This is a genomic window from Novosphingobium sp. GW835-FHT14H07, from assembly GCF_058793515.1.
Window position 1 is genome coordinate 1 of record NZ_JBXAFX010000031.1, and the last position, 44,649, is coordinate 44,649.

The 44,649-nt window shown below is 62.9% G+C and carries 42 protein-coding genes and 1 tRNA gene; 26 read left to right on the top strand and 17 right to left on the bottom strand.

The window, feature by feature from the left end; all coding sequences use genetic code 11:
- Positions 1-567: 567 nt before the first annotated feature.
- Positions 568-1,095 carry a ferritin-like domain-containing protein gene (locus AC1Q5P_RS18805; protein ID WP_492519753.1) on the top strand — a complete coding sequence of 176 codons (528 nt, stop codon included), beginning with the start codon at positions 568-570 and terminating at the stop codon, positions 1,093-1,095.
- A gap of 20 nt (positions 1,096-1,115) precedes the next feature.
- Here AC1Q5P_RS18805 and AC1Q5P_RS18810 read toward each other — a convergent pair whose 3' ends face one another.
- Positions 1,116-1,730, bottom strand: coding sequence for a TetR/AcrR family transcriptional regulator (locus AC1Q5P_RS18810; RefSeq protein ID WP_492519754.1), 615 nt, complete (start codon positions 1,728-1,730; stop codon positions 1,116-1,118).
- 155 nt (positions 1,731-1,885) lie between these two features.
- Between AC1Q5P_RS18810 and AC1Q5P_RS18815 the strand changes: the two genes are divergently transcribed.
- The 5 genes from AC1Q5P_RS18815 to AC1Q5P_RS18835 all read left to right on the top strand — a co-directional run bounded on the left by AC1Q5P_RS18815 (position 1,886) and on the right by AC1Q5P_RS18835 (position 8,011).
- Entirely contained in the window at positions 1,886-2,803 is a 918-nt protein-coding gene (locus AC1Q5P_RS18815; protein ID WP_492519755.1) for a sugar phosphate isomerase/epimerase family protein, read from the top strand.
- Entirely contained in the window at positions 2,796-3,200 is a 405-nt protein-coding gene (locus tag AC1Q5P_RS18820; RefSeq protein WP_039338632.1) for a C-glycoside deglycosidase beta subunit domain-containing protein, read from the top strand. The genes AC1Q5P_RS18815 and AC1Q5P_RS18820 overlap by 8 nt, the downstream gene beginning before the upstream one ends.
- A gap of 89 nt (positions 3,201-3,289) precedes the next feature.
- Positions 3,290-5,668 carry a TonB-dependent receptor gene (locus AC1Q5P_RS18825; RefSeq protein ID WP_082013560.1) on the top strand — a complete coding sequence of 793 codons (2,379 nt, stop codon included), beginning with the start codon at positions 3,290-3,292 and terminating at the stop codon, positions 5,666-5,668.
- Between the two features lie 92 nt (positions 5,669-5,760).
- Positions 5,761-6,678 (top strand): alpha/beta hydrolase, encoded by a 918-nt coding sequence (locus AC1Q5P_RS18830; RefSeq protein WP_492519756.1) that lies wholly within the window; start codon positions 5,761-5,763, stop codon positions 6,676-6,678.
- 1 nt (position 6,679) lies between these two features.
- On the top strand, positions 6,680-8,011 hold the full coding sequence (locus AC1Q5P_RS18835; RefSeq protein ID WP_492519757.1) for a glycoside hydrolase family 1 protein: 1,332 nt from the start codon (positions 6,680-6,682) through the stop codon (positions 8,009-8,011).
- A gap of 3 nt (positions 8,012-8,014) precedes the next feature.
- On the opposite strand, the gene AC1Q5P_RS18840 is transcribed toward AC1Q5P_RS18835, so the two are convergent.
- The 4 genes from AC1Q5P_RS18840 to hppD form a co-directional block, all read right to left on the bottom strand.
- The gene (locus tag AC1Q5P_RS18840; RefSeq protein WP_492519758.1) at positions 8,015-10,327 is read right to left on the bottom strand and encodes a xanthine dehydrogenase family protein molybdopterin-binding subunit; all 2,313 of its coding nucleotides are present in this window, start codon (positions 10,325-10,327) and stop codon (positions 8,015-8,017) included.
- Positions 10,324-10,845: a (2Fe-2S)-binding protein gene (locus AC1Q5P_RS18845; RefSeq protein WP_039338637.1), complete on the bottom strand. Its 522-nt coding sequence runs from the start codon at positions 10,843-10,845 to the stop codon at positions 10,324-10,326. The genes AC1Q5P_RS18840 and AC1Q5P_RS18845 overlap by 4 nt, the downstream gene beginning before the upstream one ends.
- A gap of 86 nt (positions 10,846-10,931) precedes the next feature.
- Positions 10,932-11,474 carry a VOC family protein gene (locus AC1Q5P_RS18850; RefSeq protein ID WP_039338638.1) on the bottom strand — a complete coding sequence of 181 codons (543 nt, stop codon included), beginning with the start codon at positions 11,472-11,474 and terminating at the stop codon, positions 10,932-10,934.
- Positions 11,471-12,589, bottom strand: a complete 1,119-nt coding sequence (gene hppD, locus AC1Q5P_RS18855; RefSeq protein WP_369821001.1) for a 4-hydroxyphenylpyruvate dioxygenase — start codon at positions 12,587-12,589, stop codon at positions 11,471-11,473. Before hppD ends, AC1Q5P_RS18850 begins: the two co-directional genes overlap by 4 nt.
- Positions 12,590-12,802: 213 nt before the next feature.
- On the opposite strand from hppD, the gene AC1Q5P_RS18860 reads away from it, so the two are divergent.
- Positions 12,803-13,036 carry a hypothetical protein gene (locus AC1Q5P_RS18860; protein ID WP_039338640.1) on the top strand — a complete coding sequence of 78 codons (234 nt, stop codon included), beginning with the start codon at positions 12,803-12,805 and terminating at the stop codon, positions 13,034-13,036.
- Between the two features lie 21 nt (positions 13,037-13,057).
- Here the strand turns inward: AC1Q5P_RS18860 and AC1Q5P_RS18865 are convergent.
- From AC1Q5P_RS18865 to AC1Q5P_RS18875, 3 genes are all read right to left on the bottom strand, one after another.
- Positions 13,058-13,133 (bottom strand) — tRNA-Thr (locus AC1Q5P_RS18865).
- Positions 13,134-13,163: 30 nt separating this feature from the next.
- Positions 13,164-14,048, bottom strand: coding sequence for a hypothetical protein (locus AC1Q5P_RS18870; protein ID WP_492519759.1), 885 nt, complete (start codon positions 14,046-14,048; stop codon positions 13,164-13,166).
- Entirely contained in the window at positions 14,045-15,367 is a 1,323-nt protein-coding gene (locus AC1Q5P_RS18875; RefSeq protein WP_492519760.1) for a replication-associated recombination protein A, read from the bottom strand. Before AC1Q5P_RS18875 ends, AC1Q5P_RS18870 begins: the two co-directional genes overlap by 4 nt.
- 98 nt (positions 15,368-15,465) lie before the next feature.
- Between AC1Q5P_RS18875 and AC1Q5P_RS18880 the strand changes: the two genes are divergently transcribed.
- On the top strand, positions 15,466-16,116 hold the full coding sequence (locus AC1Q5P_RS18880) for a PadR family transcriptional regulator (protein WP_492519761.1): 651 nt from the start codon (positions 15,466-15,468) through the stop codon (positions 16,114-16,116).
- Between the two features lie 86 nt (positions 16,117-16,202).
- Positions 16,203-16,655, top strand: a complete 453-nt coding sequence (locus tag AC1Q5P_RS18885; RefSeq protein ID WP_193827961.1) for a hypothetical protein — start codon at positions 16,203-16,205, stop codon at positions 16,653-16,655.
- 9 nt (positions 16,656-16,664) lie between these two features.
- On the opposite strand, the gene AC1Q5P_RS18890 is transcribed toward AC1Q5P_RS18885, so the two are convergent.
- Entirely contained in the window at positions 16,665-17,855 is a 1,191-nt protein-coding gene (locus tag AC1Q5P_RS18890; RefSeq protein ID WP_039335294.1) for a glycosyltransferase family 4 protein, read from the bottom strand.
- Between the two features lie 172 nt (positions 17,856-18,027).
- Between AC1Q5P_RS18890 and AC1Q5P_RS18895 the strand changes: the two genes are divergently transcribed.
- The 3 genes from AC1Q5P_RS18895 to AC1Q5P_RS18905 all read left to right on the top strand — a co-directional run bounded on the left by AC1Q5P_RS18895 (position 18,028) and on the right by AC1Q5P_RS18905 (position 20,008).
- Entirely contained in the window at positions 18,028-18,654 is a 627-nt protein-coding gene (locus tag AC1Q5P_RS18895) for a hemerythrin domain-containing protein (RefSeq protein WP_492519762.1), read from the top strand.
- Between the two features lie 112 nt (positions 18,655-18,766).
- Positions 18,767-19,660 carry an outer membrane protein gene (locus tag AC1Q5P_RS18900; RefSeq protein ID WP_492476588.1) on the top strand — a complete coding sequence of 298 codons (894 nt, stop codon included), beginning with the start codon at positions 18,767-18,769 and terminating at the stop codon, positions 19,658-19,660.
- A gap of 69 nt (positions 19,661-19,729) precedes the next feature.
- Positions 19,730-20,008 (top strand): hypothetical protein, encoded by a 279-nt coding sequence (locus tag AC1Q5P_RS18905; RefSeq protein WP_492519763.1) that lies wholly within the window; start codon positions 19,730-19,732, stop codon positions 20,006-20,008.
- Positions 20,009-20,295: 287 nt separating this feature from the next.
- On the opposite strand, the gene typA is transcribed toward AC1Q5P_RS18905, so the two are convergent.
- A complete protein-coding gene (gene typA / locus AC1Q5P_RS18910; protein WP_492519764.1) occupies positions 20,296-22,122 on the bottom strand; it encodes a translational GTPase TypA in 1,827 nt (608 codons plus the stop codon).
- 410 nt (positions 22,123-22,532) lie between these two features.
- On the opposite strand from typA, the gene AC1Q5P_RS18915 reads away from it, so the two are divergent.
- Entirely contained in the window at positions 22,533-25,223 is a 2,691-nt protein-coding gene (locus AC1Q5P_RS18915; protein ID WP_492519765.1) for a TonB-dependent receptor, read from the top strand.
- A 75-nt stretch (positions 25,224-25,298) separates the two neighbouring features.
- On the opposite strand, the gene AC1Q5P_RS18920 is transcribed toward AC1Q5P_RS18915, so the two are convergent.
- From AC1Q5P_RS18920 to pdeM, 4 genes are all read right to left on the bottom strand, one after another.
- A complete protein-coding gene (locus AC1Q5P_RS18920) occupies positions 25,299-25,985 on the bottom strand; it encodes a hypothetical protein (RefSeq protein ID WP_492519775.1) in 687 nt (228 codons plus the stop codon).
- A 154-nt stretch (positions 25,986-26,139) separates the two neighbouring features.
- Entirely contained in the window at positions 26,140-26,439 is a 300-nt protein-coding gene (locus tag AC1Q5P_RS18925; RefSeq protein ID WP_039335290.1) for a hypothetical protein, read from the bottom strand.
- A 319-nt stretch (positions 26,440-26,758) separates the two neighbouring features.
- Positions 26,759-27,280: a translation initiation factor IF-3 gene (infC, locus tag AC1Q5P_RS18930; protein WP_039335224.1), complete on the bottom strand. Its 522-nt coding sequence runs from the start codon at positions 27,278-27,280 to the stop codon at positions 26,759-26,761.
- Between the two features lie 146 nt (positions 27,281-27,426).
- Positions 27,427-28,116 carry a ligase-associated DNA damage response endonuclease PdeM gene (pdeM, locus tag AC1Q5P_RS18935; protein WP_492519766.1) on the bottom strand — a complete coding sequence of 230 codons (690 nt, stop codon included), beginning with the start codon at positions 28,114-28,116 and terminating at the stop codon, positions 27,427-27,429.
- Between the two features lie 64 nt (positions 28,117-28,180).
- Between pdeM and hemF the strand changes: the two genes are divergently transcribed.
- The 5 genes from hemF to AC1Q5P_RS18960 all read left to right on the top strand — a co-directional run bounded on the left by hemF (position 28,181) and on the right by AC1Q5P_RS18960 (position 33,984).
- The gene (gene hemF, locus AC1Q5P_RS18940) at positions 28,181-29,044 is read left to right on the top strand and encodes an oxygen-dependent coproporphyrinogen oxidase (RefSeq protein WP_492519767.1); all 864 of its coding nucleotides are present in this window, start codon (positions 28,181-28,183) and stop codon (positions 29,042-29,044) included.
- 88 nt (positions 29,045-29,132) lie between these two features.
- Positions 29,133-29,669 (top strand): GNAT family N-acetyltransferase, encoded by a 537-nt coding sequence (locus tag AC1Q5P_RS18945; RefSeq protein WP_492519776.1) that lies wholly within the window; start codon positions 29,133-29,135, stop codon positions 29,667-29,669.
- A 74-nt stretch (positions 29,670-29,743) separates the two neighbouring features.
- On the top strand, positions 29,744-31,831 hold the full coding sequence (locus AC1Q5P_RS18950; RefSeq protein WP_062343663.1) for a RelA/SpoT family protein: 2,088 nt from the start codon (positions 29,744-29,746) through the stop codon (positions 31,829-31,831).
- Positions 31,832-31,966: 135 nt separating this feature from the next.
- On the top strand, positions 31,967-33,733 hold the full coding sequence (locus AC1Q5P_RS18955; protein ID WP_039335219.1) for an AIPR family protein: 1,767 nt from the start codon (positions 31,967-31,969) through the stop codon (positions 33,731-33,733).
- 29 nt (positions 33,734-33,762) lie between these two features.
- Positions 33,763-33,984 (top strand): HTH-like domain-containing protein, encoded by a 222-nt coding sequence (locus AC1Q5P_RS18960; RefSeq protein WP_492519768.1) that lies wholly within the window; start codon positions 33,763-33,765, stop codon positions 33,982-33,984.
- 185 nt (positions 33,985-34,169) lie between these two features.
- Here AC1Q5P_RS18960 and AC1Q5P_RS18965 read toward each other — a convergent pair whose 3' ends face one another.
- From AC1Q5P_RS18965 to AC1Q5P_RS18975, 3 genes are all read right to left on the bottom strand, one after another.
- Positions 34,170-34,910, bottom strand: coding sequence for a transglutaminase-like domain-containing protein (locus AC1Q5P_RS18965; RefSeq protein ID WP_492519769.1), 741 nt, complete (start codon positions 34,908-34,910; stop codon positions 34,170-34,172).
- Positions 34,911-35,006: 96 nt separating this feature from the next.
- Entirely contained in the window at positions 35,007-35,414 is a 408-nt protein-coding gene (locus tag AC1Q5P_RS18970) for a DoxX family protein (RefSeq protein ID WP_492519770.1), read from the bottom strand.
- 106 nt (positions 35,415-35,520) lie between these two features.
- Complete coding sequence (locus AC1Q5P_RS18975) at positions 35,521-36,066, bottom strand: acyltransferase (protein WP_492519771.1); 546 nt, start codon at positions 36,064-36,066, stop codon at positions 35,521-35,523.
- Between the two features lie 156 nt (positions 36,067-36,222).
- Between AC1Q5P_RS18975 and AC1Q5P_RS18980 the strand changes: the two genes are divergently transcribed.
- From AC1Q5P_RS18980 to AC1Q5P_RS19015, 8 genes are all read left to right on the top strand, one after another.
- On the top strand, positions 36,223-36,537 hold the full coding sequence (locus AC1Q5P_RS18980) for an acyltransferase (RefSeq protein ID WP_492519772.1): 315 nt from the start codon (positions 36,223-36,225) through the stop codon (positions 36,535-36,537).
- Positions 36,538-36,829: 292 nt separating this feature from the next.
- Entirely contained in the window at positions 36,830-37,198 is a 369-nt protein-coding gene (gene rpsM, locus AC1Q5P_RS18985) for a 30S ribosomal protein S13 (protein WP_039335281.1), read from the top strand.
- 49 nt (positions 37,199-37,247) lie between these two features.
- Entirely contained in the window at positions 37,248-37,637 is a 390-nt protein-coding gene (rpsK, locus tag AC1Q5P_RS18990) for a 30S ribosomal protein S11 (RefSeq protein ID WP_008065643.1), read from the top strand.
- Positions 37,638-37,758: 121 nt separating this feature from the next.
- The gene (locus AC1Q5P_RS18995; protein ID WP_039335210.1) at positions 37,759-38,823 is read left to right on the top strand and encodes a DNA-directed RNA polymerase subunit alpha; all 1,065 of its coding nucleotides are present in this window, start codon (positions 37,759-37,761) and stop codon (positions 38,821-38,823) included.
- A gap of 118 nt (positions 38,824-38,941) precedes the next feature.
- The gene (gene rplQ, locus AC1Q5P_RS19000; RefSeq protein ID WP_039335208.1) at positions 38,942-39,367 is read left to right on the top strand and encodes a 50S ribosomal protein L17; all 426 of its coding nucleotides are present in this window, start codon (positions 38,942-38,944) and stop codon (positions 39,365-39,367) included.
- A gap of 133 nt (positions 39,368-39,500) precedes the next feature.
- On the top strand, positions 39,501-41,630 hold the full coding sequence (locus tag AC1Q5P_RS19005) for a prolyl oligopeptidase family serine peptidase (RefSeq protein WP_039335205.1): 2,130 nt from the start codon (positions 39,501-39,503) through the stop codon (positions 41,628-41,630).
- 65 nt (positions 41,631-41,695) lie between these two features.
- Entirely contained in the window at positions 41,696-43,927 is a 2,232-nt protein-coding gene (locus AC1Q5P_RS19010) for a prolyl oligopeptidase family serine peptidase (protein WP_492519773.1), read from the top strand.
- Positions 43,928-44,057: 130 nt separating this feature from the next.
- Positions 44,058-44,612 carry a hypothetical protein gene (locus AC1Q5P_RS19015; protein WP_492519774.1) on the top strand — a complete coding sequence of 185 codons (555 nt, stop codon included), beginning with the start codon at positions 44,058-44,060 and terminating at the stop codon, positions 44,610-44,612.
- Positions 44,613-44,649: the final 37 nt, after the last annotated feature.

The following is a 44,649-nucleotide window of genomic DNA, read 5'->3' on the forward strand; positions in this document are numbered from 1 at the left end:
AGCGCCGCAATCCCAGCCGGAATGCCGACACCAAACTTCGCAAGCAGTTCCTTCGCCTGGTACTCATGGACGTTCATTCAACATCTCCTTGGCGCCGAGCGCCATATCGACCACCAGTACGCAGGAAGCATGAAGCTTGCCGCCCTGTTCACTGGTGCAAAGTTCGCCACAGCGCGCTCTCAACCCTGTATCAGCAGCCCGCAGGCCGGTCAGGAGATACCGCAGGCACGGGTTTCCCGGACAGATCAGGGCCGTGAGCGGCCTTCCGCGCAGCCTCCGTGCATTCCACGGCTTGGCCTGTCAAATGCAATTCCGCAAACTTGCGAATCTCCGATTTGCAACCATCCACGCCATCGGACAGCTCATCCACAGTGCTTGGCCGGGGCAAGGCGAGGCGACGCAGCATCGCTCATCGTCTCCCGCCTGGGGCGACGCCACCGATCGGCTTGGTAAATCGACAGAACGCCCGCTGCGTGGGGGATGCCGTTGCCACGGCAGCGAATTGGCCCGGACCCGCCGACGGCTTCCGACCGTTGAAGGGGGGACACCCTCAACCGGAGATTAATCATGGATTCGAACAACACGACATTCGGCACGACGGCAAGCACGAACGGGGCAAGCATGAACGGGGCGAGTGTGACTGGCGGCGATCCGGATGGCGATGTCACCGTACTCAACACGCTGATTGCGACATTGCTGGACAGCGTCGAGGGCTACCAGACATCAGCCGAAGATGTCGACAACGAACAATATCGCCGCATCTTCCTTGACCGTGCCCGCGAACGGCAGTCGGTGGTAACTAAACTGCAGGCTGCAGTTGGCCAGCTTGGTGGGAATCCCGAGGACGACAGTTCGACCATGGGGGCGATCCATCGCGCGTTTGTCGATCTGAAGTCGGCAGTCATGGGCCGCGACGACAAGGCTATCATCAACGAGGTCGAACGTGGCGAAGACTATCTGAAGGAAAAGTTCGAGACCGCGATGAACAATGCGGACCTCTCGGCTATTGCGAGGCAGGCCGTCAACGAGGCCTGGGGCTCAGTGCGCGAAGGCCATGACCAGATGCGCAACCTGAAGCACGGACTTGCCCGCTGAGCCAGCCGTTTTCCTGACCATCAGGCCATCAGCCTGAGTGCCTGCCGGACGATCTCAGGTGCGAGTTCGTCCGGCATTGGTTCCAACGGATGTGCGCGCAGCATCGCTCGGTTTGTCTGAAGCGCGAACCCGAAGATCGCGCTCCAGATCGTGGCGATGCGCAGGCTGCGCTCACGCTCGGACAAGTGCCCCGTGGCGCGCGAGACTTCACGTCGCAGCATCTGGAAGCCCACTTCCTGTTCAGGGGCAAGCTCGGGCGCAAGCTGTGGGCGGACCAGTTCGCTTTCGTACATCAGCGTGAACATGTTCGGATTTGCAGCAGCGAACCGGATGAAGTGAAGAAGGTTGGCGAAAAGCACTTCCTCTGGCGCATCTGCGATCGCTTTTTCGGTTTCGGCGAAAAGTTGGCGATACCCTTCGAGGGCCACCGCAACGAGCAGCGCCCGTCGATCGGGGAAATGGTGATACGGCGCCCCGGGGGACACGCCGATCTCCTCAGCCAGCTTTCGAATCGACAACCCTTCATGACCTTCGCGCGCGACGAAAGCGCAGGCCGCTGCGAGCAGCTCGCTGCGTAGATCATCGCGGTGCGAAGGCTTGCCCCGCCGTTCCCTTGTCGCTGCGTTCCCCGTCATTCCTGCAGCTTTGCTTGGTTTGACGCCAATGCGCAAGCCGCATGCGCACCCTCTTGCCCCCCCTTGCCTTCGTATTGATCATCGCTTAATAGGGGGTCAAATAAGCGGTGATCAATAGCGTCAATCCGGACGCCGCCGCGATAGGAGAGGTTAGCGTGAGCAGCTTCAAGTACGGCGTATCGCTGTACAGCTACACTGATGACTTCGGCACGGTGATGACGCTGGACGATGCGTTCGATCATGTTGCCGACACGGGTTCCACCGGCATCGAGATCCTTGGCGAGACGAGCGTGCCGCTCTATCCTGAGCCGCCCGTTGCGTGGATCGACGACTGGTTTGCCAAGCTTGAGCGCTTTCGGCTCGAGCCGACGAATTTCGCTTGCTGGGTCGACACGCGCATCCAGCTGGACCGGAACATGAGCGTCGAAGAGGGCGCGGCGCAAATCGCGCAAGACCTGCGTCTGGCGCACAAGCTGGGTTTCAAGTTCATCCGGCCCAAGTTTGGCGTGATCGACCATGACCTGACGCCCGACCCGATCTGGGAAGGTGCGGTCGAGCGCAATCTCGATCTGGCGCACCAGCTCGACCTGGTGATCCTGCCCGAGATCCATTCACCCACGCCGATCCGCCACCCCGTCACCGACGCCTATGTGAAGTTCATCGAGCGCACCGGCACGAAGAACTTCGGCCTGATGATCGACACCGGCATCTTTCAGGATCGCCCGATCGATCACTGGGGCGGTGGCATCACCGACGAGATCAAGAAGGGCGCGCTGAGCTTCCTCAATGGCATCAACACGCCGGTCGAGCATCTGGCCGACGTGATCCAGTACGTGCCGTTCATCCAGGCGAAGTTCCACAACATCGACGAGACGCTGCACGACCATCAGATCCCGTGGGAGCGCATCGTGCCGATGCTCAAGAAGCTGGGATACGCTGGTTATCTGTCGAGCGAGTACGAGGGCAAGCGCGACCCGTGGGTGGCGATCGAGCAGGTGCGCCGCCAGCACGCGCTGATCCGCAAGCTCGAAGAGGAACATGACGCCGCGAACATGGAGACGGCCAATGCTTGAGCGCAGCCATATCCAGAGCACCGGCTTCCGCAACGTGGGGCCTGAAGGCGCCCGCACCGGATTTGAAGTCCGCATCCGTCAGGCCAACTACCGCTCCTCGCGGCTGAGCCTGATCGAGGGCGTGGACATTACCGTCGACGGCGTCGTCTATCCCGCCGAGGGCAACCTGTTCCGTCTCGGCGACAAGGAATATACCCGGGATGAACTGAACGAAGCGACGCAGACCCGTCTTTACGTTGGCGACTACTTCACCGTGGTCGTTCCCAAGGAGGGCGGCCTGACGCGCGGGGTTCATCTCGTGGGCAGCGCGATCCGATACCGCCACCCCTATTTCCCGCCCGAATTTCAACCCGCCATCGTCCGCAACGAACGCCACGCGACGATCATCCTCCCCTGAAGGGCCGAACCTCCGGGGTGGAGCGCCGGCGGTGCGGACCGGTGGGCACCAGCACATTTCCGCATAATCGTTCAGAGGGAGGATAATCCGTGAACATCAGCAGGAAGACCCGGCTCGTGCAGTCGGCATCAATTGCAGCCATCGCGCTGTTCTCGTCTGTACCCGCATTCGCCCAGGCTGCCGACCAGTCGGCAGCGGACGAAGCCTCGGCACCCGGCGAAATCATCGTTACTGCCCAGCGTCGCAGCGAGAACGTGCTCAAGGTCCCGGTCAGCGTGACCGTGGTCGGCTCGGAGCAGCTGATCCAGCGCGGCGCCAATGATCTTACCGCCGTGACCAAGCTCGCACCGAGCCTTCAGGTCGCGCAGGACAATACCTTCTCGGTACGGGGTGTCGGTACGGCAACGTTCTCGAACACTGTCGAGGCCAGCGTCTCGCAGGTCATCGACGATGTCGTTCTCGGCAACCGTGAATATGCCGCCAATGCCTTCTACGACGTTGCTCGCGTCGAAGTCCTCAACGGGCCGCAGGGCCTCCTGTTCGGCAAGAATGCTTCGGCCGGTCTGGTCAACATCACCACCAACAAGCCCAAGCTCGGCGAACTGTCATTCACCGCCGATGGCGAACTGGTGCAGCGCGCGCGCCCGGGCGACGATGGCACGGGGTACCAGATCCGCTCGACGGTCAACGCTCCGCTGGGTGACAAGGCGGCGCTGCGCCTCAACGCCATCTACAGCGACCAGGACCCGATCACCGTCCCCAAGGTCAATCCGGCAGTCCGCAACGATCTGGGCCTCGAGAACCTTGGCCTGCGTGCAAAGCTGCTGTTCGAGCCGACCGACAACCTCTCGGTCTACGTGATTGGCGACTACAACCGGCAGCGCGGCATCACTGGCCGCTATGACATCACCTTCCGCCAGTTCGGCCCCGGCAGCCAGTACCCTGCGCGTGGCCTTGTCGCAGGTACGGACAACCTGAACTTCGCGGCTGAAGCGCCGAATTTCCGTGACAGCGATACCGGCGGCCTTCAGGCCAACATCAACCTGCGCCTCGGCAACGGCATGGAGCTGAGCAGCATCACCGCGTGGAAGCAGGCCAAGGTCGATTTCCAGTTCGATTCCGACCAGACGCCGTTCAACTTTTTCAGCTTCAACGGTGCCAATCAGAAGTACGACCAGTACTCGCAGGAACTGCGTCTGGCCCTCCCGAGCGGCAATGCCCTGTCGGGTCAGTTCGGGCTCTACTACTACCGCTCGGTCGGCAACAGTTCCGGCTACCGTGGTGGCAACAACGGCGTGCCAGACTTTGTCGCGGTCGGCTTCCCGTTCTGCATCGGTGCCACTGTGACGCAAGGGCCGCCGCCCGCTTGTGGCGTGAACAACCGCTCGTTCCTCGGCCAGGACTTCCAGTATCGCCTGCAGAACGACAGCTATGCTGCGTTCGGCCAGCTCGGCTACCAGCTGACCGACACCCTCAAGCTGACCGCTGGTGCGCGACTGACCTACGAAAAGGCGCAGATCAACTTGCGCGAGAACTTCGGAAACTACTTCGTCACGCTTGGCGTGAAGAAGAACGTCACCGACCAGAGCACCGACGCCACCGATCTCAGCTACAAGCTGGGCTTCGACTGGCAGGCGACGCCGGACCTGATGGTCTACGGTTTCTACGGCGAAGGCTTCAAGGGACCGGGCTTCTCGAACACGGCACCCGCGCCGAATGCCGATCTCGCCGTACGTCCGGAAATCTCGCGCGGTGGTGAACTCGGCATCAAGGGCAAGGCTCTCGATGGCGCGCTGACCTTCAGCGTTTCAGGCTTCTACACGAAGTTCTATGACCTGCAGGTTCAGGCCTTCGTGCAGGCGCTCCGCACCTTCGTGCTGGGCAACGCGGCCACGGCAACGACCAAGGGCATCGACTTCTCGTTCCAGGCACGGCCCTTCGAAGGCCTGACCCTGTCGGGTTCGGCGTCGTATGCCGATGCGACGTTCGACGACTACCCGGGCGCGCAGTGCTACCCGACGCAGACGACCGGCGGCTGCAAGGCCGACATCAACTCGTCGCTGCCCGGCTTCGTCGGCACGTTCAACGCCAAGGGCTACCAGCTGCCGCTGTCGTCCAAGTTCACCGCGACGCTTGGCGCTGAATATGCTGCGCCGATCTCGGAAGGCCTCGAAGCACAGTTCGGCGTCGGCTACTACCACCGCTCGCCGCAATCTGCCGGTATCGGCGCACCGTTCACGATCCCGACCTGGGATACGATCGACCTGCGTGCCGGCGTGAAGGCAGACAACTGGACCATCAGCCTGTTCTGCAAGAACTGCACGAACGAGATCCGTCCGATCTCTGTCGGTTCGGACGGTGGCGATGCCAACCCGGTTGGTGTTGCTCCGCCAGTGCTGACGCTGAACCAGCGCTTCAGCTTTGAATCAGTCCGCACCGTCGGCGTGCGGGCAGGCATCAACTTCTGATGCAAGAGGGGCCGCCGCCTTCGGGTGGCGGCCTTTGCTTCTGTCGCATCCGTCGAAGAGCGGACCGGCACCTGTCGAGAAGGATGAACTGGATGATCATGGCCGCACTTCGGCATTCGATGCTTGGCCTGAGCCTTGCGCTCCTAGCGAGCGCATCCGTGGATGCGCAGAGCGGCATTTCAACCGAGACGGTCGCCGCACCCGCCCAGCCGAACACCTTCACCCTGCCCACAGCCGGGAAGGTGGACCGCGAGGTCTGGCATCCCAGCGACCTTGGGCGCTATGCCGTGCGCAACGTCACCCGGCCGACGCTCACCGTATTCCAGCCCGTCGGCAAGCCGTCGCCCGCGTCGGTGATCATTGCTCCTGGCGGGGCTTTCCTCGGCCTCGAGATGGACAAGGAAGGGTGGGAAGTAGCCCGCTGGTTCGCCAATCACGGCGTGACCGCGTTCGTGCTCAAGTACCGCACCTTAGCCACGCCGCCTGACCAGAAAGTCTTCGTCGCCGAACTCGACAAGATGATCAGCGGGCAGAAGGCCGCCTTTGCTCCTCCGGCCGACACGCCCGCCGAAGCGCTCGAAGATGGACTTGCAGCACTGCGGCACGTCCGCGCCAATGCCGCCACCTTCGGCATCGACCCGAAGCGCGTCGGCTTCATGGGCTTTTCGGCAGGGGGCTTCCTGACGCGCAGCGTGGCGGAGAAGGGTGGCGCAGATCGGCCCGACTTTGCCGCGCCGATCTATCCCAACATGGCTGCCATGACTGTCCCTGCCGATGCGCCGCCGATGTTCGTGGCCATTGCAGCCGATGATTTTCTGCTGGCGCGCGAAAAGGGTCTGCCGCTGCTCGACAGTTATCGCGCTGCCGGCAAGTCGATCGAATTCCACCTTCTTTCATCGGGCGGTCACGGTTTCGGGGCCGGACCCGCTGGCTCTCCTGCGGAAGGATGGCTTGAGTTGATGTATCGCTGGATGCGTACGCAGGGCCTGCTGGCAACGGAGAAGAAGTGAGATGATCGATCGTCGCAGCTTGATGGCTTCGGCCGTGGCCCTCGGCGCTTCCGCCGCGGTCAGCGGTAGTGCGCTCGCGCGGGGTGCGAAGATGAAGCCAATTGATCCGAGGTTTCCCGAAGGGTTCCTGTGGGGCGCTGCAACTGCCGCGCACCAGATCGAGGGCAACAATCTCAACGCCGACCTGTGGGTGATCGAGAACGTCCCCGGCACGATCTTCGCCGAGCGATCAGGCGATGCCGCAAACAGCTTCGAACTCTGGCCGGTCGATCTCGATCTGGTGAAGGGCATGGGCCTCAATTCCTATCGCTTCAGCCTGGAATGGGCGCGGATCGAGCCCGACGAGGGACATTTCTCCAACGCCATGCTCGATCATTACAAGGCGATGATCGAAGGGTGCCGCGCGCGGGGCCTCAAGCCGGTCGTCACCTTCAACCACTTTACCACCCCGCGCTGGTTCGCTGCCAAGGGCGGATGGCACAATCCTGAATCGCCCACGCTGTTCGCCCGCTTCTGCGATCGCTCCGCGCGGCATCTGGCTGCGGGCATCGAACTCGCCACCACGCTCAACGAGCCGAACCTCGCAGGTGTGATCGGCGAAATCCTGCCGCCACAGCTGCTTGCCGGTGACAAGGCGACGCAGGAAGCCGCCGCAAAGCAGCTTGGCGTGCCGCTCTATACGCCGGGCGTCTCGCTCTACATCAAGGACCCGAAGACCTACCGCGCCAACATGATGGAAGGGCATCGTCGCGGCGTTGCTGCGATCAAGGCGGTGCGGCCTGACCTTCCGGTGGGCGTGAGCCTGGCAATCCTCGACGATCAGGCGGTCGGCAAGAATTCCATGCGCGATCAGATCCGCGAGCGCTACTACAATGAGTGGCTGCGCCTGGCGCGTGAGACCTGCGATTTCATTGGCGTGCAGAACTATGAGCGCAAGGTGTGGAATGCCAAAGGTCCGCTACCCGCACCTGCCGATGCGCGCCGCAATGCCGGCGGGATCGAGGTCTGGCCGGGCTCTCTGGCTGGTGCGGTGCGGTATGCCTACGAGGTTACCAAGCTACCGGTCTACGTCACCGAGCACGGCGTCAATTCCGACGACGATGCCTTGCGCCAGTGGCTGATCCCGGCCGCGCTTGCCGAATTGAAGCGGACAATGGACGATGGCGTACCGGTGCGCGGCTATTTCCACTGGTCGCTGATCGACAACTTCGAATGGGGCTTCGGCTACCACCACCGCTTCGGGCTGCATTCGTTCGACCGCGAGACGTTCAAGCGCACGGCCAAGCCCAGCGCCGAAATGCTGGGCTCGATCGCGCGAAGGAACTCGCTCTAGGACTCAGGCCAGCGCCGCTTTGACGTATGCCGGTCGGAGCGGCAGGCGGCGCACGGGTTTGCCGGTGGCGTCAAGGACGGCTGCGGCAATGGCCGGGGCGGCCAGGGCGTTGGCGCTTTCCGAACCTTGGCCATAGTTGCCCGCAGCAAGGTTGGTTTCGAACACCACCTTGATCTCGGGCGCTTCGGCCATGGTCAGGATCGGGTAGCTGGCCCAGTCGGCCGCGGTGATCGCGCCTCGGTCGAAGCTGACTTCCTCATGCAGCGCCTGGCTCACGCCCATCAGGCAGCCAGCCTGAATCTGGCGGCGCAACTGCAGCGGATTGATGACGATGCCGACATCGGCGACCATGGTCATCCGTTCGACCTTGACTTCACCGCTCTCCGGCATGACCGCGACGTGCGCCGCGCAGGCCCAGTAGCCGTTGTCGCGCAGCATGATCGACATGCCGCGGCCCTTGACCACGCCTTTTCCGCTGGCGCGGGCGCCGGGGGCGGGTGAGGGGCGGCTGTCCCAAGCGGACTCGGTGCGCAGCTTCTCGATGATCGCCTTGAAACGCGGGTCGGTAACGTGATCGAGGCGGAATTGCAGCGCGTCCTTGCCCGCCAGCATGGCCGCTTCGCTCATTGCCACTTCACGCGGGAAGTTCTGCTGGAACTGGATCGGCGTGCGCATCGAATGGTCCCGCAGGCCCACTGCGATCGGCGATTCCTTCTCGCCGATCTGCCAGGTGCTCATCGCCTTTTCGTGCACGGCGGGGACGTTGCCGTAGACCCAGGTATCCTGCATCTCATTGATGCCGTTCTGGAACGGATCCTTGGTAACGGCCGCAGGGGCATCGATCACCGGCAGGCCGGCAAGCAGCGCACCGACCAGGCGATCATCCTGCATCGGCGGCACGCGGTGTTCGGCTGCATAGCCTGCAATGCGCCCGTCCTTGTCGAGCTTGATGGCGATATCCGCCAGCGCGCACGAGGATTGCGTGGTCCACTGCATCTCGTCGGCGCGCATCCACTGCACACGCACCGGCCGGACAAGTTCGCGCGAGAGAAGCACGGCTTCGTCCTCGCTCCCTGCGCTGCCACCATTGGAGCGGCCATAGTGGCCCGACCCTGGATAGGTGCGCACTACCACCTTGTCCTCGCCCACGCCGAGCATCCTGGCGATCATGTGGCGTAGATGCTGGGGGTTCTGGCTGAGAGTGTGCAGGGTGACCGAGCCATCGGGGCGGTAGTCGGCCAATGTGACCATCGGGCCGATCGGGGCGTGCTTGTGGTAAGGCAGGAAGTACGATGCCTTGTGCTCCCGCGCAGCGGGCACCTTTTCGGGCTCACCCTTGTTGGCCGCGCCATCGCGTGACGGGAAGACGGTCCAGTCGGCCTTCGACCGCAAATGGTCTGCCAGGCCTTCGTGGCCGGGCAGGCCCTGCCAATCGCTCCACTGCGTCTCGGCGGCAACAGCCTGAGCAGCCTGTACCGCCTCCCACTCGTCAGGTGAAACCACGGCAAGGAGGTTGCCGATCGTCACCAGTCGCGCGCCCGGAAACTGCGCGCCGTCCAGCTTCCCGGCCTTGACCAGCTTCGAACCCAGAGTTGCGGGGTGGATGGTGCGGGCGTGGAGCATGCCCGGCAACTTGACGTCGCCGACCCAGACCGCTTCGCCTGAAACCTTGGGGCGGGTCATGGGGTTGGCCGATGGCTTGCCAATGATCGTGTATTCGGACACCGGTTTCAGCGGCGGCTCGCCCTTGACCGTCAGGCCCATCGGGCTGGTCAGTTCGCCTTCTACCGGGATCGTCAGCTTGAGGTCCTGTCCTTTCACGAGATCGGCATAGCTTATCGCCTTGCCGCCGCCGGAGATGACGCCGTCCTTCACGCTCAACGCCTTGCGGTCGACCCCAAGCTTGCCCGCGGCGAGTTCAAGCGCCGCCTCGCGCATGTAGGCGGCAACCTTGCGCAGGTTCTGGACATAGCCAAGCAACCAGAACGTGCCGCCGCCATCGGGCGTGCGGTCGGTGTCGCCGGTGATCACCGTGGTCATCGCCGAGAGCGGGACGCACAGTTCCTCGGCCACGATCTGGCGATAGGCGGTGTTGACGCTGCTCTGGCCGAAATCGCATTTGCCGGTGCGGATCGTGACCGTTCCATCCGCCTTGAGCTCGATCCAGCTGGCAGCCGTGGTTGCGTCGAGCGAGGCCGGGGCGGCGGTTGGCGAAGCCTTGACCGGCAGGCTGACCGCGACGGCGAGCGCTCCCCCGCTGCCGATGAAGGCGCGGCGGGAAAGTCGGGCGCCGTGGATGTCGAGGGCTGCGCTCATGCTGCGCCTCCCTCGGCCATCAGCTTGGCCGCACGGTGCGCGCCTTCGAGGATCGCGGCATAGCTGCCGCAGCGGCACAAGTGCGGGGAGGGGCCGGAATTGGTCAGCGCCTCGCGGATATCCGCGTCGGTCGGCTTGGGGTTCGCCTCGAGAAGTTCGGTAACCTTGATCATCATGCCGAACTGGCAGATCCCGCACTGCGGCACCTGTTCGTCCACCCACGCCTGCTGGACCGGGTGCAGCCGCTGAGGGTCGGGCGCGAGGCCCTTTTTCTCGGCCCAGCGCGCGGGCAGGCCGTCAACCGTGGTGACCGGCTTGCCTTCCACCGCCGAAACCGGCGTCACGCAGGCGCGCACCTCTTCGTCGCCAAGCAGGATCGAGCAAGCCCCGCATTGCGCAAGGCCGCAGCCGAACTTCACGCCCATCACGTCCAGTTCGTTGCGAAGGACATAGAGCAGAGGCGTATCGGGCGAAGCCTTAACCTCGCGCTGCTTTCCGTTGACGACGATCTTGGTCACACGCAACTCCCCCTCGATGAAGAAACTGTTCTAACGGCAAATTCCGCCGTTGAACAGCGAAGGAGGGCGCGTCCCTGTTCCTTTGGTCAGGCCGTTGCCGGGTCCTTGTGCAGCCATTCGGCATGGCGTGGGGCGCGCTTGGTCTGGCTCCATTCCTCAAGCATCACCGGTGCAAGATCGGCCAGTTCGGCATATTGCTCTGCCGTGCCGATGTTGCAGGCCAGCTCGAGCCGGTGGCCGTTGGGATCGAAGAAATAGATCGAGCGGAAGATGCCATGGTAGGTCGGCCCCAGCACGTCCACGCCTTCCGCCTCGAGATGAGCCTTGGCTGCCTGCAGGGCTGCCTCGTCCTCCACCTCGAAGGCGATGTGCTGGACCCAAGCGGGCGTATTGGGATCCTTGCCCATTTCGGGCTGGTTCGGCAGTTCGAAGAAAGCCAGCACGTTGCCGCCCCCGCAGTCGAGGAAGACGTGCATGTAGGGGTCGTCTTCGCCGGTGGAGGGCACCTTGTCCTCGGCGAATGCGGTGGTGTAGCGCATGCCCATCACGCGCTCGTACCAGTCGACCGTTTCCTTCGCGTCGCGGCAGCGATAGGCGACATGGTGGATGCGCTTGATCTGCGGGATCATTCTGCCGTCTCCTCGACCTGGAGGACGCCACGGCGCATCTGATCGCGCTCCATGGACTGGAACAGCGCGGTGAAGTTGCCTTCGCCGAAGCCCTCGTCCTTCTTGCGCTGGATGAACTCGAAAAACACCGGGCCGATCTGGGTTTCCGAGAAGATCTGCAGCAGCAGGCGCGGATCGCCCTTTTCGGTCGAGCCATCGAGCAGGATGCCGCGGCGCTTCAGTTCGTCCACCGGCTCGCCATGGCCGGGCAGGCGTTCGTCCAGCATCTCGTAGTAGGTGTCGGGCGGGGGCGACATGAACGGTGTGCCGGTGGCCTTGAGCCTGTCCCAGCCGCCGATCAGGTCATCACAGGCAAAGGCAATGTGCTGGATGCCCTCGCCATTGTAGGCGCGCAGGAATTCCTCGATCTGCCCGCCACCGGCCTTCGCTTCCTCGTTCAGGGGAATGCGGATCTTCCCGTCCGGCGCAGTCATCGCGCGACTGGTGAGGCCGGTGTATTCGCCCTTGATGTCGAAATAGCGGATCTCGCGGAAGCCGAACACGCGCTCGTAAAACGCTGCCCAGTGGGCCATGCGCCCGCCGTAGACGTTGTGGGTGAGATGATCGATCGTGTGGAAACCCGCTCCCACGGGGTGACGGTCCACCTCCGGCAGGTATTCGAAGTCGATGTCATAGATCGAAAGATCGCCGAACGCGCCGCCCTCGTAGCGGTCGATCAGGTAGATGATCGAACCGCCGATGCCCCGGATGGCCGGCAGGCGCAGTTCCATCGGACCGGTGCGCACTTCGACCGGCTCTGCCCCACGTTCGATCGCGGTGGCATAGGCCCTGGCCGCGTTGCGCACGCGCCAGCCCATGCCGCAGGCGGACGGCCCGTGTTCGGCGGCGAAATAGGCGGCAGGACTGCGCGGCTCGTAGTTGGCGATGAGATTGATGCCGCCCTGGCGCCACAGTTGCACGGCTTTCGAGCGGTGGTTGGCGATATGGGTGAAGCCCATTCGCCGGAACACCGGTTCGAGGCTCCCGGCCTCGGGGGCGGAAAATTCGATGAACTCGAAGCCATCGAGGCCCAACGGGTTTTCGAACAGGTCGGTCGAACTTGGGGACTGGCTCAAGGATATCTCCGATTCACCCGCGCGAAAGCGGTGCTTATACAAAACTGGTTTCATTTAATACCAGATTGAAGCCTTCCTGTCGTGGAGAATCTGCATCATGTCAGCACGCGTCGCACGACCTCTGCCTTGCGACGAGCCGAACCGTGCCAAGGCCGCGCCGCGCGGCATCGATCGAATTCTTCGTATTTTCAGGCAACCATGGTAGAAGGAGCCATGCATGGTGGGGTTCGGTCAGGTCCCAGCGATCAGCGCCTGCGCGAGATTGCCGCGCATCTGCGCACGGCTTTCCGCGTCAGCGACGATCATGACGTGACCCTTTCCGACCTTGCAACAGCCGTCGATTCCCCTGAACTGGCTGAGATCTATCAGGAGATAAGGGCGCTTCAGACGGAACAGGTTCAGCGTCTCGAGCGATTGCTTGCGCGAATTGCCGACAACGACACCTGACGTTCACAGCGCTGCGAAAAATGGTGCCGGCTACAGGATTCGAACCCGTGGCCCCCTGATTACAAATCAGGTGCTCTACCAACTGAGCTAAGCCGGCGTTGCGCGGTGCGCGTAGCGCTCCCTAGCCTTAGACGGCCCCAAACGTCCAGCCCTCGGTGCGCGCAATTTCGTCTGAAAGTTCGCGGGGGTGCCACAGGCGGGGATCGTGGGCGGCGGTGCGCAGCCATGCAGCCGTTACCAGTGCGTCGCAGGTATGGTCGTCGAGCTGACCCGCAAGCCCGGAAGGAGGCGAGCCCAGAGCCCCGAGAGCTTCGTCGAGTTCCAAGGCCGAGCGCATCTTCGATCGCGAGGCCGTCCGTCCCGCCGCCATCGCCGCGATCGTGGTGTAGATTTCGCAGATGACCGGGCCCTCGTCCGGCAGGCCATCCACCGGCCACACGCTCGCGCGGTCGGCCAGACGGTGCAGGAGTCGCATCCCCGACATGCTGGACTTGCCGACTTGCGCCGCGCCGACGAGATTGAAATTCGAATAAGGCTTGCAACCCATCCGGCGCTGGACGGCCTCGGTAGCCCGGAACCTCCCCTGGCCGCCACCGAACAGAGCGCCTTCGCGGCCACCGTGACGGCGGAAGAAGGCGCACAAGTCAGGGTGATCGACCAGGGCCGAGACGCCGAGATGCGGTTCGTCCCCACAAATCCCGTCAATCAGCGCCCAAAGCTCGCGGGCACTGGCTGGCGTATCCCGCCACCCGGGAAAGAATGCGCCGTGATCCGCAAATGGCAGCGAGATGCCGAGGTCCATGCCGACAAGCGCATCGTCCGGCAATTCGTTGCGCAGATAGTCCAGCACCTCGTTGCGCGACCAGCGATGGCCGGGGCGGATGCTCCTGGGAGCAGCATTGCCGCGTGTCGCCATGGCAAGCGCGATGCCCTTGTGCCGCTCTCCTGCTGCGCCAGACCAGTCTATCGCAATGAAATGACCGAAGCGGTTCCCATGACTGCCAGCTGTCATTCGCCCTGGCGCTCGCGGCGCTTGCGCTCCCACCATTCCAGGCGTTTTGCCACCTCACGCTCGAACCCCCGTTCGACCGGGGCGTAGTAGGTCTGGGGTGGCATGCCTTCTGGCCAGTAGTTCGCGCCGGAAAAACCGTCCTCGGCGTCGTGGTCGTACTGGTAGCCCTTGCCGTAGCCGATGTCCTTCATCAGCTTGGTCGGCGCGTTGAGGATGTTCGATGGCGGCATCAGCGATCCTGTATCGCGGGCCGATTTCCAGGCCGCCTTGTGCGCCATGTAGGCCGCGTTCGATTTGGGTGCGGTGGCAATGTAGAGAAGGGCCTGTACGATCGCCAGTTCGCCTTCCGGACTGCCGAGGAACTCGTACGCGTCCTTGGCAGCAAGACATTGCACCAGCGCTTGCGGATCGGCCATGCCGATGTCTTCCACCGCCATGCGCACCAGCCGTCGCAGGACGTAAAGCGGCTCTTCGCCCGCCACCAGCATGCGCGCCATGTAATAGAGCGCGGCCTGCGGGTCGGAGCCGCGCACCGCCTTGTGCAGGGCCGAGATGAGGTTGTAATGCCCTTCGCGGTCCTTGTCGTAGACCGCCACGCGCCGCATGAGGAACTTGCCCAGGCCCTCGGGATCGAGCGGTGCCGGCAGCGATACGTCAAACAGCATTTCCGCCTGATTCAGCAGGAAGCGTCCGTCGCCATCGGCGGACGCGACCAGTGCTTCCCGGGCGGGCGGGGTAAGCGGCAGGCGCAGGCCGGTGATGTCTTCGGCCCGGTCCAGCAGCGTACCCAGCGCAGCGGCATCAAGCCGATGCAGGATCAGCACCTGCGCCCGCGACAGCAGCGCCGCGTTCAGCGCGAAACTGGGGTTTTCGGTCGTCGCGCCGACCAGCGTTACCGTGCCGTTTTCCACGAACGGGAGGAAACCGTCCTGTTGCGCGCGGTTGAAGCGGTGAATTTCGTCCACAAACAACAGCGTCCGTCGGCCGGCCAGTGCCATTGCTTCTGCTTCGGCAAAGGCCTTCTTGAGATCGGCGACCCCTGAAAACACGGCACTGATCGCGACATAGCGCATGCCCACCGCTTCGGCGAGCAGGCGCGCGATGCTGGTCTTGCCGGTGCCGGGCGGGCCCCACAGAATCATCGAGGTCAACTTGCCCGCCGCGACCATGCGCCCGATCGCGCCGTCCGGACCGGTCAGGTGGTCTTGCCCGATGATTTCCGCAAGCTCGCGCGGGCGCAGGCGATCGGCCAGCGGCGCTGCGGCGCTGGCTTCGGGCGGCGGGCGGTCCTGTGGAGGCGGGGCGAAGAGGTCGGCCATTTCCGCCGAGATAAGGTGCGCGCAGAAAAATTGCACGGGGCACTTGTCAGAATACATTTAAGATATATCTTAGACGCATCATGAAAGGATATGAATACATGAGATTCGAAAAAGGCCGCCATGGACGCGGTCGGCATGCCGTCGCGATGATGGCAATGATGGGTGGTCGGTTCGGCGGCCCGTTCGGAAAGGGCGGACCCTTCGGCGAAGTTGGTCCCCCCGGTGGCGGCCCGTTCAGTGGCGGCCCGTTCGGCGGTGGCCGGGGCGGCCGGGGTGGCGGTCGTCGGGGCGGGCGCATGTTCGGTAGCGGTGAGCTTCGCCTGCTTCTGCTGCATCTCGTGGCAGAACAGCCGCGCCATGGCTATGACCTGATCCGCGCGATCGGCGAGCTTGCCAGTGGCGAATATGCGCCAAGCCCGGGCGTGGTCTACCCTACGCTCAGCCTGCTGGTTGACGAAGGGCTGATCGCGGAAGAGGCAGGTGAAGGCCCGCGCAAGGCTTTCGCTGTTACCGACAGTGGCCGGGCCGAACTGGTTGGCAAGGATGCGGAAATCGACGCGGTCCTCGCCCGGCTCAAGGCGCTGGGCGAACAGCGTGATCGTGCGGACAGTCCGCCGGTCCGCCGGGCAATGGGCAACCTTCACGCAGCCGTGCGCAATCGCGTCATGGCAGAAGGTTTCGATACCGAGACTGCCCATGCCATTGCCGACATCCTCGACGAGGCCGCACGCAGGATCGAACGCCTCTGATGCTCCATGAATCCGCGCTTTCGCGCCGCTTTGAGGATGCATTGGGCCATGATATCCTCTCCCCGGGTAACAGGGGGAGAGGACCCATGGATAACCTGCAAGACAATCCCGTGAAGACACCGGGCCATCTCTGGGCTGTCGGCGTGATCAGTCTGTTATGGAACAGCTTTGGTTGCGTCGACTACGCGATGAGCAAGCTCGATCCGCTTGGTTACATGAAGTCCGTCGGCATGACTGAAGCCGAGATCGCCTACATGCTCGCCATGCCCGCCTGGCTCAGCGCGTTCTGGGCGCTTGGTGTCTGGGGTTCGCTGGCAGGCTCGCTGCTGCTGCTGGTGCGTTCGCGCCATGCCGTTACGGCATTTGCGGTTTCGCTGGGCGGCCTTGCCGCAAGCCAGCTTGCGCATCTTCTCGACAGCACGATGCCCACATCCATGAACTCGGGCGCAATGATGGCGATGAACCTCCTGATCTGGGGCTCGCTCGTGTTCTTCCTGTGGTATGCGATCCGGATGAAGGCTGCAGGCGTGCTGCACTGAGCCTGGCGTCTATTGACCCGCCCGCGACTTGGACTTCTGGCGCACCAGCCTGAGGTAGGTATCGGCGACTGCCTGATTGATCCGGTCCCAGGAGAAGTCGAGACTGCGTTCCTCGCCCGCCATGCCGTGGCGGGCGCGAAGCCCTGCGTCTTCCACATAGCAACGCAGCGCCTCGGCAAACTGGCGGACGGCACCCGGCGTGATCAGGCGGCCCGATACGTTGTCGTCGACGAGGCTCTGGCTTCCGGTCGCTGCTGCGGCAACGACCGGTACGCGGCAAGCCATCGCTTCAAGAGTGACGTTGCCGAAGGTCTCGGTGACCGACGGATTGAAAAGCACGTCCATGCTCGCGACCGCGCGGCCGAGATCGTGCCCGCCCTGGAACCCGGCGAAGACCGCATCGGGCAACCGGGCGGCAAACCAGTCGTGTGCCGGGCCTTCACCAACCACGAGCACGCGATGTTTGACGCCCTTGCGCACCAGCTGGTCGACCGAGTCGGAAAAGACATCGAGGCCTTTCTCCATGACTAGGCGGCCAAGGAAGCCGATCACCACTTCGTCATCACCAATGCCGAGCGAGCGGCGCCATTCGAGACTGCGCGCTCCGGGGTGGAAGATCTCGCGATCGACCCCGCGCGACCAGATGTCGATGTCGTAATTCATCCGCTGGTCGCGCAGCACCTGCGCCATCGATTCCGACGGCGCGACCAGCGCATCGCAGCGGCGGTAGAAGCGACGCATCAGGGCTTCGACCACGGGTTCGGCCCAGGCCATGTTGTAGTAGCGGAAGTAGGTCTCGAACCGGGTGTGGACCGAGGCGAGGATGGGAAGCCTGCGGTGTCGCGCCCACGAAACCGCGCGGTGCGCGACGACGTCGGGTGAGGAGACGTGCACGACGTGGGGGGCAAACGTGGCCAGATCGCGGCGGATGCGTGGGGACAGGGCAAGCGGGAAGCGATACTCGGGACGGCCCGGGATCGCGAACGAGGGTACACCGATCAGCGTGCCGGTTGCCTCGAAGGCGGGTTCATCCACCTTGGGGGCATAGATGCGGACATCCGCGCCCTGGCGCAGAAGATAGCCGACGAGGCGGTTCAACGCCTGGTTCGCGCCATCGCGGACGTAATTGTAGTTGCCGCTGAACAGCGCGACGCGCAGCTTTGAAAGATCGGTCGGGAAGGGGGAGTTTGCCTCGCTCATCGGCTGCGCCATAGCCGGGCCGAAGCCGAATGGCGAGTGACGGTGACCGATTTGCGCGACTTTTGCGCGGTTCGCGTCAGGCGTTGCACGACTGGCCGAGCGCTGCAACTAGCCTTGGAACTGACACCAAGCCTGTCCGCTCACCCTGCAAGGCTCAGCAGGAGTGGAGCAAATGTCCTTTCTCGACAAGATCGTAGCCGTCATCACCCCACCTGAAAGCGATGAAGATCGTCGCGAGGCGCGAGACAAGGCGCAGGCCTTGGCGCGGCCCGGCGACTGGATGACGCATGCGCTGGAACATCATCGCCGCATCGAGGCGTGCTTCGAACTGGCGCTGGGCGCCAATTCCGTCGCCGAGCGGCGTGCCGCACTGCGCGACCTTTCGATGGTGCTGACCGCGCATGCCAATGCCGAAGAGGCAGTTCTCTATCCAGCGATGGCCAATGAGAGCAGCAAGGCAAGTGCTGGGCTGGCGTTCGAGGAGCACGCGATGACGCGCATCCAGATGGGCGCATTGGAGACGCTTGATCCGATGGGCCAGGACTGGCGCGACAAGCTTGGCCATATCCGCGGTGCTGTGCTCCACCATGTCTACGAGGAAGAGGGCAGCCGCTTTCCGGAGCTGCGCCAAGCCATAGATCCGCAGGAAGACAAGCGGCTGACGCGGCGGTTCCTTGAGGAATTCGATCGCTACATGGGTGCCCAGGCTTTCGAGCAGCCGCGGCAGATGGCGGCGGAAATTCCGAAGGATACCGGAAACCGGAATCCGCCCAGCAATTGGGGCGCGGCGGACTACTGAACCTGCCCCAAGTGCCGTACCCGTCCGATCCGGTGCGGTTTTGCGGAAACCAATCCCGCTCGCAGGGATTGGGGCTGCACGACCGGTCTCAGGCAATCCAGAGGGAATATCAATGACTTCGAAGAGCATTTTCACGTGGCCGCTGGCCGCGACGCTGGCGCTCGTCGCCGCTCCGGCCATGGCGCAGGACAGCATGGACAATTCCGACACCACGATGTCCACGGCCACCACCGCCGATGGCTTTGATCGCGACAGCCACTTCGACGGAGTCTACATCCAGGGCTTTGGTGGGATCAGTCTGCTCGGCAATAATCGTGGCCAGTTCGAATTCGATACCGATCGCGATGGCAACTACGGCAATACCGTCCAGACGACGACGGGCGCCAATGCGTTCTCGCCAGGGTTTGCCAACTGCGGTGCCCAGGGCGCGACGCGCGGGGCTGGATGCGTCGCCGACAAGCAGGGCGCGGAATACGGCGTTCGCGTCGGCTTCGATGCGCGGTCGGGCAACATGGTGTTCGGCGGCCTGATCGAAGGTTCGCGCAATGAATCGATCTATCGCTCGACCGCTTTCAGCACCACGCCGGCGTCCTACCGTATCGACCGCCAGCTCGACTACGCCATTTCGGCGCGCGCGCGCCTTGGCTATACCCCGGGCGGCGGCGCTCTGTTCTACGTCACCGGTGGCGGCAGCTACGCCAAGATCAATCATGATTTCTCGACCACCAATACCGCCAATTCGTTCACCGAGCGCGACGACGGCAAGATGATCTGGGGCTGGCAGGCTGGTGGCGGCACCGAGATCATGCTGTCGAACAACCTGTCGCTGGGTTTGGAGTACCTCTACAGCCGGTATCAGGACGACAAGTACGAAGTCGAAGTGGGCCAGGGGACCGCGCCTGCGACCAACCCGTTCCTGCTGAACGGCGGCGGGACCAACCTGCGGGTTGCCGACCGGGTGTTCGACACGCACGCCCTGCGTGCCACTGTCGGCCTGCGTTTCTAAGAACGAGACGAAATACCTGCTGCGCGCCAGAAACGCGCGGGACAGCGAACCCGGAGAAGCTGCGGCGACATGCATCGCCGCAGCTTTTTCGTGTCCCGCGCGGCCCGCATGGGCATCGCGCCGGACCTCGTCGACCGCCCGGCGGGCGCCAGAGGGTTGACGCTGTTTACACAGTTCAGGAGCGCAATCGCGGGCAAGCGATCGGGGCAGATCGATTGGCTGTGGGAATGCGCGGCCTGCGCCTTCCAAGAGGGCGGCGTTCAGGCGAATCAGCATTCCCGGAACCTGGCCACCCCGGCCCATCCTGCCTACAGGAGCGAGGAAAATCGGCGGTTTTCCGGTGTTTGAGCGGTGGTGGTGTTGGCGGGCAGCGTGATGGGGGCAGGGTGCGACATGGCGGGGATGCTATGTCAGCTGATGCCTTGTAGGACAGCGGTTTTTGTGCCTGTTTTGTTCAGGAAAGCTGGCGATTGTTCGCCATTTATGCTGACGTGGGCGTCAGCATCCCGTGGTGGTGAAATGCCCACCCCGAACCCTTCCGCCTGCCGGTGCGGAGAAGGTTGGAGCGGCTCTACGCACGTCGCTTGACGGACAAGCAAAAAGGGCGGCCCGAGGGAGCCGCCCTTTGTTATTCCTTATGCCGCTTCCTTCTTCCGCGACGCCTTCTTGCGCTCGTTCGGGTCGAGGATGGCCTTGCGGATGCGGATCGACTTTGGCGTGACTTCGACCATTTCATCGTCGTCGATGTAGGCGATGGCCTGCTCCAGCGTCATGATCTTGGGCGGGGTCAGGCGGATGGCGTCGTCCTTGCCGCTCGAACGGAAGTTCGTCAGCTGCTTGGACTTCATCGGGTTGACCTCGAGGTCTTCCGGCTTGGCGTTCTCGCCGATGATCATGCCTTCGTAGAGCGGGGTGCCGACGCCGACGAAGAGGATGCCGCGCTCTTCAAGCGGACCAAGCGCATAGGCAACGGCTTCGCCGGTGCCGTTGGAGATCAGCACGCCGTTCTTGCGGCCTTCGATCTTGCCCTTGTGCGGACCGTACTTCTCAAACAGGCGGTTCATGATGCCGGTGCCGCGGGTGTCCGAGAGGAATTCGCCGTGGTAGCCGATCAGCCCGCGCGAAGGGGCCGAGAACGTGATGCGGGTCTTGCCGCCGCCCGAGGGGCGCATGTCGGTCAGCTCGGCCTTGCGCATGGCCATCTTGTCAACCACGGTGCCCGAGTGCTCGTCGTCCACGTCGATCATGACGGTTTCGTACGGTTCGAGCTGGTTGCCGTCCTCGTCCTTCTGGAACAGCACGCGCGGGCGGCTGATGCCGAGTTCGAAGCCTTCGCGGCGCATCGTCTCGATCAGGACGCCCAGCTGGAGTTCGCCACGGCCGGCGACTTCGAAGCTGTCCTTGTCGGCCGATTCCGTGATGCGGATGGCGACGTTGGATTCCGCCTCGCGCTCCAGACGGTCGCGGATCATGCGGCTGGTGACCTTGCTGCCTTCGCGGCCTGCCATCGGGCTGTCGTTCACGGCAAAGCGCATAGACAGGGTCGGCGGGTCGATCGGCTGGGCCTTGATCGGCACGGTGACTTCCGGCGCGGCGATGGTGTTCGACACGGTGGCGACGGTGAGGCCGGCGAGGGAGATGATGTCGCCCGCGCGGGCTTCATCGACCGGCACGCGATCGAGGCCACGGAAGGTCATGATCTTGGAAGCGCGGCCGGTTTCGATGACCTTGCCGTCCATGTCGAGCGCACGGATCGGATCGTTGACGCGGATCACGCCCGACTGGACGCGGCCGGTGAGCACGCGGCCAAGGAAGTTGTCACGATCCAGCAGCGTGGCGAGGAAGGTGAACGGTGCGTCTTCATCGAGGTTCGGCGGCGGCACGTGATCGACGATGAGCTGGAACATCGGCTCCAGCGTGCCTTCGCGGCGATCGGGATCGGTGCTGGCATAGCCATTGCGGCCCGAGGCGTAGAGCACGGGGAATTCGAGCTGTTCGTCGTTGGCATCGAGCGTGACGAAGAGGTCGAACACTTCGTCGAGCACTTCCTGGATGCGCTCGTCCGGACGGTCGACCTTGTTTACCACGACGATCGGGCGCAGGCCGAGGGCGAGCGCCTTGCCGGTGACGAACTTCGTCTGCGGCATCGCGCCTTCCGAGCTGTCGACCAGCAGGATCACGCCGTCGACCATCGAGAGGATACGCTCCACCTCGCCGCCGAAGTCAGCGTGGCCGGGCGTGTCGACGATGTTGATGCGCACGCCGTTCCATTCGATCGAGGTCGGCTTGGCGAGAATGGTGATCCCGCGTTCCTTTTCGAGATCGTTGGAATCCATCGCGCGCTCTTCCACGCGCTGATTGTCGCGGAAAGTGCCGGACTGGCGGAAGAGCTGGTCGACGAGCGTGGTCTTGCCGTGGTCAACGTGGGCGATGATCGCGATATTGCGCTGCTGGGCGGACATGAAAACGGGCTTTCAGTTGGAATCGGCTGGAGTCGGCACAAGCAAGGCTCGCTCCGGTTTCGGCGCGCGCTTACTCGCAATTGTGCGTTGCGGCAAGCACGCTTCTATAAAGGCATGCGTTGCAGCGAACACGCTTCTGTAAAGGCCTGCATTGCTACAAGCACGCTGAATGCGGGAAGGCGCGTTGCGGCAAGCTGGGCGTGGAACAGCAGCCAAGCGGTTGCAGGTGTGACTATCATGCAACAGCGCATGAAAATGCATGGGGACCGCGAAGGATTTCATCGAACTGGAATTGTTCGCATGTTTTCCGCGCCCTAGAAGGTCGGGTGGGAAACAGGATGACCTTCCGGCCGGATGACGGCCACCGTCCGGCGAAGGCCCGGCGGGTGAATAGAGGAACAGTTTTGCAGATGAAATCCTTGTATGCCGGTCGTGCCGGCCAGGCCGCGCTTCTTGCTGGAGCTTGCGGACTTGCTCTTGCGTTTTCCGCCACCGCCCACGCGCAGGACGCTGCCGTCGCGGCCGAGGAGGAAGCTCAGCCGGCACCGCCCGCGCCCGATCAGGCGGCAGAGGGCAACGAGATCATCGTCACCGCCACGAAGCGCGAACAGACCCTGCAGGACGTGCCGATTGCCGTCTCTGTAACGAGCGCGAAGACGCTGGAGCAGGCGCAGATCCGCGATCTGAAGGACCTGACGAGCGTGGTGCCCTCGCTGCGGGTGACGCAGCTGCAATCGAGCGCGAACACCAACTTCATCATCCGCGGCTTCGGCAACGGCGCCAACAACGCCGGTATCGAACCATCGGTCGGCGTGTTCATCGACGGCGTCTACCGCTCGCGCTCTGCCGCGCAGATCGGCGACTTCCCCGACGTGCAGCGCATCGAAGTGCTGCGCGGGCCGCAATCGACCTTGTTCGGCAAGAATGCCAGCGTCGGCGTGATCTCGATCGTGACCGCCGCGCCCAAGTTCGACTTCGGTGGCAATGTCGAGGCGAGCTACGGCAATTACGATGCGGTCGTGCTCAAGGGCGTGGTCACCGGGCCGGTGACGGACGGGCTGGCGGTGAGCCTTGCCGGCGGCGTCAACAAGCGCGACGGGTACAACAAGGACCTCGGCACCGGCAACGAAACCAACGAGCGAAATCGCTGGTTCGTGCGTGGCCAGGCGTTGTGGGAACCCAATGCCCAGGCGCGGGTGCGCCTGATCGGCGATTATTCGAAGATTGACGAGAACTGCTGCGGGGTGGTCAACCTCCGGCCCAGCTCTGCGACGCAGGCGATCCGTTCTCTGGGCGGGCGCGTCAACGGACCTGACGAGATCTACGCCAACCGGGTCTATTCGAATATCGATTCGGTCAACGACATCGAAAACTGGGGGGCTTCGGGCCAGGTCGACTACGACTTCGGTCCGCTGACCTTCACCTCGATCACTGCCTACCGGCGGCTGGACGCCTTCACCAATCAGGATTCCGACTTCACCAGTGCGGATCTGATCGGGTTCAATGCACAGGATCAGGGCATCAAGACCTTCACGCAGGAACTGCGTGCGGCCACCAACATGGATGGCCCGCTCAACTTCCTCGTAGGCGGATATTACTTCAACGAAAGCATCCGTCAGTCCAACCAGCTTGGCTGGGGCGAGGACGCGCGCGGTTATGCCGACGTGCTGATCCGGGGGCTGACGCAGAACACCCAGTCGCTTTCGAGCATCGAGGCGACGATCAGCGGGCTGACCGGCACCAACTACACGGGCCGGTTCTTCGTGGCCGGGCAGAAGCTGGACGAGCGCTATCGCCTCAAGAATGAGGCTTTCTCGGTCTTCGGCCAGGCAGACTTCAAGATCGGTGACCGTGTGACCGTGACGGGCGGCATCAACTACACCAAGGACAAGAAGGACTTTGCCGCCTCGGCAACGTCGTCTGACGTGTTTGCGAACCTCGATCTGGTGCAGATTGGCGGTACGGCCTTGAGCCGCGGCTTCATTTCGACCGCGCTGGGCACGACGGACACGCTGGCCATTGCCGCCTTCGCACAGGCCAATCCGACGGTGTTTGCCAACCTTCAGGCCCAGGCTTCAGGCTTCGCGGCGCTGAACGCGAACCTTTCGACCCAGCAAGCGGCTGCGGACAGCAATCCTCTTACGGTCGGCAATCCGCTGCTGGCGCTGCAGGATCTGCAGTACCTGCCGCCCTTCCTGGCCGTGCCCAACGCGGTGGAGCCGGGCCGGACCCGTGACGACAAGTTCACCTACATCGTCCGCGTTGCCTATGACCTGACCGACGACATCAACGTCTATGCAAGCTATGCGACGGGTTTCAAGGCGAGCTCGATCAACCTCTCGCGCGACAGCCGCCCGCTGCTGAGCGATCGCGACGCGCTGATTGCGCGGGGACTGACCGTCGTCAACCAGACCTATGGCAGCCGGTTTGCCGGCCCTGAAAGCTCCACCGTCTATGAAATCGGGCTGAAGGCTGACTGGGGGCTGGTCACGGCAAACCTTGCCGCGTTCGACCAGCGGATCAATGGCTTCCAGTCCAACACCTTCACAGGGTCGGGCTTCGTGCTGGCCAACGCCGGCAAGCAGTCTGTTCGCGGTATCGAGTTCGAAGGTACGGTGAAGCCGGCCAAGGGCTGGCAGTTCAACGTGGCGATGACCTACCTTGATCCGAAGTACGACAGCTTCGTGCTTTCGGCGGTGGGCGACCTTTCGAAGACGCGACCGGCAGGCATTCCGGCGATCTCGTCGACTTTCGCGGCGAGCTATGACCATGAGTTCGACAGCGGCCACCACCTGATCCTGCGCGGCGACTTCCATTATGAATCGCCGGTGCAGATTGCCGAGGGGCTGCCCGGCTTCCTCGATGGCGGCACGCGCGTGGCGATCGAAGCGGCGCGGCCGTTCCGCCGTGAAGTGAACGAGGCCAATGCCTCGATCACCTGGGCCATGCCGAGCGGGTTCGAACTGACGCTGTGGGGACGCAACCTGACGGACAACCGCTATCTCCTGCAGATCTTCGATACCCCGGCCCAGCCCGGATCGATCTCTGGCTATACCAGCCAGCCGCGCACTTATGGCGTGGCGGCACGCTACCGGTTCTGAGGCGCGGGCTTCGGAAGGGGGAAGGGGAGCTTCGGCTCCCCTTTTTCGCATCAGGGCTGCCGCCGAGCGGCCAGGTCAGCGGCTGGGCGTGCTCTCGGCTGTTGCGACCTGTGCGGGGGTGAAGGGCCTGGCATGAAGTGGCGGGAAGGCGTCTTCCAGCGGCTTGCTATCGGGCAGGATGTAGACGTAGCCGCCTTTCTTGCCGAACATGGGGGCGATCTTGCCGTTGTAGAGCGCCTTAGGCACGTTGATGCAGCCGAAGGTTATGCGGTTGTCGTCCACGTCGGGCGAAAGCATGCGTTTGGCCCGGTTCTCCTTGGGATTTCCCGGCGGGATGGTGTGGATGGCGACCGAGGTGGCGTAATCGACCCAGAGAACGCGGGTGTTTCCCGCAGCCTTGCCGAAGCGGGCAAGGAAGCGACCGGCCGGGGTGGTCTTCTCGGCGGGGCCGATTTCGGCAAGGCTCTTGTTTCCGACGCCAGGCGTGGCGTCGTCACCCAAGGCGCGGCCGATCAGCACCGGACCGAAGCCCACCGGCTTGCCGCTCGCATCGAAGGCGAAAACCGTGGCGCTTGGCTTGTCGATCACGAGGAAGGGCAGCCCGTTGTTGTCTGCGGTCTCCGTCACCCATGACGTCACGCGTTGTGTCGGGATCGTCAAGTCGGGCAGTTGGACGGGCTTCTGGACGGATTTCGTGCTCTTGCGCTTTTGCGACTTGGCCTTCGAAGCTGTCGCCGTTGCCGCTTCGGCGGGGTCGGTCATCACAGAGGGGAGAGCCAGCGCCAGGCCGGCAAGCGCCGCAAGAGCCTTCATCATTTCGAACTTCACTCGCACCAAAGACGAAAAACCGGACAGGCCTTCCCTGGTTTTCTGACCACAGAAGACCTGTCCGGCACTTTAACGCGACAGTGGCCGATTAGTTGCGCGGACGCTTCTGCTGGGCCTGCATCATGCGCTGGTCCATGCTGTCGACGCGGCCAGTGAGCTGGTCGAGACGCTGGGTGTTGGTCTGGGCCTGCGCGTTGGCGGCCTGCGCTTCGCTGCGGGCAGCCTGGGCAACGCCGTCAGTTGCCTGGAGGCGGCTTTCCACGCCATCGATACGCTGGTTGACCGTGGCGATCTGCTCGTTGACGTAGCCCTTGGTGGCGCAACCGCCGAGGCCCAGCGAGCCAGCGAGAATCGCTACGGCGGGGATGATCTTGAGAGACGGCGTCATGTAATGCTCCTTGATGAAACCTGTTGGTTTTTTGGCGAACCGCAGCGGCAACGCGCAGATGCGCCAAACAGACATGGTTGAATCGGTGGAGCGTTGGTTGGTGGGGGCGAGTTGCGGAACGCGCGCCAGGGCGTTTCGGGGCGTCGATGACCGGTGTGCAGGCAAGGCGATCCGACAGCGTGCGGATTGCAGGTGGCGAATGCCCACCCCCCGACCCCTTCCGGCTGCGGGAAGGGTAGATAACTGTCGCCTGTTCGGAAACGAAAAGGGCGCGCCTTGCGGCACGCCCCTTGCGGTTTGCATAAGCGCGGTCTCGGGCCTACTTCGGCGCGAGGACCATCAGCATCTGGCGGCCTTCCATGCGGGGGAAGGCTTCGATCTTGGCGATTTCAGCCACATCGTCCTGCACCTTGCGCAGGAGGTTCATGCCGAGCTGCTGGTGCGAAAGCTCACGGCCGCGGAAGCGCAGCGTGATCTTCACCTTGTCGCCTTCACCGATGAACTTCACGACGTTACGCATCTTCGTGTCGTAATCGTGGTCATCGATGTTCGGACGCATCTTGATCTCCTTGATCTCCTGCGTCTTCTGGCTCTTGCGCGCGAGGTTGGCCTTCTTCTGCGCCTCGTAGCGGAACTTGCCCACGTCGAGGAACTTGCAGACCGGCGGATCCGCATTCGGGGAAACTTCAACGAGGTCGAGGCCGACTTCGGCGGCCTGTTCGATCGCTTCACGGGTGTACATCACACCCAGGTTCTCGCCGTTCTCGTCGATCACGCGCACCTTGGGCACGTTGATCATCTGGTTGTAGCGAGGCCCGCTCTTGACGGGGGGCGCCATCATGCGCCGCGGTGGGGGAGCTATAGTGCTTTCTCCTGCAGTTTTTGCCCAATATGGTTCCGCGCGCTCATATCACAATGCGCGCACAGATAAAGGGCGGTTTTGCCCTTGGTTCTAAAGCCGACGGGTTTCGCGAAAGCATGTTGCTTTCAGGCTGCAGCGCGCCAGAGATTGAAGCGGGCCAGCTTTGCCCCGGCAGGGACGATCGCATCGATCGAGCGGGCGGGCTGCAATGCCGCCAGAATTGCCGGGTCGCCTGCGTCCATGCCTCCGGTCAAAGCGCCAAAAGCGGGAAGAATCAGGCGGTTCTCGCTCGCGACGGCACAGGGGCGGGCAATGGTGCGACCGCGGATCGAGACGCGCAGCTTGGGGTGGAAGTGCCCTGAGACTTCGGCTTCGTCGGTGCCTTTGCGGGCGATGTGGCGCAGGGTGAGACCGCGAACGGCCAGCTCGTCAACCAATGTGCCGCCGGGGGCAGATGCGTCTTCGTCGTGGTTTCCGGTGATCCAGACCCAGTCTGTCGCGCGGGTGAGGGCATCAAGCATGCCAGCGGCGTAAGGCTCCATTCGAGCGACGGCGGCGGCATCGTGGAACGAGTCGCCCAGGCAGAAGACGCGGCGGGCGCCGGTCTCGCGCAGGGCCTCGGCAATCCGTTCGAGAGTGGCGCGACTGTCATACGGGGGGAGCATCTGGCCGTGGCGCGCGAAGAAGCTGGCCTTTTCGAGGTGAAGGTCAGCCACCAGCAGCGCATTTTCTTCCACCCAATAAAGCGCGCGGGATGCACCGAGGCGGAATTCCTGCCCGACGAACTGAAAAGGTGCGAACGAAAAGGGAACCATGGCTTTCCCTTGCCGGATCGCGATTCCCTTGGCAAGTCGCCATGACAGACCTTTGGGGGAATGCATGACCGACTGGACGACCCACACCATCCGCGCTCGCGCCTGGTTCGAGAGCTTGCGTGACCGGATCTGCGCGGAGTTCGAGGCGATCGAGCGCGAAGCGGGGTCGGATGCGTCGTTTGCCTATACGCCGTGGAACCGGGAGCATGACGGCGAAGCTGTCGAAAACGGCGGCGGCGGTGTGCAGGGCCTGATGAAGGGCAAGGTGTTCGAGAAGGTCGGCGTCAACGTCTCGACTGTGCAGGGCGAGTTCTCGAAGGACTTCGCCGGATCGGTCAACGGGGCGAGCGCAGAGGCACCGGGCTTCACTGCGACGGGGATCAGCCTGGTGGCGCACATGCGCAATCCGCACGTGCCGGCGGTCCACATGAACACGCGCTTCCTGACGACCAGCAAGGCGTGGTTCGGCGGTGGCGGCGATCTCAACCCGCCGATCCCCTATGAGGAAGACACGGCCGAGTTCCACGCCGAGTACAAGGCGGCCTGCGACAAGCACGATCCGGAATACTACCCGAAGTTCAAGAAGTGGGCGGATGACTACTTCTGGATCCCGCACCGCAAGGTCCATCGCGGCGTTGGGGGCATTTTCTACGACCACCTCGAATGTGCTGACGATGCCGCATTCGAAGCCAACTTCGCCTTCACGCGCGATGTGGGCGAGGCGTTCATCAACGTCTTCCCGCGTCTGGTGAGGAAGCGGATGGGAATGGACTACTCGCCGGCAGAGAAGCTGACCCAGCTCGAATATCGCGGTCGCTATGCCGAGTTCAATCTGGTGTGGGACAGGGGTACGCTGTTCGGTCTCAAGACCGGCGGGAACATCGATGCGATCCTGATGAGCCTGCCACCGGAAGCCGTCTGGAGCTGACGTGATCGAGGCGGAAGGCCCGGCGCTGCCCCGTGGGTTCCACAACGTTGCGCCGGGCGATCTGGCTTGCGTCGTGACCTCGCTCGAAATGCGCCAGCCGCCGGCGGGCTTGCGTCGGCTGGTGCCCGAAGGCGACGTTCCGGTGCAACTGGTGCGCTGGAAGGACTGCGCGCCCGAGAAATACCGGCTGCTCTATCGTCGCGTGGGTGAGCCCTGGCTGTGGTGGTCGCGGCTGGCCATGTCGGACGCGGAACTGGCGGCGATCATTCACGATCCGCAGGTGCAGGTCCATGCCGTGGTGGACAGGGCGCGGGTCGAGGTCGGCATGCTGGAGCTGGACTTCCGTGCGGCCGGGTCGTGCGAGATAGCGTTCTTCGGACTGATCCCCGGGGCGACCGGCAAGGGCCTTGGCAAGTGGTTGATGCGGCGGGCGCTGCAGATGGCCTGGGTGCCCGGCGTTGAGCGGGTGTGGGTACACACCTGCACGCTCGACGATCCACGCGCCCTGGGGTTCTACATGGGACAGGGCTTTGCGCCCTATGCACGGCACGTTGAAATCTTTCCTGACCCCCGCGTCGCAGGACTGTTGCCGGAAAGTGCCGGAACCGAGCCGATCATCGGCTGATCGACCAATACGATTGCATTCATGCGGCTTTCCCCCTTGCGGGAACCACTCCGATGCCGCCATTTAGGGCACAGATGCTCCGCCAGTACGAACTTGTCGAACGTGTGCTTGCCTATGATCCCGATGCGGACGAGGCGATGCTCAACCGTGCCTATGTCTATACCGTGCAGAAGCACGGCACCCAGAAGCGGGCGAGCGGGGACCCGTACTTCTCGCATCCCGTGGAGGTGGCCGGCCTGATGACCGAGCTCAAGCTCGATCAGGACACGATCATCACTGCGCTGCTCCACGATACGGTGGAGGATACGCTTGCCACCGTGGACGAGATCGAGCGCCTGTTCGGGCCGGACGTGGCGCGGCTGGTCGATGGCGTAACCAAGCTCTCGAAGATCGAGACGATGAGCGAGAGCGAGCGCGCTGCAGAGAACCTGCGCAAGTTCCTGCTGGCGATGAGCGAGGACTTGCGCGTCCTGCTGGTGAAGCTGGCCGACCGCATGCACAACATGCGCACGCTCCACTACATCAAGAGCGAGGAAAAACGGCGGCGCATCGCGCGCGAGACCATGGATATCTATGCCCCGCTGGCCGAGCGGGTGGGCATGTACGAATACATGCGCGAGATGCAACTGCTGGCTTTCGAGCAGCTTGAGCCCGAAGCCTATGCCACGATCACCGGCAGGCTGGCGGCGATCCGCAGCGAGGAAGGCGCCCAGGTCGATGCCATCGCGCTGGAGATCAAGCAGGCACTGGCCGAGGCGGGCCTGCGCGTCGAGGTTTCGGGGCGCGAGAAGCACCCCTATTCGATCTGGCGCAAGATGGCCGAGCGGCACGTGTCGTTCGAGCAGATCACCGACATCATGGCCTTCCGCGTCCTGACCGACAACGAGGACGACTGCTACAAGGCGCTGGGCATCCTGCACCGCGAATGGCAGATGATCCCGGGGCGGTTCAAGGACTATATCTCGACGCCGAAGATGAACGGCTATCGTTCGCTGCACACGGCGCTGATCTATTCCAACGCGATGCGCGTGGAAGTGCAGATCAAGACGCACGAGATGCATGAGCGCAACGAGTTCGGCCTTGCCGCGCATTGGGCCTACAAGCAGGGCGGCACGCCCGATGGGCAGGTGGGCTGGCTGCGCGACCTGATCGAAATCCTCGAATCCAGCCACGACGCCGAGGAACTGCTCGAGAACACCAAGATGGCGATCTACCAGGATCGCATCTTTGCCTTCACGCCGAAGGGGGCGCTGTTCCAGTTGCCCAAGGGGGCGACGCCGATCGACTTTGCCTTTGCCGTCCACACCAAGCTTGGCGCGCAGGCGGTGGGCGCGAAGATCAACGGTCGGCATGTGCCGCTGCGCACGCCGCTCGGCAATGGCGACGTGGTGGAGATCATCAAGAGCCGCACGTCCGAGCCGCAGCTATCGTGGCTGGGCTTTGTCGTCACCGGCAAGGCGCGGGCCGCGATCCGCCGCTTCGTCCGCCAGAAGGAGCGCGCCGAAGTCGCCGCCATCGGGCGCAAGCTCTATGAGGAAATCGTCGAGCGGCTGCCGACCAAGATCGGCAAGAAGGCGCTGACCGATGCGCTCAAGCGGTTGAAGCTGGCGAGCGAGGAAGACTTCATGTTTGCCATCGGCTCGGCCAAGCTGGATGACCGGCAGGTGATGGAAGCGCTGGTGCCGGGCAGCGCCGCCAACATCCCGGAAGAGAACTGGCCGAGCCAGAAGCGCGCGATTGCGGTGCGCGGCCTGACGCCGGGCATGGCGTTCAAGCTGGCCGACTGCTGCCACCCGGTGCCGGGCGACCGCATCGTGGGCCTGCGCCGCCCCGGCAAGGGTGTGGAAGTCCACGCGATCGACTGCATGAAGCTCGCCGACGGCGTCGATGCCGACTGGATCGACCTGTCATGGGACGCCCGCACCGACGGCGCGATCGGGCGGCTGCGTGCTGAGTTGTATAACCGGCCGGGCACGCTGGCGGAGATGGCGGGGATTTTCGCCAAGAACCACGCCAACGTGGTCAATCTGGAGATGACGCAGCGGGAGAACCCGTTCCATACTTACGAGGTTGATCTGGAGGTGCGGGACCTGGCGCATTTGACGCGGATCATCTCGGCGCTGCGGGCGAGTGAGGCGGTGGCGCAGGCGGAGCGGATTTGAGGGAATAGATAAGTGTATTTAGTAAAGTGTCACCGTAACCTGTAATTGAGCCGAAGCGCCCGCGCGTTACGGATTGCACTTAAGCGCTGGCACGTTCAATGTGACACTGGCGACAGTGGCCCGTGGGGGAATACCGTGTTCAATCTAATCAAGCAGCAAGTTGCCAGCGACTATTTTCAACAGAACTTCCCAAACGATGGCCAGCGCTTCGTGGCTTGGTATCTACGCAATGTCCTGTTCCGTGATATGAACGAGACGAAGGCGGACATAACCGATGGCGCGGATGACAAGCAGATTGATGCTATCATCGTCGATGACGACAAATCCGTTGTTCGAATCATCCAAGGCAAGTTTATCGGGAATGGCAACGTTGATGGCGAGCCCTTACGTGAAGTGCTGTCATCTTGGATTCAAATCAAAGATTTGGCACGGCTACAAAACGTGGCGAACAGCAAGCTGAAAGCGAAGCTGTCGGAACTGGCAACAGCACTTGAAGACGATTATGAAGTTTCGTTCGAACTGTTAACTACGGGTTTACTCACGCCAGCCGCTCAAGCGGACTTGGCTGCGTTCCAAGAGGAACTGGCGAAACTGAGCGAGAATGAATCGTTCGATGCAACGATTCACGTCATCGATGCGGACGAACTGCAACGACGCTATGAATACGCCATTGAGGCCGACAACCCCAGCCTGAACTACAAGCTGGACCTGTCCGGCACGAAGCACATGTATCACGAAGTTGCGGGGACGCCAGTCGTCGTCGCGGCGCTACCATTGAAGGAATGCATTAAACTGCCCGGCATCAAGGATGGCACGCTTTTTCAAAAGAACGTGCGCCAAAGCCTCGGAACCAGCAACGCCGTCAATAAGGGCATTCGCCAATCGATCCTTGGCGACAAGCGCAGTGATTTCTTCTTTTTCCACAACGGCGTGACTGCACTCTGCAACAAGATGACGTATGACGAAGCCAGCCAGTCGCTTTCGCTGCACGGGCTTAGCGTCGTGAACGGCTGTCAGTCGCTAAACACGATATTGTCGTGCAGCGAAACGGTGAAGAAGGTGGATGATGCCTTCATCCTGTTTCGGTTCTACGAAATTCCACAGCGGGACCGGGCGGACAAAATTTCCATCAATACAAATTCGCAAAGCGCGGTGAAGGCCCGCGATTTGCGCAGCAATGATAAGCGTGTTCTAGCGCTGAAAAAGGCTTTCGAACTGAAATACCCAACTGGCTATTTCATCACCAAGCGGGGTGAAGCGGCTCCCGCAGATCGCAACAAGATAGAAGTTGTAGAACTATCCGAATATGCGAAGACGTTGATTGCGTGGCAGACACTAAGGCCGAACCTGTCCTACGGTGAAACCAAGATTTTTGATAAATATTTTGAAACGCTGTTCAAAAACAAGGATTACCCGCCTGAAAACATCATGGCGTTGAACAGGTGGATGCATGCGGTTCGCCGCACTTGGGTTTCGGATAACCCACTAAGCTTGAACGAGACTTTGTTGGCGATGAAGGCATACGCACCGTATCATCACCTCTACGCTGTTGCGATGTGCTTCGCTATTTCTAGCAACCAATCGGATCGCGTTTCCAATCCGGCGCGTGCCTGGCAAGCCGCTGAAGCTGCTGGGATGGTAGATGAAATTGTGCGGCTTGGCGGAACGGCGTTGAATATGGCGCTTGAAGCGGCTGCGAATGAAACACAGCCACCCAACCGGGTCTTCAGCCCGCAAAATTGGATCAAAACGAAAGGTTGCCTGTCGAACATAAACATGGCTGTGAGAAACTACTTCAACATGTTGAACGTCATGCCGGGTGGAGCAGAAATCAAAAAGAAACTGAACGACGCAGCCGTTTTGCCTCAAGAAGCCTTCGAATATCGTTGGTCCGCTGATTAAGTGTAGAGCGCATAGAAGGAGTATTTTGTATGAGCGAAATTGCTGAAAAATTGCGGCGTGTGGTAGATGCCGCACCCAAAGGTGACAAAGTTGTCACCATTCATCTTTTCGGAATTCAGCACGCGCAACGACTCAATGGTGTGAACCTTCAGGATCTTGCAGAACACGCCGGAATTGGAAAGTCTTTTGGGACGGAACTACGAAAGGGAGTTCGACTTGCCGAATTCGTGGAAATTCGAAAAGGTAGATAAGTTTAATAGCCCCGAAAAACTGCAAATTACGAATTATCAATTACGTGAATTAAGGGGACACGTGCATAATTCCCTAAATCGAAGTCCGGAAACTCAAGAGAAGCCAAGCCCCTTGTCGAGTACGGGAAGACGAGGTCTTTGGGTGATTGTGGCGTGTGGGTTCACGCTGGTTGCGACACTGCCCGTTAGTCCATCAAGCGCACCTCTACCACCTGCGCATTCAGCGTCGCGGCGCCGAAGATCGTCAGGAAGGCGATGTCCGCTGCGTCGCGGCCTACACCGATGATCGCGGTCGTCGCAGGGTCGGCCATGCCGGTCGCGTCCACCAGGTGCCAGTCTCCCGCCAGCCAGACCTGGGCGAGGGCGTGGAAGTCCTGGGGGGTGACGTCGGGGCTGTAGGCGCTGACCATTCGGGCCGGGATGCCAAGGCTACGCACCAGCGCGATCAGGAGGTGGGCGTAGTCGCGGCAGACGCCTTCGCGGGCGTGGAAGGTGTCAAGCGCGGTGGTGCCGCCGTGGCTCGCGCCGGGGACGTAGGCGAGGTGGGTGGCGATCCAGTCGCGCACGGCCTCTACCGCCGCACCGCCAGTCAAGTGGCCAAACATGTCGACCGCGGCGGCGTGCATCGTGTCGACCGGGCAGTAGCGCGAGGGAAACAGGTATTCGAGCACTTCGCCGGGCAGGGCAGTGAGGCTGTCGGCGGCAAGATTGGCCAGCGGCAGGGGCTGGCGGTCGATCTCGACGATGGCGTTGTAGGATACCTCGAACCGCGTCCGGGGTTCAAGCCATTGGCGCTCGCCCAGACCATCGTGCCCGGCGACGGTGTGGGCTATGCCGGGTGTGGTGATGCAACTGGTCTCGAGCAGGCGCTGTCCCGCAACTGCCGCAACGCCGATCTGCATCAGCACGGGAGCGGCGCCGGACATGGCATAGTCGAGCGATGCGGCAATGCGCAGGCGAGTTGTGATGGCAATATCCGACGCTGGAGGGACGGCCGCCCGTGCCGGCGGCGTATCTCGTCGCTATCTAGCGGCCTCGGCCCTTTGCGCAAACAACCATGCGACGAGCGCCGTCATAAAGATGGACAGCAGGTTCTGGACGAGCGACGCGCCGTCCTGCGCGAGTTGATGGGTTACGGTCGAGACCAGTTCGAGCGCGATGAAACCATATGCTGCCATCATGCCGATCCGGCTGTACCCCGGCCGGAACAGTGCCAGCAGCAGCAGGAGCGTAAGCGCAAGCTCGGTGATCCCGACAAGGCGTCCGAGCCATTCCGGCAGATGCACGGTCCAAGCCGTATGGCGCATCAGTTCCTCGCGGGAGGAGAAGACCTTGTGCCAGCCGACGAAGCCGTGGAATGCCGAAAGCAGCAGGGTCAGCGGCACGAGCAGGGCCAGTCTCACGAGCGGTGAAAGACGCAGTGCGGCCATCGAGTTCTCTCCCCATTTATTATTAGAACTCCTAGTCTAATATGGATCGAGGGCGGTGACAATCGCCTCAGGCGGGCGTCCGGGGCGGACGTCTGAGGCGGGGGCTTCAGTCGTCGGCTTCAGGCGTGGCGTCGAGGGCGGCCGGGCCGCGTGTTGCGAGCCCGAGCTTGATGGCCTCGCGCGCATACATCAGGCGCTGGTTGATGTGGGCTTCCGGCAGGCGGCCGAGCCATCCGGCGTCGATGCCCCGCCGCACGATGCGGGCGGGATTGCCCGAGACGATGCAGTCATCGGGAACGTCGCGCCTGACGACCGATCCCACCGCGACGATTGCGCCGTTCCCGATGGTCACGCCGGGCAGGATGACAGCCCCTGCGCCGATGAAGCAGCGCGCGCCGATCGAGACCGGGCGCACGTTGCCGTCCTCTCCTCTGGTAAAGATTGCGGCGTTGAGGGCGATCGCGGTTTCATCGCCGATCGAAATGGCGCCACGCCTGCCCACTTCCATGCGCGTGCTGAGCGACAGGTCGACCTCCCGGCCCATGCGCACGCCACGGACATGGCGGAGCCAGGCGACGTAGCTGCCGATCACCAGGCCACGGGCGCGGATGAAGCGCGAGAGACTGCGTCCGCTGATCGGGGGGTAGGCCATGGCGAGTTGATATCTCCGGCCCGGGCGTTATGCAAAGCGCGATTGGCCCCTGGCGGGCCTGGCGGGGGCATCGGACGCGTGACCAGAGGGGCGGGTATACGCCGAAAGAGCATCAGGCAGAGACTTCGGCATCTTGTCCAGACTCGCTTCTGGGGGATGAACATTGCCGCCAGCGCCTGGGTCTCCCCGACAGCGTCGCTCGACCGCAACTGGCCATCGGGGATCCATATCGGCGAGGAATGCGTGATCGGGCCATGGGCCATCCTGCTTTCGCACGACTTCACGCGCGGTCTCTACGCCGACACCGTTATCGGCAGCGGCACCACGATTGGCGCGCGGGCCATCGTCATGCCGGGCATCAAGGTGGGCAAAGGCTGCGTGGTGGAAGCCGGCGCTGTCGTGACGCGCGACGTTCCCGATGGGGCGCGTGTTTCCGGACATCCGGCAAGGATCGTTGCCCCGACCCAGTAGGGCTGCGCACCGGGGGTTTTGACCTCGCGGCGCGATTGGGATAAGGTTGCTCCACATTCGAGCAGGACCGTGCCACGAACGGCGCGCAGTCCGCCCCTTGTGCTTGCGTAACGGTTGACGTTGCAGTCGAAACCGCCTAATCGCGCCTTTCACTCATTTCCGGGCAACGTCTGCACAATCAGGATCAAGATCCTGAAACCATGCAGAAATCCGGGATTTCCCGAGTGAGTTTTCGCGATGAGATAGGCGGCGCGAGCGATTCGCGCGGCCTGTGGAGCAAACGGAGAAGCAAGTGGCTCGTATTGCCGGGGTCAACATCCCCACCAACAAGCGCGTGATCATCGCGCTGACCTACATCCATGGCATTGGCGCACACAAGGCCAAGCAGATCGCCGACAAGCTGGGTATTGAACACACCCGCCGCGTGGCCGACCTTTCGGACGCAGAGATCCTTCAGATCCGCGAAACGATCGACGCCGAGCACACCGTGGAAGGCGATCTTCGCCGCGAAGTGGCGATGAACATCAAGCGCCTCATGGACCTCGCGTGCTATCGTGGTCTGCGTCACCGCAAGGGCCTGCCGGTCCGTGGTCAGCGTACTCACACCAATGCCCGCACCCGCAAGGGCAAGGCCAAGCCGATCGCCGGCAAGAAGAAGTAAGATCTGAACAGATCCTTCTTCCGTCCAAAGTTTCTCGAGGATATTTACCATGGCACGCGAACCTCAGCGCATTAAGCGCCGCGAGCGCAAGAACATCACCAGTGGTGTTGCGCACGTAAACGCCAGCTTCAACAACACCATGATCACCATCACCGATGCTCAGGGCAACGCCATTTCGTGGTCGTCGGCCGGCATGATGGGCTTCAAGGGTAGCCGCAAGTCGACTCCGTACGCCGCGCAGGTCGCTGCTGACGATGCCGGCAAGAAGGCTGCGGAACACGGCGTCCGCACCCTCGAAGTCGAAGTCAAGGGTCCCGGTTCGGGCCGCGAGAGCGCCCTTCGCGCCCTTCAGGCGGTCGGCTTCACCATCACGGCGATTCGTGACGTGACCCCGATCCCGCACAACGGCGTTCGTCCGTCGAAGCGTCGTCGCGTCTGATCCTGCCTATGGTGGATGGGGCGCAGGTACCGGCGTCCCTTTCACCCAATATCTCGACCGGAGCCGGGAATTAAGCATCCCGGCAACCGGCAAAAGCCCGCACAAACCCCAGGGGAATTCCATGACTGTCAACATCAAGAACTGGCAGGAACTGAAGAAGCCCAACAATCTCGAGATCAAGCCGGGCAACGACGCCAAGCGCCGCGCGACATTCGTCGCCGAACCGCTTGAGCGTGGCTTTGGTCTCACCCTCGGCAACGCGCTGCGTCGCGTGCTGCTCTCCTCGCTTCAGGGCGCGGCGGTCACCTCGATCAAGATCGAGAACGTTCTTCACGAATTCTCGTCGCTCGCCGGCGTCCGCGAAGACGTGACCGACATCGTGCTCAACGTGAAGCAGATCGCCCTCAAGATGCAGGGCGAAGGCCCCAAGCGTCTGCAGCTCTCGGCCACTGGTCCGGGCGAAGTGAAGGCAGGCGACATCGCCGTCACCGGCGACATCGAGGTCATGAACAAGGACCTCGTGATCTGCAATCTCGACGAAGGCGCGACGTTCAACATGGAACTGACCGTCGATACCGGCAAGGGCTATGTCCCCGCCGTGTCGAACCGTCCGGTTGACGCGCCGATCGGCCTGATCCCGGTCGACTCGCTGTACTCGCCGGTCCGCCAGGTTTCGTACAAGGTCGACAACGCCCGGATCGGTCAGGAGCTTGACTACGACAAGCTCAATCTGACGGTCGAAACCGATGGCACGATCACCCCGGAAGACGCCGTGGCCTATGCCGCGCGCATCCTTCAGGACCAGCTCGCGCTGTTCGTGCACTTCGACGACCAGGTGCCGGTCGGCCACGTTCCTTCGGTTGCCGGTGGCGTCGCTGCCCATGCACCGGAAGAGAGCGATGCCAACCAGCTCAACCGTTACCTTCTCAAGAAGGTTGACGAGCTCGAGCTGTCGGTGCGTTCGGCCAACTGCCTCAAGAACGACAACATCATCTACATCGGCGACCTGGTCCAGAAGACCGAAGCCGAGATGCTGCGCACGCCGAACTTCGGCCGCAAGTCGCTCAACGAGATCAAGGAAGTCCTTTCGTCGATGGGCCTGCGCCTCGGCATGGACATCCCGGGCTGGCCGCCTGAGAACATCGAAGAGATGGCCAAGAAGCTCGAGCAAGAGCTTCTCGGCTAAGGAAATTCGGGGCGTCCTTCGGGGCGCCCTGTTTTCAAGGGTGACTTGGCGGCAGCCCTAATTGCCGCCTGGATCGGGGTACCTCGTACGGCCCCCCTACGAACGGAAGGGAAATACCATGCGTCATAAACTTGGCCAGCGTAAGCTGGGTCGTACTTCTGCCCACCGCATCGCGATGCTGCGCAACATGGCAGCGGCCCTGATCAAGCACGAGCAGATCACCACGACGACGCCGAAGGCGCGCGAACTGCGCCCCTACATCGAAAAGCTGATCACGCTTGGCAAGAAGGGTGGCCTTTCGAACCGCCGTCTCGCCCACGCCCGTCTGCTTGACGATGCCCAGCTGCAGAAGCTGTTCACCGTTCTGGCCGAGCGTTATGCCGATCGCAACGGTGGCTACACCCGCATCATCAAGGCCGGTTTCCGCGCTTCGGACGCCGCACCGATCGCCGTGATCGAACTGGTCGACCGTGACACCTCGGCCAAGGGCCAGGACTCGGGCCCGGTGATGACGGCTGATGAAGACGAATACGAAGCCGCATAATTCGCGCTTCGTTTCGGACGAGATTGACGGGCGGGGCCGCTGGCTCCGCCCGTTTTTCGTGCACGGGGCTTGTGCGTGACGGGAAGCTGGCTAGTTTCGGCTGCAACCGAATGATTCACCGGAAAGCTCCCCCATGCCCATGCGCCAAATTCTGTTCGCCACTGCGGTGGCGGCTGTCAGCCTGTCTGCCCCTGCCTTTGCCGGAGATACAGCTTTGAACTACCCTGAGACTGACCGGGGGTCGGTGGTCGAGACCCTTTTCGGCGAACAGGTTGCCGATCCCTATCGCTGGCTGGAAGCGGACGTTCGTATTGACAGCAAGGTTGCGGCGTGGGTCGACGGCCAGAGCAGGTTTACCGATAGCTATCTCAAGGCCCTGCCGGAGCGGGCCGGGTTCGAGAAGAAGCTTAAGGGGCTGTTCGACTATCCGCGCTGGGGCGTTCCCCGCGAGGAAGGAGGCCGACTGTTTCACACCTACAATTCGGGTCTGATGAACCAGGCGCAATTGGTCGTGCGGGATGCCGCCTCGCCTGAGGGGCGCGTTCTGCTGGATCCCAATGGCTGGGCGAAGGATGGGGCGACCGCGCTCGACGCCTGGGAGCCTTCGCCGGACGGGGCAACGCTCGCCTACACCGTGCAGGACGGTGGATCGGACTGGCGGACGATGAAGTTCGTTGGCGCGGGCGACGGGAAGGCCCTTGCGGACGAGATCAAATGGGTGAAGTTCAGCGATATCGCATGGGTCGGCAATGACGGCGTGCTCTATTCACGCTTTGAGGCACCCAAAGAGGGCGAGGCGTTCCAGGCGCTGAATTACAACCAGACCGTTTGGTATCACAAGCTGGGTACGCCGCAGGCTGAGGACCGGCCCGTCTTTGCGACCCCTGACAAGCCGAAGTGGGGACATGTGGCGCAGGTCAAGGGCGAGGGGCGCTGGCTGGTGGTGACCAGCCATGAAGGCACCGACCCCCTTTCAGCCGTGTTCGTGGCGCCAATCGGCAAGGCTGACTGGAAGTTGCGCCCGTTGGTTCCCGACATGACCGCCCAGTGGGACTGCTTTGACGCGACAGGCGACACGCTGTGGTTCGTGACCAGCAAGGACGCGCCGCTCAAGAAGGTAATGAAGGTCGACCTTTCGGGGGCAGAGCCGGTCTGGACCACGGTGGTCGAGCAAAGCGATGCGAACCTCGACGGGGCCGCGATCGTCGGGGGCAAACTCTACCTCAATTACCTGAAGGACGTGAAATCGCTGATCAAGGTCTACGCCCTTGACGGGACACCTGCCGGAGAGATGGCGCTGCCGGGGATCGGATCGATCACCGGGTTCAGCGGCAAGCCGGGGGACCGGGCCGGATTCTTTGGCTTTACCAGCTTCACCACCCCCGGAACCGTCTACAGCTTCGATACGGTCAGCGGGAAAGTGGCGCCATGGCAGAAGGTGCCGCTGAACTTCGCGCCCGAGGACTACAAGGTCGTGCAAGTGTTCTATCCATCGAAGGATGGCACAAGGATCCCGATGTTCGTGGTCCGGCGCAAGGACGCAAAGGGGCCGGTGCCGACGATCCTCTATGGCTACGGCGGCTTCAACATTTCCTTGCCGCCAGCCTACTCGGCAGCACGCATGGCGTGGCTGGCGAGCGGCGGGGCCTATGCCGTGGCGAACCTGCGTGGCGGCGGCGAATATGGCGATGCCTGGCACGATGCCGGGCGGCGGGCACGCAAGCAGAATGTGTTCGACGATTTCATTTCGGCAGGCGAATGGCTGATTGCCAATAACGTGACCCCCAAGACGGGGCTTGCGGTGGAAGGCGGCTCAAACGGCGGGCTGCTGGTGGGCGCAGTGGTGAACCAGCGGCCCGACCTGTTCGCGGCGGCGCATCCGGCGGTGGGCGTCATGGACATGTTGCGCTTCGACCGCTTTACCGCCGGGCGTTACTGGACCGACGATTACGGCCGACCTGATGTCGAGGCAGACTGGCGCGTGCTGCGGGCCTATTCGCCCTACCACAACGTGAAGGCTGGCACGCCCTACCCGGCAGTGCTGGTGACGACGGCTGACACTGACGACCGCGTGGTGCCGGGGCACAGCTTCAAGTATGCAGCAGCGCTCCAGGCCGCCGGACTTGGACCGAAGCCGCAACTGATCCGCATCGAGACTCGCGCCGGACACGGGTCGGGCAAGCCGATCTCGAAGTTGATCGAGGAAACGGCTGACGTTTACGCGTTTCTGGCGCACTGGACGGGGTTAAAAGCCACGGACTGAGGAAGAAGGGCATCTCCCGCATATCGTTGCGCTGTGCTATGCCTTGGCCAACGATGATGCGGGAGATGGCAAGGTCTGCGCGCGGCCTGTTGGGCGGCGCACTTCTGTTGGCGGCGGTGCTGCCTGCAGGCCCTGCAGTTGCGGACAGTTCCGAGGTGGCCTTTCCGGAGGCCTCTGGAGGTTCCAATCCCAGCAGTAGTAATGCCAGGCTTGTCCTTCCGAAGACGGCTTATCCATCGACCCGGGCCGATCCGCTGGTCGAGCAGGTTTTCGGGCAGCGCGTTGCCGATCCTTTCCGTTGGCTTGAAGCCGATCCGCGAACGGATGGCGCGGTCGCTACCTGGGTGGCAGAGCAGAATGCCTTGAGCGGGGATTATCTGGCGAGGCTACCCGCCCGTGAGCGCTTTGCCGGTCGTATCCGATCCTTGTTCGATTTCGAGCGCTATGGCCTGCCGCGCAAGGCTGGACGAAGCTATTTCTACACGCGCAATGCAGGCTTGCAGAACCAGTCGGCATTGTGGGTGCGCAAGGGGGTCGAGGGCAAGCAGCGCCTGCTGATCGATCCCAATGGCTGGAGTGCGGACGGGTCCTTGGCGCTGGCCCAATGGGAGCCATCACCATCCGGCAAGTATGTCGCCTTTGCCGAGCAGGAGGCGGGCAGCGACTGGCGCACCTTGCGCGTGGTGGATGTCGCGAGCGGCCGCATCTTTGACGAGCGTATCGCGTGGGCCAATGATACGGAGATCGCCTGGGTTGGCGACGAGGGCTTCCTCTATTCGCGCTTTCCGGCACCCCGGGCGGGCGATGATCCCCGGGCGCCGCGCTTCAACAAGGCGGTATGGTTTCACCGCGTCGGCACCGCGCAGGATCACGATGAACTGGTCCACGCAACGCCAGAGAACCCCGCATGGAGCCACAAGGCACTGGTGACGAGCGACGGGCGCTGGGCCGTGGTGGTGAGCGAAGTCAGCACCGACAAGCGCAATGCAGTTCATCTGATCCAGCTCGACGGGCGCAGGTCGGGCGAACGGAAAGCGCAGCCGCTGGTGCCCGAGATTGCAGATCACTGGAAGCTGGTGGCGGGGATCGGCGATCGCTTGTGGTTCCTGACCGACCGGAGCGCTGCCAATTACCATCTGGTCAGCATCGATCTGGCCCACCCGAAGAAGGGCTGGACCGTGGTCGTGCCCGAGCGCGGCAATACGCTGGAAGGGGCGCGGATGATCGGCGACCGCTTCCTGTTGTCGTATCTCAAGGACGGCCAGACGGTGGCGGTGATGACCGATCGCAAGGGCAAGCCGGGCAAGGCGATAACGCTGAACGGGATCGGCACGGCCAGCGGGTTTGGCGGACGACCCGGCGACCCGGAGACATTCTACCAGTTTACCAGCTTCAACCTGCCGCCGGCGATCTATCGCATGGACCTGCAGAGGGGAACGGTAACGCCGTTTGCGGTGCCGAGAATGGCGTTCGATCCCGCTGACTATCTGGTCGAGCAGCGTCAGTACCCTTCGAAGGACGGGACGATGGTGCCGCTCTATGTCGTTCGCAAGAAGGCCCTGGCGGCGGCAGGCAAGCCATTACCGACCCTTCTTTATGGCTATGGCGGTTTCGACATTGCGCTGACGCCGGCCTATTCGCCGGTGCGCATGGCCTGGCTAGAGGCGGGCGGGGCGTTCGCGCTGGCCAGCGTCCGGGGTGGCGGCGAGCTTGGGCGCTCCTGGTACGAGGCCGGACGGCGCCAGAAGAAGCAGAACAGCTTCGACGATTTTATCGCTGCGGGCGAATACCTCGTGAAGGAGGGGATCGCGGCCAAGGGCGGTCTTGCGATCCAGGGCGCATCCAATGGCGGGCTGCTGGTGGGAGCGGTCGTGAACCAGCGGCCCGATCTGTTCGCTGCGGCCAATCCCGACGTGGGCGTCATGGACATGCTGCGGTTTGACCGCTTCACCTCCGGCCGGTTCTGGGTGGATGATTATGGCCGTCCTGACCGGGAGGAAGACTGGCACACGCTGCGCAGCTATTCACCCTATCACAATATAGACGGGGGCAGGGCCTATCCCGCAATCCTCGTGACCACTGCGGACAATGACGACCGCGTGGTGCCAGCGCACAGCTTCAAGTACGTGGCTGCGCTGCAGGCCGCGGAGATTGGCGAGCGGCCGCGCCTGTTGCGCGTGGAGGCGCGCGCGGGGCACGGGACGGGCAAGCCGGTGGAGAAGGTGATTGGTGCGGGCGCCGATGTGCTGGCGTTCCTGGCCTACTGGACGGGGCTGGACAGCGAAGCAGTACGGTAGCAGGCCTGTTCATCTTAGGGGCTGTTTTGATGAACAATCGCTGTCGGCGTGGTTCAGCGTCCCATCACGGCGAATCAGGCAATCCTTCATGCGTGGCGGGAAAGGCCCGCCGTTTTGAAGGATCTGAGCCATGAAGACTTTGCCCAAGGCCCTGGTCGGAACTGCTGCCGCCGCTGCGGTCGCGGTGTCTTCGGCCTCTCCCGCAGTTGCCCGAGACCATCGCGGCGGCATCGACGGGGGCGACATCATTGCAGGTGCGCTGGTGATCGGCGGCATTGCCGCGATCGCCGCTGCAGCAAGCAACAACAATAACCGCGACTATGACCGCTACGGTTATGGCGACGACTGGCGGGGCCGTGATGGCTGGAACGACGGGCGCTATCGCGATGGCTACTACGGCCGTGGCAACCCGCGCCAGGCGATCGAACAGTGTGTGCGCACGGCAGAGCGCAACGCCGCCCGCTACAGCTATGGCCGGGCCGACGTAACCGACGTCCGCGAGGTGCGGAACACGCGGTGGGGCTATGAGGTTCGCGGCCGCATCGCCGTGAACACGCGCGGTCGCGATTGGCGCGATGGCGACCGCTACTACGGCAACGGCTGGGGTGGCGACTATCGGGGCTGGAACAATTCCCTGCGCGGCTATGCGGATTCCGAGGTCATCGCGCGCACTGTTCCGATTTGATCGCGCGCGGCATTCCGAGGTGATCGCGCGCAGTTTG

Excerpts from the sequence above, each read along its gene's own strand:
- AC1Q5P_RS18805 (WP_492519753.1), top strand. The coding sequence starts at position 568 with ATGGATTCGAACAACACGACATTCGGCACGACGGCAAGCACGAACGGG.
- AC1Q5P_RS18810 (WP_492519754.1), bottom strand. The coding sequence starts at position 1,730 with ATGACGGGGAACGCAGCGACAAGGGAACGGCGGGGCAAGCCTTCGCAC.
- AC1Q5P_RS18820 (WP_039338632.1), top strand. The coding sequence starts at position 2,796 with ATGCTTGAGCGCAGCCATATCCAGAGCACCGGCTTCCGCAACGTGGGG.
- AC1Q5P_RS18830 (WP_492519756.1), top strand. The coding sequence starts at position 5,761 with ATGATCATGGCCGCACTTCGGCATTCGATGCTTGGCCTGAGCCTTGCG.
- AC1Q5P_RS18835 (WP_492519757.1), top strand. The coding sequence starts at position 6,680 with ATGATCGATCGTCGCAGCTTGATGGCTTCGGCCGTGGCCCTCGGCGCT.
- AC1Q5P_RS18840 (WP_492519758.1), bottom strand. The coding sequence starts at position 10,327 with ATGAGCGCAGCCCTCGACATCCACGGCGCCCGACTTTCCCGCCGCGCC.
- AC1Q5P_RS18850 (WP_039338638.1), bottom strand. The coding sequence starts at position 11,474 with ATGATCCCGCAGATCAAGCGCATCCACCATGTCGCCTATCGCTGCCGC.
- AC1Q5P_RS18860 (WP_039338640.1), top strand. The coding sequence starts at position 12,803 with ATGCATGGTGGGGTTCGGTCAGGTCCCAGCGATCAGCGCCTGCGCGAG.
- AC1Q5P_RS18870 (WP_492519759.1), bottom strand. The coding sequence starts at position 14,048 with ATGACAGCTGGCAGTCATGGGAACCGCTTCGGTCATTTCATTGCGATA.
- AC1Q5P_RS18875 (WP_492519760.1), bottom strand. The coding sequence starts at position 15,367 with ATGGCCGACCTCTTCGCCCCGCCTCCACAGGACCGCCCGCCGCCCGAA.
- AC1Q5P_RS18880 (WP_492519761.1), top strand. The coding sequence starts at position 15,466 with ATGAGATTCGAAAAAGGCCGCCATGGACGCGGTCGGCATGCCGTCGCG.
- AC1Q5P_RS18885 (WP_193827961.1), top strand. The coding sequence starts at position 16,203 with ATGGATAACCTGCAAGACAATCCCGTGAAGACACCGGGCCATCTCTGG.
- AC1Q5P_RS18890 (WP_039335294.1), bottom strand. The coding sequence starts at position 17,855 with ATGAGCGAGGCAAACTCCCCCTTCCCGACCGATCTTTCAAAGCTGCGC.
- AC1Q5P_RS18895 (WP_492519762.1), top strand. The coding sequence starts at position 18,028 with ATGTCCTTTCTCGACAAGATCGTAGCCGTCATCACCCCACCTGAAAGC.
- AC1Q5P_RS18900 (WP_492476588.1), top strand. The coding sequence starts at position 18,767 with ATGACTTCGAAGAGCATTTTCACGTGGCCGCTGGCCGCGACGCTGGCG.
- AC1Q5P_RS18905 (WP_492519763.1), top strand. The coding sequence starts at position 19,730 with ATGCATCGCCGCAGCTTTTTCGTGTCCCGCGCGGCCCGCATGGGCATC.
- typA (WP_492519764.1), bottom strand. The coding sequence starts at position 22,122 with ATGTCCGCCCAGCAGCGCAATATCGCGATCATCGCCCACGTTGACCAC.
- AC1Q5P_RS18915 (WP_492519765.1), top strand. The coding sequence starts at position 22,533 with ATGAAATCCTTGTATGCCGGTCGTGCCGGCCAGGCCGCGCTTCTTGCT.
- AC1Q5P_RS18920 (WP_492519775.1), bottom strand. The coding sequence starts at position 25,985 with ATGACCGACCCCGCCGAAGCGGCAACGGCGACAGCTTCGAAGGCCAAG.
- AC1Q5P_RS18925 (WP_039335290.1), bottom strand. The coding sequence starts at position 26,439 with ATGACGCCGTCTCTCAAGATCATCCCCGCCGTAGCGATTCTCGCTGGC.
- infC (WP_039335224.1), bottom strand. The coding sequence starts at position 27,280 with ATGATGGCGCCCCCCGTCAAGAGCGGGCCTCGCTACAACCAGATGATC.
- pdeM (WP_492519766.1), bottom strand. The coding sequence starts at position 28,116 with ATGGTTCCCTTTTCGTTCGCACCTTTTCAGTTCGTCGGGCAGGAATTC.
- hemF (WP_492519767.1), top strand. The coding sequence starts at position 28,181 with ATGACCGACTGGACGACCCACACCATCCGCGCTCGCGCCTGGTTCGAG.
- AC1Q5P_RS18945 (WP_492519776.1), top strand. The coding sequence starts at position 29,133 with ATGCGCCAGCCGCCGGCGGGCTTGCGTCGGCTGGTGCCCGAAGGCGAC.
- AC1Q5P_RS18950 (WP_062343663.1), top strand. The coding sequence starts at position 29,744 with ATGCTCCGCCAGTACGAACTTGTCGAACGTGTGCTTGCCTATGATCCC.
- AC1Q5P_RS18960 (WP_492519768.1), top strand. The coding sequence starts at position 33,763 with ATGAGCGAAATTGCTGAAAAATTGCGGCGTGTGGTAGATGCCGCACCC.
- AC1Q5P_RS18965 (WP_492519769.1), bottom strand. The coding sequence starts at position 34,910 with ATGTCCGGCGCCGCTCCCGTGCTGATGCAGATCGGCGTTGCGGCAGTT.
- AC1Q5P_RS18970 (WP_492519770.1), bottom strand. The coding sequence starts at position 35,414 with ATGGCCGCACTGCGTCTTTCACCGCTCGTGAGACTGGCCCTGCTCGTG.
- AC1Q5P_RS18975 (WP_492519771.1), bottom strand. The coding sequence starts at position 36,066 with ATGGCCTACCCCCCGATCAGCGGACGCAGTCTCTCGCGCTTCATCCGC.
- AC1Q5P_RS18980 (WP_492519772.1), top strand. The coding sequence starts at position 36,223 with ATGAACATTGCCGCCAGCGCCTGGGTCTCCCCGACAGCGTCGCTCGAC.
- rpsK (WP_008065643.1), top strand. The coding sequence starts at position 37,248 with ATGGCACGCGAACCTCAGCGCATTAAGCGCCGCGAGCGCAAGAACATC.
- AC1Q5P_RS18995 (WP_039335210.1), top strand. The coding sequence starts at position 37,759 with ATGACTGTCAACATCAAGAACTGGCAGGAACTGAAGAAGCCCAACAAT.
- rplQ (WP_039335208.1), top strand. The coding sequence starts at position 38,942 with ATGCGTCATAAACTTGGCCAGCGTAAGCTGGGTCGTACTTCTGCCCAC.
- AC1Q5P_RS19005 (WP_039335205.1), top strand. The coding sequence starts at position 39,501 with ATGCCCATGCGCCAAATTCTGTTCGCCACTGCGGTGGCGGCTGTCAGC.
- AC1Q5P_RS19010 (WP_492519773.1), top strand. The coding sequence starts at position 41,696 with ATGGCAAGGTCTGCGCGCGGCCTGTTGGGCGGCGCACTTCTGTTGGCG.
- AC1Q5P_RS19015 (WP_492519774.1), top strand. The coding sequence starts at position 44,058 with ATGAAGACTTTGCCCAAGGCCCTGGTCGGAACTGCTGCCGCCGCTGCG.